This window comes from Kocuria sp. LHG3120, from assembly GCF_049897445.1.
GTDB classification, from domain to species: domain Bacteria; phylum Actinomycetota; class Actinomycetes; order Actinomycetales; family Micrococcaceae; genus Kocuria; species Kocuria rosea.
Genome location: NZ_JAFCWG010000002.1, coordinates 454,274 through 505,094, shown reverse-complemented (window position 1 = coordinate 505,094; position 50,821 = coordinate 454,274). Strand labels below are relative to the sequence as shown.

48 protein-coding genes (1 of these 48 only partly in view) are annotated in these 50,821 nt (G+C 72.8%); 26 read left to right on the top strand and 22 right to left on the bottom strand.

Annotated elements, in window-relative coordinates; genetic code table 11:
- Positions 1–124: 124 nt before the first annotated feature.
- Both ACP7CD_RS06315 and ACP7CD_RS06310 read right to left on the bottom strand, forming a co-directional pair.
- Positions 125–1,156, bottom strand: coding sequence for a transketolase family protein (locus ACP7CD_RS06315; protein ID WP_017832225.1), 1,032 nt, complete (start codon positions 1,154–1,156; stop codon positions 125–127).
- On the bottom strand, positions 1,153–2,016 hold the full coding sequence (locus ACP7CD_RS06310) for a transketolase (RefSeq protein ID WP_017832226.1): 864 nt from the start codon (positions 2,014–2,016) through the stop codon (positions 1,153–1,155). Before ACP7CD_RS06310 ends, ACP7CD_RS06315 begins: the two co-directional genes overlap by 4 nt.
- Before the next feature lie 386 nt (positions 2,017–2,402).
- Here ACP7CD_RS06310 and ACP7CD_RS06305 point away from each other — a divergent pair, with 386 nt between their 5' ends.
- The 3 genes from ACP7CD_RS06305 (at position 2,403) to ACP7CD_RS06295 (ending at position 6,285) form a co-directional block, all read left to right on the top strand.
- Entirely contained in the window at positions 2,403–3,062 is a 660-nt protein-coding gene (locus tag ACP7CD_RS06305; RefSeq protein ID WP_017832227.1) for a GntR family transcriptional regulator, read from the top strand.
- 884 nt (positions 3,063–3,946) lie between these two features.
- A complete protein-coding gene (locus ACP7CD_RS06300; RefSeq protein WP_017832228.1) occupies positions 3,947–5,374 on the top strand; it encodes a GntP family permease in 1,428 nt (475 codons plus the stop codon).
- Positions 5,375–5,409: 35 nt separating this feature from the next.
- Positions 5,410–6,285, top strand: coding sequence for an NAD(P)-dependent oxidoreductase (locus tag ACP7CD_RS06295; protein WP_017832229.1), 876 nt, complete (start codon positions 5,410–5,412; stop codon positions 6,283–6,285).
- Positions 6,286–6,441: 156 nt separating this feature from the next.
- Here the strand turns inward: ACP7CD_RS06295 and ACP7CD_RS06290 are convergent, their stop codons facing one another.
- Positions 6,442–7,605, bottom strand: coding sequence for an MFS transporter (locus ACP7CD_RS06290; protein ID WP_017832231.1), 1,164 nt, complete (start codon positions 7,603–7,605; stop codon positions 6,442–6,444).
- Positions 7,606–7,875: 270 nt separating this feature from the next.
- Between ACP7CD_RS06290 and ACP7CD_RS06285 the strand changes: the two genes are divergently transcribed.
- The 3 genes from ACP7CD_RS06285 to ACP7CD_RS06275 all read left to right on the top strand — a co-directional run bounded on the left by ACP7CD_RS06285 (position 7,876) and on the right by ACP7CD_RS06275 (position 9,770).
- Complete coding sequence (locus ACP7CD_RS06285) at positions 7,876–8,424, top strand: B3/B4 domain-containing protein (protein ID WP_426119464.1); 549 nt, start codon at positions 7,876–7,878, stop codon at positions 8,422–8,424.
- A 71-nt stretch (positions 8,425–8,495) separates the two neighbouring features.
- On the top strand, positions 8,496–9,395 hold the full coding sequence (locus tag ACP7CD_RS06280; protein WP_017832233.1) for a dihydrodipicolinate synthase family protein: 900 nt from the start codon (positions 8,496–8,498) through the stop codon (positions 9,393–9,395).
- A 69-nt stretch (positions 9,396–9,464) separates the two neighbouring features.
- Complete coding sequence (locus ACP7CD_RS06275) at positions 9,465–9,770, top strand: hypothetical protein (RefSeq protein ID WP_017832234.1); 306 nt, start codon at positions 9,465–9,467, stop codon at positions 9,768–9,770.
- Positions 9,771–9,890: 120 nt separating this feature from the next.
- Here the strand turns inward: ACP7CD_RS06275 and ACP7CD_RS06270 are convergent, their stop codons facing one another.
- Together ACP7CD_RS06270 and ACP7CD_RS06265 are read right to left on the bottom strand one after the other, a co-directional pair.
- A complete protein-coding gene (locus ACP7CD_RS06270; protein WP_035928611.1) occupies positions 9,891–10,250 on the bottom strand; it encodes a PadR family transcriptional regulator in 360 nt (119 codons plus the stop codon).
- Positions 10,247–11,248, bottom strand: coding sequence for a hypothetical protein (locus ACP7CD_RS06265; RefSeq protein ID WP_426119461.1), 1,002 nt, complete (start codon positions 11,246–11,248; stop codon positions 10,247–10,249). Before ACP7CD_RS06265 ends, ACP7CD_RS06270 begins: the two co-directional genes overlap by 4 nt.
- Positions 11,249–11,608: 360 nt before the next feature.
- On the opposite strand from ACP7CD_RS06265, the gene ACP7CD_RS06260 reads away from it, so the two are divergent.
- Positions 11,609–11,890 carry a hypothetical protein gene (locus tag ACP7CD_RS06260; RefSeq protein WP_035928606.1) on the top strand — a complete coding sequence of 94 codons (282 nt, stop codon included), beginning with the start codon at positions 11,609–11,611 and terminating at the stop codon, positions 11,888–11,890.
- Positions 11,891–12,025: 135 nt separating this feature from the next.
- Entirely contained in the window at positions 12,026–12,463 is a 438-nt protein-coding gene (locus ACP7CD_RS06255; RefSeq protein WP_035928799.1) for a VOC family protein, read from the top strand.
- Positions 12,464–12,585: 122 nt separating this feature from the next.
- On the opposite strand, the gene ACP7CD_RS06250 is transcribed toward ACP7CD_RS06255, so the two are convergent.
- A complete protein-coding gene (locus tag ACP7CD_RS06250) occupies positions 12,586–15,114 on the bottom strand; it encodes a PEP/pyruvate-binding domain-containing protein (protein WP_426119459.1) in 2,529 nt (842 codons plus the stop codon).
- 238 nt (positions 15,115–15,352) lie between these two features.
- The gene (locus ACP7CD_RS06245; protein WP_251355862.1) at positions 15,353–16,045 is read right to left on the bottom strand and encodes a LysE family translocator; all 693 of its coding nucleotides are present in this window, start codon (positions 16,043–16,045) and stop codon (positions 15,353–15,355) included.
- Positions 16,046–16,156: 111 nt separating this feature from the next.
- Here ACP7CD_RS06245 and ACP7CD_RS06240 point away from each other — a divergent pair, with 111 nt between their 5' ends.
- On the top strand, positions 16,157–17,077 hold the full coding sequence (locus ACP7CD_RS06240) for a LysR family transcriptional regulator (protein ID WP_426119456.1): 921 nt from the start codon (positions 16,157–16,159) through the stop codon (positions 17,075–17,077).
- A 74-nt stretch (positions 17,078–17,151) separates the two neighbouring features.
- On the opposite strand, the gene ACP7CD_RS06235 is transcribed toward ACP7CD_RS06240, so the two are convergent.
- The 5 genes from ACP7CD_RS06235 to ACP7CD_RS06215 all read right to left on the bottom strand — a co-directional run bounded on the left by ACP7CD_RS06235 (position 17,152) and on the right by ACP7CD_RS06215 (position 20,206).
- Complete coding sequence (locus tag ACP7CD_RS06235; RefSeq protein ID WP_031282371.1) at positions 17,152–17,538, bottom strand: MmcQ/YjbR family DNA-binding protein; 387 nt, start codon at positions 17,536–17,538, stop codon at positions 17,152–17,154.
- 7 nt (positions 17,539–17,545) lie between these two features.
- Positions 17,546–18,121 (bottom strand): dihydrofolate reductase family protein, encoded by a 576-nt coding sequence (locus ACP7CD_RS06230; protein ID WP_035928595.1) that lies wholly within the window; start codon positions 18,119–18,121, stop codon positions 17,546–17,548.
- Positions 18,122–18,203: 82 nt separating this feature from the next.
- Positions 18,204–18,533 carry a hypothetical protein gene (locus tag ACP7CD_RS06225; protein ID WP_109222674.1) on the bottom strand — a complete coding sequence of 110 codons (330 nt, stop codon included), beginning with the start codon at positions 18,531–18,533 and terminating at the stop codon, positions 18,204–18,206.
- Positions 18,534–18,827: 294 nt separating this feature from the next.
- The gene (locus tag ACP7CD_RS06220) at positions 18,828–19,319 is read right to left on the bottom strand and encodes a beta-class carbonic anhydrase (RefSeq protein WP_426119454.1); all 492 of its coding nucleotides are present in this window, start codon (positions 19,317–19,319) and stop codon (positions 18,828–18,830) included.
- A 209-nt stretch (positions 19,320–19,528) separates the two neighbouring features.
- A complete protein-coding gene (locus ACP7CD_RS06215; RefSeq protein WP_426119452.1) occupies positions 19,529–20,206 on the bottom strand; it encodes a hypothetical protein in 678 nt (225 codons plus the stop codon).
- Between the two features lie 258 nt (positions 20,207–20,464).
- On the opposite strand from ACP7CD_RS06215, the gene ACP7CD_RS06210 reads away from it, so the two are divergent.
- The 4 genes from ACP7CD_RS06210 to ACP7CD_RS06195 all read left to right on the top strand — a co-directional run bounded on the left by ACP7CD_RS06210 (position 20,465) and on the right by ACP7CD_RS06195 (position 25,528).
- A complete protein-coding gene (locus tag ACP7CD_RS06210; RefSeq protein ID WP_426119450.1) occupies positions 20,465–21,160 on the top strand; it encodes a FadR/GntR family transcriptional regulator in 696 nt (231 codons plus the stop codon).
- Positions 21,161–21,345: 185 nt separating this feature from the next.
- The gene (locus tag ACP7CD_RS06205; RefSeq protein WP_426119448.1) at positions 21,346–22,344 is read left to right on the top strand and encodes an asparaginase; all 999 of its coding nucleotides are present in this window, start codon (positions 21,346–21,348) and stop codon (positions 22,342–22,344) included.
- A 205-nt stretch (positions 22,345–22,549) separates the two neighbouring features.
- Positions 22,550–23,953, top strand: coding sequence for an aspartate ammonia-lyase (locus ACP7CD_RS06200; RefSeq protein ID WP_095650936.1), 1,404 nt, complete (start codon positions 22,550–22,552; stop codon positions 23,951–23,953).
- A gap of 42 nt (positions 23,954–23,995) precedes the next feature.
- Complete coding sequence (locus ACP7CD_RS06195; protein WP_426119446.1) at positions 23,996–25,528, top strand: amino acid permease; 1,533 nt, start codon at positions 23,996–23,998, stop codon at positions 25,526–25,528.
- A 37-nt stretch (positions 25,529–25,565) separates the two neighbouring features.
- Here ACP7CD_RS06195 and ACP7CD_RS06190 read toward each other — a convergent pair whose 3' ends face one another.
- Positions 25,566–26,063 carry a hypothetical protein gene (locus ACP7CD_RS06190; protein WP_426119444.1) on the bottom strand — a complete coding sequence of 166 codons (498 nt, stop codon included), beginning with the start codon at positions 26,061–26,063 and terminating at the stop codon, positions 25,566–25,568.
- A gap of 307 nt (positions 26,064–26,370) precedes the next feature.
- Entirely contained in the window at positions 26,371–26,763 is a 393-nt protein-coding gene (locus ACP7CD_RS06185; RefSeq protein WP_426119442.1) for a VOC family protein, read from the bottom strand.
- A gap of 36 nt (positions 26,764–26,799) precedes the next feature.
- Here ACP7CD_RS06185 and ACP7CD_RS06180 point away from each other — a divergent pair, with 36 nt between their 5' ends.
- Positions 26,800–27,594 (top strand): hypothetical protein, encoded by a 795-nt coding sequence (locus ACP7CD_RS06180; RefSeq protein WP_426119440.1) that lies wholly within the window; start codon positions 26,800–26,802, stop codon positions 27,592–27,594.
- 76 nt (positions 27,595–27,670) lie between these two features.
- Here the strand turns inward: ACP7CD_RS06180 and ACP7CD_RS06175 are convergent, their stop codons facing one another.
- The gene (locus ACP7CD_RS06175; protein WP_426119438.1) at positions 27,671–27,973 is read right to left on the bottom strand and encodes a hypothetical protein; all 303 of its coding nucleotides are present in this window, start codon (positions 27,971–27,973) and stop codon (positions 27,671–27,673) included.
- Between the two features lie 165 nt (positions 27,974–28,138).
- Here ACP7CD_RS06175 and ACP7CD_RS06170 point away from each other — a divergent pair, with 165 nt between their 5' ends.
- The 10 genes from ACP7CD_RS06170 to ACP7CD_RS06125 all read left to right on the top strand — a co-directional run bounded on the left by ACP7CD_RS06170 (position 28,139) and on the right by ACP7CD_RS06125 (position 39,612).
- The gene (locus ACP7CD_RS06170) at positions 28,139–29,446 is read left to right on the top strand and encodes a MurT ligase domain-containing protein (protein ID WP_426119436.1); all 1,308 of its coding nucleotides are present in this window, start codon (positions 28,139–28,141) and stop codon (positions 29,444–29,446) included.
- Between the two features lie 11 nt (positions 29,447–29,457).
- A complete protein-coding gene (locus ACP7CD_RS06165) occupies positions 29,458–30,180 on the top strand; it encodes a type 1 glutamine amidotransferase (RefSeq protein ID WP_336649448.1) in 723 nt (240 codons plus the stop codon).
- Positions 30,181–30,321: 141 nt separating this feature from the next.
- A complete protein-coding gene (locus tag ACP7CD_RS06160; protein WP_035928571.1) occupies positions 30,322–31,083 on the top strand; it encodes a YebC/PmpR family DNA-binding transcriptional regulator in 762 nt (253 codons plus the stop codon).
- A complete protein-coding gene (gene ruvC, locus ACP7CD_RS06155; protein WP_426119641.1) occupies positions 31,080–31,706 on the top strand; it encodes a crossover junction endodeoxyribonuclease RuvC in 627 nt (208 codons plus the stop codon). Before ACP7CD_RS06160 ends, ruvC begins: the two co-directional genes overlap by 4 nt.
- Positions 31,707–31,796: 90 nt before the next feature.
- Entirely contained in the window at positions 31,797–32,441 is a 645-nt protein-coding gene (ruvA, locus tag ACP7CD_RS06150) for a Holliday junction branch migration protein RuvA (protein WP_017832261.1), read from the top strand.
- Positions 32,442–32,467: 26 nt separating this feature from the next.
- Positions 32,468–33,565, top strand: a complete 1,098-nt coding sequence (gene ruvB, locus ACP7CD_RS06145) for a Holliday junction branch migration DNA helicase RuvB (protein WP_035928767.1) — start codon at positions 32,468–32,470, stop codon at positions 33,563–33,565.
- A gap of 106 nt (positions 33,566–33,671) precedes the next feature.
- Positions 33,672–34,124, top strand: a complete 453-nt coding sequence (yajC, locus tag ACP7CD_RS06140; protein WP_095650942.1) for a preprotein translocase subunit YajC — start codon at positions 33,672–33,674, stop codon at positions 34,122–34,124.
- A gap of 90 nt (positions 34,125–34,214) precedes the next feature.
- Positions 34,215–36,056, top strand: a complete 1,842-nt coding sequence (secD, locus tag ACP7CD_RS06135; protein WP_290467928.1) for a protein translocase subunit SecD — start codon at positions 34,215–34,217, stop codon at positions 36,054–36,056.
- Complete coding sequence (secF, locus tag ACP7CD_RS06130; RefSeq protein ID WP_426119432.1) at positions 36,056–37,075, top strand: protein translocase subunit SecF; 1,020 nt, start codon at positions 36,056–36,058, stop codon at positions 37,073–37,075. The genes secD and secF overlap by 1 nt, the downstream gene beginning before the upstream one ends.
- A gap of 212 nt (positions 37,076–37,287) precedes the next feature.
- Complete coding sequence (locus tag ACP7CD_RS06125; RefSeq protein WP_052133046.1) at positions 37,288–39,612, top strand: RelA/SpoT family protein; 2,325 nt, start codon at positions 37,288–37,290, stop codon at positions 39,610–39,612.
- Positions 39,613–39,630: 18 nt separating this feature from the next.
- Here ACP7CD_RS06125 and ACP7CD_RS06120 read toward each other — a convergent pair whose 3' ends face one another.
- The gene (locus ACP7CD_RS06120; protein ID WP_095650945.1) at positions 39,631–40,227 is read right to left on the bottom strand and encodes a type IV toxin-antitoxin system AbiEi family antitoxin; all 597 of its coding nucleotides are present in this window, start codon (positions 40,225–40,227) and stop codon (positions 39,631–39,633) included.
- A gap of 91 nt (positions 40,228–40,318) precedes the next feature.
- Positions 40,319–41,746, bottom strand: coding sequence for a DUF349 domain-containing protein (locus ACP7CD_RS06115; protein WP_017832268.1), 1,428 nt, complete (start codon positions 41,744–41,746; stop codon positions 40,319–40,321).
- A 377-nt stretch (positions 41,747–42,123) separates the two neighbouring features.
- Here ACP7CD_RS06115 and hisS point away from each other — a divergent pair, with 377 nt between their 5' ends.
- Positions 42,124–43,482, top strand: coding sequence for a histidine--tRNA ligase (gene hisS / locus ACP7CD_RS06110; protein WP_109269142.1), 1,359 nt, complete (start codon positions 42,124–42,126; stop codon positions 43,480–43,482).
- 15 nt (positions 43,483–43,497) lie between these two features.
- On the opposite strand, the gene ACP7CD_RS06105 is transcribed toward hisS, so the two are convergent.
- Entirely contained in the window at positions 43,498–44,796 is a 1,299-nt protein-coding gene (locus tag ACP7CD_RS06105) for an APC family permease (protein ID WP_426119429.1), read from the bottom strand.
- A 144-nt stretch (positions 44,797–44,940) separates the two neighbouring features.
- Between ACP7CD_RS06105 and aspS the strand changes: the two genes are divergently transcribed.
- The gene (gene aspS / locus ACP7CD_RS06100) at positions 44,941–46,743 is read left to right on the top strand and encodes an aspartate--tRNA ligase (protein ID WP_426119427.1); all 1,803 of its coding nucleotides are present in this window, start codon (positions 44,941–44,943) and stop codon (positions 46,741–46,743) included.
- A gap of 80 nt (positions 46,744–46,823) precedes the next feature.
- Here the strand turns inward: aspS and ACP7CD_RS06095 are convergent, their stop codons facing one another.
- The 4 genes from ACP7CD_RS06095 to ACP7CD_RS06080 form a co-directional block, all read right to left on the bottom strand.
- The gene (locus tag ACP7CD_RS06095) at positions 46,824–48,125 is read right to left on the bottom strand and encodes a winged helix-turn-helix domain-containing protein (protein WP_426119425.1); all 1,302 of its coding nucleotides are present in this window, start codon (positions 48,123–48,125) and stop codon (positions 46,824–46,826) included.
- Positions 48,126–48,206: 81 nt separating this feature from the next.
- Complete coding sequence (locus tag ACP7CD_RS06090; RefSeq protein WP_426119423.1) at positions 48,207–49,499, bottom strand: amino acid permease; 1,293 nt, start codon at positions 49,497–49,499, stop codon at positions 48,207–48,209.
- On the bottom strand, positions 49,496–50,734 hold the full coding sequence (locus tag ACP7CD_RS06085; protein ID WP_426119421.1) for a glutathionylspermidine synthase family protein: 1,239 nt from the start codon (positions 50,732–50,734) through the stop codon (positions 49,496–49,498). The genes ACP7CD_RS06090 and ACP7CD_RS06085 overlap by 4 nt, the downstream gene beginning before the upstream one ends.
- Positions 50,734–50,821, bottom strand: partial view of a hypothetical protein gene (locus ACP7CD_RS06080; RefSeq protein WP_126346302.1) — the final stretch only. Its footprint extends 341 nt past the window's final position; only the last 88 of its 429 coding nucleotides appear in the window; its start codon lies off the right edge, out of view; it ends in the stop codon at positions 50,734–50,736. Before ACP7CD_RS06080 ends, ACP7CD_RS06085 begins: the two co-directional genes overlap by 1 nt.

Here is a 50,821-nt window from a genome sequence, read left to right as displayed (position 1 = left end):
CGGGTGCGGCGGGGCCGCGTGTGGGGCCCACATAGGGTGGCCGGGCACCCGACCGGGGGGGGGGCCGACGGTCCCGGTCCCCCGCCCGCCCCCCACCGCTGTGCCGTGCTGCTCGGTGCCGTGCTCAGTCCACGCGTTCCGTGTGCCGCGGGTGGAGCAGCGTCCTGACCTTCTCGGCGATCTTGGTCGTGGAGACCCCGTAGCGGTCGTTGAGGGTGGGCAGGGCGCCGGCGTCGAGGAACTCGTCGGGCAGCCCGATGGGGGTGATCTGCCGCAGGACGCCGTCGCGGACGGCGGTGTGGGCGACCGCGTCGAAGAGGCCTCCGATGACGGTGTGGTTCTCGCAGGTGAGCACCAGCCGGTCCTTGGCGAGCTCGGCCAGGATGGTGGCCTCGTCGAGGGGCTTGAGGGTGGGCACGTGCAGCACGGCGACGTCCACCTTGTCGGCCTCCAGGGCCTTGGCGGCTTCCAGGGCGCGTTCGGTCATCAGGCCGGTGGAGATCAGCAGGACCTCGGCCCCGTCGCGGATCAGCTTGGCCTTGCCGAGCTCGAAGGTGTAGTCGTACTCGTCGAGCACCCGCGGGACCTTCCCGCGCAGGATCCGCATGTAGGTGGGTCCGTCGTGGGCGGCCAGCTGGGCGACGGCCTGCTCGATGTCCACCGCATCGCAGGGGTCCACGATCGTGAGGTTGGGCATTCCCCGCAGGATCGCCACGTCCTCGGTGGCCTGGTGGGAGGGCCCGTAGCCGGTGGTGAGCCCGGGCAGGGCGCAGACCATGTTCACGTTGAGGTTCGCCTCGGCGATGTCCAGGCACAGGAAGTCGTAGGCCCGGCGCGTCGCGAACACGGAGTAGGTGGAGGCGAAGGGCACGAAGCCCTCCATGGCCAGCCCGGCGGCGGCCCCGAGCAGGGCCTGCTCGGCCATGCCGACCTGGTAGAACCGGTCGGGCATCGCGTCGCGCAGGATGTGCAGGTCGGTGTACTTGGCCAGATCGGCCGACAGGCCCACGACCCGGTCGTCGCGTTCGGCGAGCTCCACCAGGGCGTGGCCCAGGGGAGCGGCGGTGGTCCGCTGCCCTTCCCGGGCCAGGGAGGCGCTCATCGCGTCCGAGGTCAGCCGCTTCTTCTGGGTGGCGGTGTTCGGGGTGGTGTTCATGCCTGGGACGACTCCTTCAGTCGGTCGTGGGCCTTCTGCCACTCGTCGGCGGCGACGGTCATGAAGTGCAGCTTCTCGCGGTTCTCCAGGAAGTCCACGCCCTTGCCGAGCTTGGTGTTGGCGATCAGGCACCGCGGCTGGTTCGCCTCGATGGTCCGCAGTTCTTCCAGGGCGGTCAGGACGGCGGCGACGTCGTTGCCGTCGACCCGGCGGGTGATCCAGCCGAAGGCCTCGAACTTGCCCTCGATCGGCTCCATGCCGAGCATGTCCTGGCTCTTGCCGTCGGCCTGCTGGTCGTTGAAGTCCACGATCGCGATCAGGTTGTCGAGCTCGTGGTGGGCGGCCACGGCGGCGGCCTCCCAGGTGGAGCCCTCGTTGAGCTCTCCGTCGGAGAGGATGTTGTAGACGAACGCCGGGTTGTTCTTGCGCTTGAGCCCCAGGGCCACGCCGTTGGCGACCACCAGGCCGTGGCCCAGGGACCCCCCGGAGATCTCCACCCCCGGCGTGTAGGACGCCATCGCCGACATCGGCAGCCGGGAGTCGTCGGTCGCGTAGGTCTCCAGCTCCTCCAGCGGCAGGAACTTCGCCTCGGCCAGGGCGGCGTACAGGGCGATGGCGTAGTGGCCGATCGAGAGCAGGCACCGGTCCCGGCCCTCCCACTCCGGGTCCTCCGGGCGCAGGTTCAGCTGGTCGGCGTAGAGCACCGCCAGGACGTCGGCGATGTCCAGGGCCTGGCCGATGTAGCCCTGCCCCTGCACCTCGCCCTGGATCAGTGCGTTGGTCCGGATGCGGAAGGCCGCCTCCTTGATCCGGGTCAGACGCTCGGGCTCGACCGGAGCGATATCAGTCGTTGGCTGCATGGGTTTCCCCTCATGTGGTGGTGGTCGGATCAGCCGGTCGCGCGATACGGCGTCCTGGTGGCCGCGGAACTGGTGCCTGTCGACACGGTCTGTGGTTGGCATCACAGTACGCCGTTCAACTGTTAACAGTCAACAGAAAAGATGACATCTTGATCCTCCCGGAGAAGTGCCGCCCCCGCACATCCGGCCCGGTCAACGGTTAACCGGGCCCGTATGATCGAGGGGTGAGTCGCAGTCACTGTGCGGCGGTACGTTCATGGCACTGATGTCGTCAGCGGAGCCGACCGGGCCGACACTTCCGGGGTTCCGTTCAACGCGCGGCAGGAGGCGGCGGTGCCCCCGCCGCGTCCGACCAGTCCACCTCCAGCTTCCGAAGGATGACCACGATGACCTCTCAGACAGCGGCCCTGGCCGGACTGGCCAAGGTGAACCTGCGCCAGCAGGCTCTGACGGCGCTGCGTCGGGCCATCACCACCGGCGAGCTGCCCCCGGGCACCCACCTGGTGGAGACGGAGCTGTCCGAGCAGCTGCAGATCAGCCGGGGCACCCTGCGTGAGGCCATGCGCCAGCTCCAGCAGGAGGGGCTGATCGCCGCCGGAGCCCGTGGCCGGCTGTCCGTGCGCAGTCTGGATGCCAAGGAGATCGTCGACATCTTCGCCGTCCGGGCGGCCCTCGAGTCCCTGGCCGTGCGCACGCTCAGCCGAGCGGAGCATCGCGATGCGGCCGTGGCCACACTGCGTGACGCGGTGCGGGCCATGGATGAAGCCGTCGGCCACACGTTGGAGGAGCGGATCGAGGCGGACCTGAACTTCCACCGAACGCTGTGCCGCCTCACGGACAACGCCATGCTCCTGCACTCGTGGCAGGCCCTGGAGGGGTCGATCCGGATGTCGTTCATGTGGGCCGGCATGGACCGGGCCGTGGGCAACATGCGCGTGGACCGGCACACCGCCATCGTCGATGTCATCGCGGCCGGGGACGCCCCGGCAGCCGCCGACTACATGCTCTCCCACATGGACGAAGCCGCGGCCAACCTCGTCTCCTGAGCACCGGCTGTCGAGGTGCCGCCTCCGGCCGATCGCCTCGGACTCGCAGGCCCGGGCACTGCGATGCCCAGCCGGGGGCCGACGGCCCGGAACCGGATGACGTCTCGCCGAAACTGAGCTGACCGGTCGACGCGAGCCCCTCTGTCCACGGGGGCGGTCGGACGAGCCCGGACGGATCCGCACCAGCACCCCGCGAACTGCGCCATGTCATCCCCCCGCGCGGCATATTGCGGGCCGGAGACATCGCACGGCTCCGTATGCCGTCCGCAACTCGCCCGGCTGTCAGCCCTTCTGACCCAGGGAGCTGGTGCTCCAGCCCGTCGTGGACCCTGACGGTGGGCCTGCCAGACCCATCGGCCGACTTCGGCCTGTCCGCCCTGTCCAGCGGGCCACGGCTGTGCTGCCGGTCTTCGCCCGGTTGCGGCTCTGGCTGCGGCTCCCGCCTGCGCCGGGGAACCGATGGGCTTCTTGGGCGGCATCATGCGGAGGTTTGCCGGAGGGGCCGCCCCCCGCAACCGGAGAAGCCCGTCACCAGGGCTGGATGGACCTATCCCATCTCGTCGATCAATCATTGCGTCTCGTGTGTGCTCTGTGCCACACTTCCAGCAACAGCAGTTGACTGTTAACAGTCAACTGAAGTCGTGGTCAGTGGTGAGCCGGCCGAGGACAGACATGCATCCGCCCGAGCCCGTGCCGGGAACCGCCGCTCTCGGGTGGTAGGACCGGTCGGGTCAGGCGGTGGTGTTTCGGTGCAGTGAAGCCCGATCACCGGTCGCTGCGGCATGCCACGGCCCTGCTCGCCTCCGTCATGCGGAGCACCGCCCGTGTGACCCGACCACCATCCGCTTGCCGGTCCGTCCGGCGTCATCCACAGAGGAGCAGACATGGACACGCTCGTCCTGGTCCATCTCGCCATCTCGGTCATCGGCATCGTCCTGATGATCGTCTGGGCGAAGATCAACCCCGTCGTCGCACTCGTCGTCGGCGCACTGTACCTGGGCGTCGCCGCCGGGCTCGGCTTCACCGAATCAGTGGCCGCCGTCAATGCCGGCTTCGGGGCGCTGATGGCCGAAGTGGGCCTGATCATCGGCTTCGGCGTCATGATCGGCACCACGCTGACGGCCACCGGCACGATGCAGCGTGTCGTCGACGGGCTGCTGAAACTCGTCGGGCCCAAGCGGTCGCCCTACGTCCTGGGACTGACCTCGGGCATCATCTTCCCGTCGATCTACTTCGACGTCGCCCTGGTCATCCTCGCCCCGATCGCCGGTGCCATCGCCAAGCGCACCGGCAAGAGCATCGCCACCCTGGCCGGTTCACTGGCCATCGGCCTCGAGGTCGGGCTGCTCATCGTGGTCCCGGGTGTGGCGGCGATCGCCGTCGCCGGACCACTCGGCGTGGAGATCGGCACCATGCTGATCTGGGGCATCCCCCTGGGCATCTTCTTCATCATCTCCAGCATCTTCGTGCACGACCTGATGATGCGGAAGATCTTCGACCCCGCCACGGACCAGGACCACAGCTTCGACGACTCCATCTTCGGCGAGTCGATCGAGGAGGAACGCGCCCGCCTCGAGACCCAGCGCGAGACGGGCCCCACCACCGTGGGCACCACCGAGGTCGCCGGCACCTCGGCGGGCACCCTGACCGTGACCGCCCCGACCCGGCAGATGCCACTGGTCGTCGCCATGCTCCCCGTGATCGTGCCGATCCTGCTCATCATCCTGGACACCGTCACCGGACTCATCGGCCAGGAAGTCCCCGTCCTCGGCTTCCTCGGCAGCCCCGTCGTCGCCCTGCTCATCGGCCTGCTCATCGGCATCGTCCTGGCGGTCCCCGCCGTGACCCGCGACGGCATCGACGACCTGCTCACGCGGGGCGCTCAGACCTCCGGCTCGATCCTCCTGTTCACCGGCGTGGCCGGGTCCCTGGGCCAGGTGATCACCGAGGTCGGCATCGGCGACATGATGGCCGCCCTTTTCCAGGCCAATGCCGCGATCCCGGTGCTGCTCACCTGGACCGTGGCCGCCGTCCTGCGCATCGCCCAGGGATCGGCCTCGGTGGCCGCGATCACCGCGGCGACCCTGCTCGCCCCGATCATGGGCTCCATCGAGGCCGCGCCGATCCTGATCCTGCTGGCCGCCGGCACCGGCGCCGCGTTCGGCGCCCACGTCACGGACAACACCTTCTGGATCTTCAAGCAGATGCTCGGGTTCACCACCAAGGGCACGTTCAAGATCTACACGCTCGCCCAGTCCACCTTCGCCGTGATCGGCTTGGGCGTGTGCCTGCTGCTCGACCTGTTCATCTGAGTATGCCCTGCCCGTCACGCCCTCAGGAGGCTCCCATGTCACCCGCTCCACCGCCCCGGATCACCTTCATCGGAATCGGAGCCATCGGCCTGCCCATGGCCGAGCAGCTCCTCGGCGCCGGATTCGACGTCACCGGTGTCGACCCGTTCGCCGAGCAGCGGGCGAAGGCCACCGCACGGGGCCTGCGCGCCGAGGAGACCCCGGAATCCGCGGTCGCGGCCGACGTCGTCGTGTGCATGGTGGCCACACCGGAGCAGCTGCGGGCGGCCACCCTGGGCGAGGCAGGGGTGCTCCGGCAGATGCCGGCCGGCAGCGTCCTGGTGGTGATGAGCACCGTCGGCCCCCGTGCGGTGCGTGAGGTGGCCGCCGCGGCCCCACCTGCGGTGAGCGTGCTCGACGTGCCCGTCACCGGCGGGGTCGCCCGGGCGATCACCGGTCAGCTCAGCCTGTTCGCCGCCGGCGACCCCGCCGCGATCGACGACGTGCGGCCGGTCCTCGACGCACTGGGGGCGATCATCGACTGCGGCACGGAGATCGGCCAGGGCCAGGCCTACAAGGCGGTCAACCAGCTGCTGTGCTCGGTGCACATCGTGGCCGCCGCCGAGGCACTCGCCCTCGCGGAGGAGCTCGGACTGGACCCGGAGAGGGTGCTGCCCGCCGTCGCCGGCGGTGCCGGGGGGTCCTGGATGCTCTCCGACCGCGGCCCGCGCATGCTGCAGGGCCTGGACGCCGAGGTGACGAGCACCATCGGCATCTTCGTGAAGGACTCGACCCTGGTGAAGGACATCGCCGACGAGATCGGCTTCGACGCCCCGATGATCAGCGCCGCCCAGGCGAGATACCAGGCCGCCAAGGACGCCGGCTGGGACCGGAAGGACGACTCCCAAGTCATCCAGACCTACCGGCGGTGATCCGCCCGCCCACCCCACCACGTCCAGACGAGCACCATGGGTCGGCGCCCCGGACACGAGGCGGCGAGAGAGATCGCCGCGTGGCCTGCGGCCCGGTCGGCGGCGGACCAACGTTGCAGTAGGGGTTCCTCGTCCGCGCCAGCAGTGTCTGCGGCATCAATTCACCTGCGGCCCGGCGGTGCGACGCCGCAGCGCGAGCGGCAGAGTCAGCAGTGAGATCGCACCCGTGATCAACAACGCGGTGCTGAACGAGGTCCCTGCGGCGATCATGCCCACCAGGACCGACCCGAGACCGGTCCCGATGTCGAAGCCGATGTTCCACACCGCACTGGCCGTACCGTAGTGCGGCCGGCTGACGGCGTGGAAGGTCACGACCAGGGTGAGGTTCTGCAGGCCGCCGTAGCTGATGCCCACCATCGCTGCTCCGATCATCAACATCGGGGCCTCGGTGGCCCGGGGATCGCGGACCGCCCAGGCGATGGTCATCATGCCGGCCGTGGTCAGCAGCACAAGCGGCGCGATGAACCGGCGTGGGCCGTACCTGTCGGACAGTGCGCCGATCCGCCAACGAGTGAGTGCGGCGGCGAGGTTCATCAGCAGCAGCGCCAGGGCGGTCAGCGCGGCACTGCTGCTCATCTGGGCCATGAAGGTGATCAGCGCGCCGCCGGCCAGGGTGACGCCGGTCAGCAGCGCCATCGGAGGGAGGAGGCGCAGGTAGGGCGCCCGCTCATCCTCCTCGTCCCCCTCCGGGACGCCGTCCAGCATCCGGGCCAGACCGATCGCGGGCACGACGGCGACAACGGGCAGGGCTGCCAGGGTGAACACGACCCAGAATCCGAGCTGTTCGGCGATCCAGGGTCCCGCCGACAGGAACAGGATCTGCGGTCCCGCGATCGCCAGGCCGTAGGCACCGATCGCCTTCCCGCGACGCTGTGGCTCCACCAGCTCGGCCACCAGTGCACTGCCGGTCACGGTCAGTACGCCGAATCCGAGCCCGCGCACCGCGGAGAGCACCAGGGTCGGCCCCAGGGCGTCACTGACGCCGTGGGCCAGGGCGGGCAGTCCCAGCAGGAGCATGCCCGCCACAAGGACCGGCGCCCAGCCGAAGCGGCGCAGGGCCCTGGGGACGAACAGCTGGGTGAGTACGGTGAAGAGCATGAGCACGCCGTTGACCAGCCCCGCGCCGGCGGTGTCAGCGCCGCCGTGCACCGCCCACAGTGGCGCGACGGCCAGCAGCGCGGCATATCCCGAGAAGCCCAGGGCGGTCATCGTCAGCATCAGCGGCATCCCCGGCGCCCGCCAGACCGAGTTGTTCACCATCGATCGTGGCCCGTGACGACGGCCCCGTCATCGTGGCGCGCCTCAGCGGGGGCTGTGCGGCGTAGCGGCCCTACGGGTGACTGCTGGTCGCGGACAATGATGATCGACATGATGACGCCAGCCTATGTCCGGCATCCTTCGATCCCTCGACCTGGGGGATCGCGACAGGGCCGGTCGCCAGCACGGGCGCCGGGCCCCAGCGATGCGGCCGGTGAGGCGCTGCTCCAGGAAGCCGAGGCCGCCACCGCCCGTGCCCTGGCCGACCGGCCGGTGGACCAGCTTCCGCACGTGGCCGCGTGGCGGGAGGCCTACCGGGCGTTCGGGGCGAAACCGCAGCGCACGCGCAACAGCCTGGAGGCCCTGACGCGCCGAGCGGCCTCCGGGCTGCCGCGGGTGAACCGGCTGACCGATCTCTACAACGCGGTCTCGGTCCTGCACCAGATCCCACTCGGCGGGGAGGACCTGGCCGGCTACCACGGAGCGCCGCGACTGGTACGCGCCACCGGCCAAGAGCCCTTCGACACGGTGGCCGGCGGTGAACCGGTGATCGAGCACCCCGAACCCGGCGAGCTGGTGTGGTGCGACCAGTCCGGGGTGACCTGCCGCCGCTGGAACTGGCGCCAGGGCCGGCGCACCGCACTGACAGCGGAGACCACCACGGCCCTGTTCATCCTCGACGCGCTGGCGCCCATGACGGACGAGGCCCTGCACGCCGCCGAGGACCTCGCCACCCGCCTGGCCGATCTCGGCCCCGACGTGCGGAGCGCCCGCCGCCTGTTCACTGCCGGCGACCAGCACACCCCAGGGGACCCGTCATGACCCTTCGTCGCCCTTCCCCCACGGCGGTGCCGCCGCGATCCACCATCCGTTCCACCGAAGGAGACAGCACCATGTTCACCGGTTTGAGCGCCTTCCCCCTCACCCCCCTGGCCGACGATGCGGTGGACGAGTCCGCTTACGTGGGCCTGATCCGACGGCTGGCGGCGGCGCAGGTGGACTCCATCACCGCCCTGGGCTCCACCGGCTCCTACGCCTACCTCAGCACCGAGGAACGACGCCGTGTCGCCCACCTGGCCGTCGAGCACGCCGGGGACGTCCCGGTGTTCGTCGGCATCGGTGCCCTGCGCACCTCCCACGTCCTCACCCACCTCGAGCACGCCCAGCAGGCCGGAGCCGCCGCGGTGCTGCTGGCTCCGATGAGCTATCAGCCGCTGACCGACGACGACGTGGTCGGGCTCTTCGACACCGTCACCGCGCACTCCTCGGTGCCGGTGATCGTCTACGACAACCCGGGCACCACCCACGTCACCTTCACCACCGAGCTCTACGGCCGCATCGGGCAGCTGCCCGGTATCGCCTCCCTCAAGATCCCCGGCGTGCCCGCCGACCCCCAGCAGGCCCGGGCGCGGGTGCGCGAGATCCGCGCGGTGCTCCCGGCCCACGTGAGCATCGGCATCTCCGGGGACGCCACGGCCGCCGCCGGACTGACCGCCGGCTGCGACGCCTGGTACTCGGTCCTCGCCGGCACCCTGCCGGCCCCGGCCCTGCGCATCGCCCGGGCCGCCCTGGACGGACGGGCCGAGGAGGCCGCGGCAGCCTCCGACCGGCTGGCACCGCTGTGGGAGCTGTTCGCCGAGTTCGGGAGCCTGCGGGTCGTGGCCGCGTGCGCCGAGCAGCTGGGCCTGGCTCCCAGGGCCTGTCTTCCGCTGCCCCTGCAGGGCCTCGACGAGGGGCAGCGCGATCGGGTGGCCCGGGTGGTCGGCGACCTCGGACTCGACCATCACCGCTGACATCAGGAGCTCCGCAGGGCGGATCGCCGGGGCGCAGCACTGGCGCGACATGTCTTCGCCGCGACCCCGGTGCGCAGCACCGACGGGGGAGCGGCGGACGCCATCGTGCTCGTGGCCCGGGGCGGCGGACTGTCCGGATGGGTGGCGGGACTGTGGGCCTCGGTCACCGCTTCCCACCTGCTCGGACCGTTCATCGCCCGGCGCCTGGACACCGCCCGCGACGGGCGCAAGGTCCTCGCCATCCCGGCCCGGACACTGCGCCTGGTCCTCAGGTGCGGCCCGCTGCGCGGGGCGGCGGACCGCCTCAGGAGCGCCCTCGCCGTCCTCGCTGCCGCCGCCGTTGCCAGCATCGTCGATCGATCCCGCCCGATCTGAATCAGGCCACAGCTCAGGCCGTCCCCTCCGATTCACCTGTGGCCCGCTACCGGTCACTGCCCACGAGAACGACGTCACCGTTGAGGTTTCGTTCCGGTATGGGCCCAGGCGTTGGCGTGGCTATGTCTTGGCCGGGGGTGCTTGATCGGCAGTAGCGGCTGGGTCGGGGCGGCCGAGGGTTTCGACCGCGGTCATGAAGGCCTCCCACTGGTCGTTCAGTTCGTGGAGCTGTTCGAGTCCTGCGGTGGTCAGTGCGTAGACCTTCCGCGCGGGGCCCGGTCCGCTCTGCTCCCACCGTGCGGTGATCGCACCATCGTCTTCGAGCCGTCCGAGGGCGGGATAGAGCTGAGCTCCCTTGATGGGTTGAAGTCCTGCCGAGACGAGCGCCTGGGAGATCCCGTACCCGTGCCGCGGTGCCACCGCGAGCACACGGAGGAGGAGCATCGGCAGGGATGCGCGCTGCCACGCGGGGAGGGTCATTGCCTCGCCCTCCAGGGTCGGTCGCCCCAAGCGGTGCCCAGCACCACGGCCGCGGACAGCACGAACGCCAGCGCGACCGGGATCGTCAGCGCCCCCCAGCTGTGGGCGGTGACGATGAGGGCGGCGATGACCAGGGGTGTGAGCGTGCCGGCGAGTGTGAGGACCCACCAGCGCCGTGTCCGAGCGATCCGATGGGTCGCGGCCAGATCGCGCGCCAGCACCAGCGGGTGCCCGAACTCGGCGTAGGCCGAGGTGCCGGACAGCTCCAGGGCCTGCTCGATCTCGGTGACGTGGTCCCGAACGGATCTGGAGGGCACCAGGCGGGTGCGCAGCCCGCTGGTGAAGCGACGCAGCCACTGCTCGTCGTTCCATTCCTGGCGAAGCACCTGTTGCGGCATCCGCTGGGAGACCGCCAGCAGGACCACCCCGGGGGTGAGCATCGCCGAAGCCAGCAGTACCACGGGGACATCGCGTGCCGCGTAGTGCCCGGATCCCAGGTTTGCCGCGAAGGCGATTCCCGCGACGACGACCGCGCCGAGGACGACAGAGACGCTGATCGTCACCCCCGCTCGGCCGGCAACGAATAGAGCTCGAAGCACCACCCACCCGAGGAAGGCCAGGAGCACACTGGCGGCGACGAGCACATGGGTGATGTCGACGTCGATGGACCACCCGTGGCGCAGGACCTTGAGCAGCGCCGCGACAGCGCTGATGCCCGTCAGCCTGCCGCCGATCTCCTGCAGTACCGGCCGCAGCCCTGCGCCGAGGGAAGTTCGTACCTCTTCCTCGACTGTCGCAAGTTCAGCGGCATCTTCCGTGGCCAGTGCCGTGGGATCACCGAAGAGCTCGGCAGCAGAGACCTGGGCCACCCGGACCGCGTCGAGCAGCTCGTGCTCACGTTCCTGGAGCGAGGACTCCGGGACGTGCTTGCCCGTCATCACCGTTCGGTAGCGCGAAGCCCATCCCCGGTCCTGCGCCGACCACTGATCCGCATCCATGCTGGCCACCTTGTATCTAGGTCAAAAACGTATCTACATACAAGCACGAGGCGGCGGTGTTGGCAACGTCCTGCCGGTCGGGTGTGGCGGATGGGTCTGTGGCAGGGCGTGCGCCCGATCTCCACCGACTCCCAGTTCCGCAGCGCCCTACAGTTGATCTAGAGGCGGGGAGCCGGCCACCCAGGTCGCCCGCCATCTGGACATCTCTGGAGCGGCCTTGTACCCCCGGATACTGGGATCGGCCATCTGGATGCCGCTGCGGACGCACGGCACTCCTGCGGGACCATGCCGTCCTGAGGGCCACGCACCGATTCCATCGAATACTCCACCCTCGGTGGAGCAGAGGAGGGACAACTCTTGGTGAAGGCTCCGGTTCGCGAGAAGCGGAAGCGCATCCTGGCGACGATCGCCTGGGCGTCTTTCCCGGTCTCCACCGCGCTGACGCTGATGCTCCTCGATTGGCAGGGCACGGGAGTGGCCAAGCCGCTGTGGACGTTCGCGCTGCCCCCGGTCAGTGGACTGGTGGGTGGCATTGCCGGATTCCGCGCGCAGAAGGAGATTCTGGGGGCTGTGGCTGTCGCCTTCGGTCTGCTCTGCGTTCCGGTGGCGATCTTCGTCGTCGGACTGGTCTACGGGCCCTGACCATGAGCACGATGGCGATCCGCAGCTCGGGTTCCCGACGGGTGCTGCACGGCAGTCGCCGTTGAGGGTCCGTCCTTCGGAACATGAAGACGCGTCGGCAGGACCGGATTGCCGCGGCTCGGTACGATGCACCACATGTCCATCAAGTTCGAGAACGTCGGTATCGCCGTCCGTGACCTCGACGCGGCGATCGCCTTCTTCACCGACCTCGGACTGACCGTCCTGGGCCGGGACACGGTCAGCGGGGAGTGGGCGGACACCGCCGTCGGCCTCGACGGCAACCACGTCAACATCGCCATGCTCCAGACCCCGGACGGCAACGGTCGCCTCGAGCTCTTCGAGTACATCCACCCGGAGGCGATCGAGACACAGCCCACCCGGCCTCACGAGATCGGCATGCACCGCGTCGCCTTTTCCGTCGACGACATCGACGACGCCCTCGAGATCGCCGCGAGGCACGGCTGTCACCCGCTGCGCGGGGTAGGGACCTACGGGGACGCCTACAAGCTCGCCTATGTCCGCGGCCCCAGCGGCATCATCGTGATGCTCGCCGAAGAACTGCACAGCCGCTGACGACGGGTCAATCCGGACGTTGCCAGGGGTTCTCGGCCTGCTGCTCCCAGCCGGCCTCCTCGAGGGTGCCGATCGAGGGGTCCTCGATGCCGGGCACCTGCGCGAACCGTCCTGACATGCGCCTATTCTCCGGGTGCGGCCGGGCCCGGTCGCCCGGCCCGGTGTGCTCGAGCGTCCGGGTCGTCCGGTCGCTGCGCACCGCCGGCCGTGCCGTGCATCCGGATCAGACCCGTGGCGCCGTCGATGGTGACCACCTGGCCCTCGGTCAGCAGGGTGGTGGCGTCGGGCACGCAGATGACGGCCGGGATGCCGTACTCGCGGGCCACGGTCGGGCCGTGGGCGATCGTGGAGCCGGTCTCCGTGATGAGTCCGCCGAGGGTCAGGAACAGCGGGGTCCAGCCCGGGTCCGTGGTCGGGGCGACGAGGATGTCACCGGGCTGCAGCCTCGCCTCCGACGGGTGGTGGACGATCCGCACCGGCCCGGTCACGATCCCGGTGGCCGCCGGCTGGCCGACCAGCACGTCCGGCCCGTGCTCGGGCGCGGTGGCGTCGGGCAGGGCCTGGGGGTTCGTGCCGTCGGACAGCAGCAGGCCGGGGACCTGCCGCCGTCGGGCCTCGCGGTGGTGCTCCCTGCGCCGACCGGTCACCACCGCGCGCAGGTCCGCGCCGTGCGAGGCGTCGAGGGCCTCGTCCAGGGTCAGGAACATGATGTCCTCCGGCTGCTCCAGCAGGCCGCGCCCGGTGAGCTCGGCCCCCGCGGCGAGCAGCTGCCGGCGCACCTCGGCCAGCGGGGTCAGCCAGAGGAACTTCGGCAGCTCGCGCAGGCCGGCCAGCTCCCGGCTGCGGCGCAGCATGGACCCGGCAAGGCGGGCCCGCAGCGGCCGGGTGCGCCTGGCGCGTGCGACGAGGTCAGCCAGGGCGGCCTCGGCCTCGACGGCGGCGCGGGCGAACCGGGCCGGCGGGGCCTGGTCCGGGTCGGTCACCTGCAGGTACCCGGCCAGGGCGGCGAACACGGGAGTGGGGTCGTCGGCCCACCGGGGGGAGCCGACGTCGATCTCGGCGCTGCCGCGGATCCCGTACTCCGCCAGGAAGGCCGACAGGCCGAACTCGGGCAGCTCGCCGCGCGAGAAGCGCGCGGCGAGCTCGTCCGGGGCAGCGCCGACCAGCAGATCGCGGTGCGGGCGGGCGGCCTCGGCCACGGACCAGAGCTTCAGGTCCATCTGGGTGGTGACGTTGTGGGGCATCCCGCGCAGGGTCGCGTTCAGCTCGCCGGGCTGCAGGATGCCGTCCAGCAGCCAGCCGGCCACCCCCTGGGCGATGAGCGCCGCCCACAGGGGCGGCAGGGAGCGCATCATCGGTCCGGTCATCGTCGCGTCCTGCAGCCCGGCGGCGGAACGGACCCTTTCCGCCGTGTCCGCCGGTTCGGTCCGGGGCTGCCGGCGGACCTGTTCGAGTTCGTGGAACGCGCGCTCGCGGGCGGCGGCGGGCCGGGCCAGGGCCCGCAGCGCGCCGAGCAGCGAGGCGGGGACGGTGGCCAGGAGCAGCCGCGCGGTCGCACCGGCGGAGAACACGCGCTGACCGGGACGGGGCGCGTAGCGGGGGTCGTCCAGGACGCGCCGCACGCCCCGCGCCACGGCCGGACCGTAGACCTGCACCATCTCGGGGACGCGGGAGTGCAGGCGCGGGCTGCGGACGAGGCCGGTGAGGTCCATGAACAGCCGGCCGCCGATCTCGACGAGGAACGGATCCACCACGGCGTCGTCGACGCCGATGATCTGCAGCCAGCGGCGGGTCGTCTCCCGCAGCACGGACACGCCCATGGGGGTGACCGGGCGCCGCAGGCCCTGCATGTGGCCGACCTCCATGTAGACCCGTGGGTCGCCCTGCACCGGGTCGGTCCCGGCCGGGAGCGGGAAGAGCGTGGTGATGGGCCGGGACTGCAGCAGCCAGAGCGTGCCCTCGGCGTCGTAGGCGAACTCGATGTCCTGCGGGCTGCCGAGGGCGCGCTGCACCCGCTGCCCGGTCGCCTGGAGCTCGCGGAGCTGGTCGGGGGAGAGGCAGCCGTGCTCCTGTGTCCCGGGGAGCGGACCCTGGCCGGGCAGGACGTAGTGGTCGGTGTCCATGGTGCCGTCCACGACTCCGGTGCCCAGCCCCGGGACCGCGTCGATGACGGTCTCCGTGCGGGTGCCGGTCAGCGGGTTGGCCGTGAACATCACCCCGGCGGCCGCCGGGGTGATCATGCGCTGCACGACGACGGCCATCGCGAGGTCGCCGGTCTCCAGCCCCTGACCGGCCCGGTAGGCGACGGCGCGCTCGCTGTGCACGGAGTCCCAGCACTGCCGGACGGCCTCGAGCAGTGCGTCCCCGCCCTCGACGTCGAGGACGGTGTCCTGCTGGCCCGCGAAGCTTGCGTCCGGCAGGTCCTCGGCCGTGGCGCTGGAGCGGACGGCGACGGGACCACCGCCGAGGTGCTCGTAGGCCGTCAGCACCGCCCGCTCGGGGACGGCGCCCGAGCGGTAGGCCTCGGTGGTCAGGCAGAACCCGTCCGGCACGCGCTCGCCGGCGGACAGGAGGGCTCCGAGACCGACGGCCTTGCCCCCGACGAGCGCGGTGGTCGCCGAGGTGATGTGGGCCAGGTCGATCACGTCCATGGGATGCCTCTCTGGTGCCCCGGGGCCGGCGGGAGGTGCGCAACGGGCAGCGCCATGGGGCGTCCGGTGGCCCGTTCACAGCCGATGATCCGGCCCGCCGATCGGCGGGTCAACCTCCCCGTGCCGTGAGGCACTGGCGTGACGGCGCGGCGGTGCCGGTGGTCGACACGGACCGGTTCCCCCGGCGTGGCCGGTCCGTCCGCGGGGGTCGTTCCGGTCGGCCGCGCGGGGAGCCCGCTCAGATCCAGGAGACGAGCACGGGGACGGTGGTCGTCAGCCCCAGCGCCACGAAGACCGCCCCGGAGGTGAGCTCGATCCTGCGGGCCACGGTGGGACGGTTGAGCCAGGTGCCGGCGGTGTGGGCGGCCAGGGCCACGAGGAGCAGGTAGACCCCGATGGTGGCCGCCACCGTCCCGCCCATCACCACCACGACGAACAGCGCCCCGGCCCCGGGCGGGGTGAACTGGGGCAGCAGGGCCAGGAAGAACAGCCCGGTCTTCGGGTTGGTGAGGCAGCACACCAGCCCTGCGGCGAAGGCCGATCGCGCCCTCGGCCCGGAGGGCTCCCGGCGGTCCGGGGCGGCGGTGACGGTCGACCCCGCGGTCAGTGCCACGCCGACGGTCATCGGCACGGCGGTGGCCGGGGCGGGAGCGTTGGCGGTGATCGCCCGATAGCCCAGGTAGAACAGGTAGGCGCCCCCGAGGATCCGCAGAGCCTGGAAGGCGGCCGGGGAGCTGTCCAGGAAGGCGGCCACGCCCACCGCGACCAGCCCCGCCCAGACGAATACCCCCACCGCGGACCCGGCGGCGGCCAGCATCCCGGCCCGGCGCTGCCGCAGGGCGCAGCCCAGGGTCAGGACGGTGTCGGGTCCCGGGGTGAGGGCCAGGACCACGGCCACGCCCAGCAGGGCCAGATAGCTCGAGGTGTCCACGGCAGCTCCTTGTCGATCAGTACTCGGTGACTTCTACCGTGCCACCGCGTCACCCTTCAGCACTAGCAATGATTTCCGTGGCATTGGCAGGTGAAAGCGTACGATCGGGGCATGCTCGACCCGCACCGGCTCACCATCCTGCGCGCGGTCATCGCCGCCGGCTCGATCCACGCCGCCGCCCGGAACCTCCACCTGGCCCCGGCCACCGTCAGCCAGCACCTCCGCGCCCTGGCCCGTCAGACCGGGCTGGTGCTGTTCGAGAAGAGCGGCCGGGGCATCGAGGCCACCCCGGCCGCCCGGCACCTGTGCGAGGCCAGCGCGGAGACCCTCAGCAGCCTGGAACGCCTCGAGCGCACCGTGGAGGATCTGCGGCAGGGCCGGGCCGAGCAGATCGCCGTCGCCTGCTTCGCGTCCCTGGCCCAGGCCTGGATGCCCGGGGTGGTGGTCGCCCTGCGTGCCCGGTCCCCGGACGTGGTGGTGGAGATCAGCATCAACGAGCTGCACTCCACCGGAGGCCGCCGGGCCCCCGACGTCGACGTGCGCAACGAGTCCCTCCACGGGCCCCTCGTCCACCTGGAGGGATACCAGCGCCATGCCCTGCACGAGGAGGACTTCTGCGTGGTGCTGCCGGTCGGCCACCCGCTGGCCGCACGCCCCGCGGTGACGATGGCCCAGCTGCGCGACGAGCCCTGGATCGACCACGACATCCACGACGGCCCCACCGGGCGCATCATCACCCGCGCCTGTCACGCCGCCGGCTACACCCCGCACTACGTCGCCCGTCTCGACGACCACCATGCGGCCACCAGCCTCGCCGCGGCCGGGCTGGGCATCACGGTGCTGCCCCGGATCGCGCTCGCCGGGCTGCCGGCGGCTCTCACCTCGAGGCCGCTGGTCGACCCGGCCGTGCACCGGCGCATCGTCGCCCACACCCGCAGCCACCCCACCCGGGCGCGGCTGATCCACACGGCCCTGACGGCGCTGCGCGAAGCCGCTCGACGGAGCCGCCCGGCACCACCGGACGAGCACTGACTCCGCGACCGCTCGGACGGACCCCGTGCTCGCATCGCGCCCCCGACGCCGGACGCGGACGGCAGGACGCCCGCTCAGGGCTGTGCTCCGGTGCGCGTGTGGCGCAGCACCGGGCGCTTGGCCCGGGGGAGTCCTTCGACGACGAGCTCGTAGGCGTTCAGCACCAGCTCCTCGACGAGGTCCGGGGTGATCCCCGGGCCGGCGGCGAGGGAGATCCAGTGCTGCTTGTTCATGTGGTAGCCGGGGGTGATCGTGGGGAACTCCTGGCGCAGCGCCATCGCGTGCGGGGGCTCGCACTTGAGCGTCACGATCGGCTTCCCGGGTGCTTCCGTGGTCATCAGGAAGATCTTGCCCACGACCTTGAACACCTCGTGGTCCGGGCCGAAGGGGCAGGTGTGCGTCACGGCCGGCAGTCCGGCGGCCGCCTCCATGGCGATCTGCTGAAGTCTCGTCCCGTCCACGCCGCTGCTATCCGCGGGACCGGGGGTGGCGGACCTCGTAGCCGACCTGGACCATGCCGTTGTCGAAGCGGCGCTCCCGGAGGAGGCGCAGCTCCAGGGACAGCCCGTCGGGGAAGACCGGGGTGCCGCCGCCCACCGCGACCGGGCACAGCAGGAGCTCGACCACGTCGACCAGCCCCAGCCGCAGGGCGCTGCCGGCCAGGGTCGGGCCCTCGATCGTGAGGTCGCCGGACGCCTCGGACCTCGCGCGCTCGAGAGCCGCGGCGGTGAACTCCCGCTCGAGCCGGGTGCGCTCGGTCCAGGTCCGGCCGAGGGAGGAGGAGAAGACGATCTTCTCGGCGCGCTTCCAGGTCTCCGCGAAGCGCGCCGACTCCGGGGACCACGTCGCCGCGGACGGGTCGGTCTCCCAGACGGCCATGGTCTCGTACATGCGCCGCCCGTAGAGATAGGTGCTGACCGGTGCCAGGTCCGTGGTCAGGGCGGCGACGACGGCCTCGTCGGGCACGGCCCAGGAGAAGCTGCCCTGCTCGTCCGAGTTGTAGCCGTCCAGCGAGGAGGCGACGGAGTAGATCACTTTCCCCATGCCCCCACTCAACCCGCCGGAGCTGCCCGGGCACAAGAGGGGCAGCGGATCCGAGGTCCGTCGTGCGTCCAGCGGCGGGTCGTCAGCCGTGCCCGTCCCGGTCCTCGCCGCGGCGGGACGCCTCCGCCCGCGCGGCAGCACGCACGTGCGGGTCGGCGGCGTTGTCGGCCGCGTGGCGACGGTCGGCGGCGCTCAGGTGGTCGCTGCCGAGCGCGGCAGCCGCCACGTCGACGTCGCTGTGGTGCAGGGTGATGTCGAGCAGCTCCGCCGTGTCCGTCAGCTCCTCGACGCCGTCGGCGGTCCAGGCCTGGACCCGGCGTCGGTGGTCGGCCTCCTTCTGCGCCAGCTGCCGCATCAGCTCACCCGTGTTGATGACAGAGGTGATGGGCTGGGAGTCGTCGTGCTTCGTCACCGTGTCCTCCTGGGGGTCCGTCCGTGGTCGTTCCATTCATAGCCCACGACGCCGTCCCCTGTGGGGAACCGGCCGTCCCCGGAGGCGGAAAGCAGCCCCGCGGGCCCGGGTCCGCCGCGTCGCGGAGCTCTGGGCTGCGGCTTCTGCGAGATCAGCCGCTCCCGCGTGTCGCGCCCTGGCCCGGCGATCTCCCGCCGCCGCGTCACGGTCGCCCACTGATCGCCGGACCCCGAACAGGGTCCCTCCGCCCGCTCCGGGTGGCGGGGCCCTCGGGGTGGGAGGACGGTGCAGGAGTCAGCGGACTTCGCGGAGGGAGCCGTCGGTGACGTCGTAGACGAAGCCCCGCACGCTGTCCCGGTGCGGGACGAAGGGGTTCTCGGTGATCCGCGCCATGGACCGGCGGACGTCGTCGTCGGGATCGGTGAAGGACTCCGGTGACCACGGCGGGCGCATCCCGGTGTCGGCCTCGATCTGTGCCGTGAAGGCGTCGTCGGTGAAGGTGAGCATGCCGCAGTCGGTGTGGTGGATGAGGATGATCTCCCGGGTGCCCAGCAGTCGCTGGCTGATGACCAGGGACCGGATCTCGTCGTCGGTGATCACCCCGCCCGCGTTGCGGATGACGTGGGCGTCGCCCTCGCTCAGCCCCAGCAGTCCGTAGGGGTTGAGCCGGGCGTCCATGCAGGCCACCACGGCCACCGGCAGGGCCGGGGGCATGGGCAGATCGCCCTTGGTGAAGGCGGCGGCGTAGGCCTCGGCGTGGTCCAGGAGGTCGTCGGTGGCGCTCATGGCGGGTCCTTTCCTCGACGGGTGCGGCGGACCGCGTCCCGGGGGCCGGCTTCGGTCCCCGGTGTCCCCGGGCGCTGCGGTCCGACCCGTCCGGAGCCGCCCGGTCCGCTCCTCACCCTAGGACCGGGCGTCGCCCGTGCACACCCCTCCCGTGGTCATCGTTCGCGACGCGGAGGCCGGTTCCGGGGCCCGGCGCTGCGACCGGCTCCTCACTCCGGACCGCCCCGCAGCACGTCCACGTGCACGTGGTCGAGGTGGCGCAGGATCTCGTTGCCGGGCTCGGGCGCGTCGTAGTCCCGCCACCGCCCCCGCGAGCTGTGCGCGCTCCAGAAGCGGTCGTCGAAGATGACGTACTGGACGTCCAGGTCCTCGGCGTGCGCGACCAGCCAGTGGGCCAGCAGCCACCCCTCGCGCCGGTTCTCCTCGGTCACGGGGCGGAAGAAGACGTCGACGGCGCGGCCGTCGTAGTGCGTCGACTCCTCGCCGTGCCCCTGGCCGACGCCGCCGGGGGCGAACCCGCCCAGACTCTGCTCTCCGAACACCTCGGTCATCGCTGCGCGCACCCGCTCGGCGCGCGGGGTCAGGCCGGTTGCGGTCAGCTGCTGCTGCGGCAGGTCGTCGGCCGCTGAGCCCCGGCAGCTCAGGCTCGCGCCGGCGTCCTCGGGTGGTCCGTCGGCCAGGCGCCGCAGCACCGCCGGGTCGAGGCCGGAGGTGTCCGGGGCCTCCACCCCGCGGGCGGCGAGCGCCACCGCGGTCGTGGCCCGCTTTGCCTCCTCGCGGTCGAGCCCGACCGCTCCGTCCGCGGTCTCGACGACGCACTCGGCGCCCCAGGTCAGCCCGCCGTCTCCGGTGCGCAGGCCGCTGACCAGGCCGGGTCTGAGGAGCACCAGTGCTCCCGCCAGCATCCCGAGCACGAGAAGCAGTGCGAGGAGCGAGCGCAGGGGGCGGCTCCGGTCCCGGTCCCGGTGCGCGGTGCCGGCGGTTCTGGTGGTTCTGGCGGCGATGATGCACCTGCTTCCGCTCGGGGTGTGGGGATGCCGGCTCCAGCACAGCAGGCGGACCTGGCGAGAACCTGCACGAGACGTGCAGGAAACCGGCTCGTGGCCCCTTGACAGCCCGGTGTGATCCGTATCATGCTGGACCACATGAACCTGTCAGACAGCCGGACAGTCGGACAGCCGGTGGAGCGCTTCAGTGCGGCGGAGGCCGTCTTCAAGGACCTGCTCGCGCAGATCCGGGAGGGGCGCCTCGCCGTGGGGGAGAAGCTGCCCTCGGAGGCTGCGCTGGCCCAGGGGTACGGCGTGAGCCGGTCCGTGATCCGCGAGGCGCTGCGCTCCTGCGCGGCGCTGGGTCTGACCGTCAGCCGCACCGGCAAGGGGACGTTCGTCGTCTCCCAGCGGGTGGCCGAGGACCTGGCCCTGGGCGCGTACTCGGCCCGGGACCTGCACGAGGCCCGGCCGCACATCGAGGTCCCCGCGGCCGGTCTCGCCGCGCGCCGCCGCACCGAGGAGGACGTGCGCTTCCTGCAGGACGTCGTGGCGGCGATGGCGGCCGAGGACGACCCCCAGGCCTGGGTCGAGCTGGACACCAGCTTCCACGCCGCCGTCGCCCGGATCAGCCACAACCGGGTGTTCGAGAAGGTCATCGCCGACATCCGCGAGGCGCTCTTCCACCAGTCCGAGACCCTCAACGTGGTCGCGGCCCGCCAGAAGCGCTCGGACGAGGAGCACCTGCGCATCTTCCACGCGATCCGCGACGGCTCGGCCGACGAGGCGGAAGCCGCCATGCAGGACCACCTCGCGGCCGTGCGCGGCGCCCTCGGCGCCATCACCGGCGAGTAGCCCGCCGGCCGCGTCCCGGCCACTGTTCCGGCCTCCCGGCCTCCGCTCGAGCAGGCGCGGTCCTCGCCCTGCTCGTCCGTCGTCCTGCCCTCGACCCTGCCCTCCGTTCCGCGCGGGGCGCCCTCCGGCGCCTCCCTCCGGCGCGCGCCCCCGCTCGCACCGATCACCTCCAGCAAGGACCCAGCATGACCACCGCAGCCCTCGAGGCACCTCTGTCCACCGCCCGCCCGCAGCACGTGCCCGTCGCCGAACAGGTCCGCGACGGCGTTGTCGAGAGCGTCCACCACGGCTCGCTCGTGGCCACGGACGCCGCCGGGCGGATCCTGCTCGAGGCCGGAGACCCCCTGGCCCTCTTCTACCCCCGCTCCTCCCTCAAGCCGCTGCAGGCGGTGGCCATGCTCCGCGCCGGCCTCGAGCTGCCCGGGCCCCTGCTGGCCCTGGCCGCGGCCAGCCACTCCGGGGCGCCCCGGCACCGGGACGGCGCGCGCCGCATCCTCGCCGGCCACGGCGCGGACGAGACCCCCCTGGAGAACGTGCCCGACCTGCCGTACGGACCCGCCGAACGGGCCGCCGCCCTGCGCGCCGGCGAAGGGCCCACCCGCCTGGCCCAGAACTGCTCCGGCAAGCACGCCGCCATGGTCGCCACCTGCCGGGTCAACGGCTGGCCCGTGGCCGGCTACACCGGCCCCGGCCACCCGCTGCAGCTGCTGATCGCCCAGGTCGTGGCGGAGCTGACCGGCGAACCGCTGGGGCCCGGCAGCACCGACGGCTGCGGCACACCCCTGCACGCCGTCACCCTCCGGGGCATGGCCACCGCCTTCGCCCGGCTGGCCTCCGCCGCCCCGGGCACGCCCGAGGCCTGGGTCGCTTCCGCCATGACCGGGCACCCCGAGCAGGTGGCCGGCGAGGGCCGTGACGTCACGGAGCTCATGCGCAGGGTCCCCGGTCTGCTGGCCAAGGACGGCTTCGAGGGCCTTCAGCTCGTGGGCCTGCCGGACGGGCGCGGTCTGGCCGTGAAGATCGCCGACGGCGCCGACCGCGCCCGGATGCCGGTGACCGTGCAGGCCCTGCAGCGGCTCGGGGTGGACCCCGCAGCGCTCGCCGGCCTGGGCCGGGTCCCTGTGCTCGGCGGGGGCCGCACCGTGGGGTCGCTGCACGCCGTCGCCCTCGCCGCCGCCCCCTGAGCCACTGCTCGCTGTCCCTCCCGCTCCATGAGAGACCGCCCTCGTCCCGCTGACCCACCGTCCCGCTGACCCACCGTCCCGCTGACCCACCGTCCCGCTGACCCACCGTCCCGCTGACCCACCGTCCCGCTGACCCACCGTCCCGCTGACCCACCGTCCCGCTGCCGTCCACCACCTCGTGATACCCGAGAGAACCGAGAGAACCATGACCGCTCCCGCCTTCCGCACCGAGCACGACCTGCTCGGCGACCGCCAGGTCCCCGCCGACGCCTACTGGGGCGTGCAGACCCTGCGCGCCGTGGAGAACTTCCCCATCACCGGCCTGCCCCTGGGCGGCCACGCCCACCTGGTGCGGGGACTGGCGGCCGTCAAGCTCGCCGCCGCCCGCGCCAACCACGAGCTCGGGCTGCTCGACACCGCCCGGGCCGACGCCGTCGTGGGGGCCTGCCAGGAGATCCTGGACGGGCGCCTCCACGAGCAGTTCCGCGTGGACGTGATCCAGGGCGGCGCCGGCACCTCCTCCAACATGAACGCCAACGAGGTGATCGCCAACCGGGCCCTGGAGCTGCTGGGCGCCGGGAAGGGGGAGTACACCCGGCTGCACCCCAACGACCACGTCAACCTGTCGCAGTCCACCAACGACGCCTACCCCACGGCCGTGAAGATCGCCACGATCACCGGCGTGCAGGAGCTGCTGGCGGCCCTGGAGGTGCTGGAGGACGCCTTCGCGGCGAAGTCCCGCGAGTTCCGCACCGTCGTGAAGATGGGCCGCACCCAGCTGCAGGACGCCGTGCCCATGACCCTGGGCCAGGAGTTCGGCACCTACGCCGTGATGATCCGGGAGGACCGCCAGCGCCTCGCCGAGGCGAGCCTGCTGGTCCACGAGATCAACCTCGGGGCGACGGCGATCGGCACCGGGCTCAACGCCCCGGACGGCTACGCCGCCGCGGCCTGCCGCCACCTGGCCGCCGTGACCGGCCTGCCGCTGGTCACCGCCGTCGACCTCGTGGAGGCCACCCAGGACGTCGGGTCCTTCGTGCACCTGTCCGGGGTGCTCAAGCGGGTGGCCGTGAAGCTGTCCAAGATCTGCAACGACCTGCGGCTGCTCTCCTCCGGGCCCCGGGCGGGGCTGGGCGAGATCACCCTGCCCGCCGTGCAGTCCGGCTCCTCGATCATGCCGGGCAAGATCAACCCGGTGATCCCCGAGGTCGTCAGCCAGGTCGCCTACGAGGTCATCGGCAACGACGTCACGATCACCATGGCCGCCGAGAGCGGACAGCTGCAGCTCAACGCCTTCGAGCCGATCATCGTCCACAGCCTGCACAAGAGCGTCGCCCACCTCCGGGCGGCCTGCACCACGCTCACGGAGCGCTGCGTGCGCGGCATCACCGCCAACGAGGAGCACCTGCGCGCGTCGGTGGAGCACTCCATCGGCCTGGTGACCGCGCTGAACCCTCACCTGGGCTATGCCACGGCCACCGCGATCGCCCAGGAGGCCCTGGTCACGGGCGCCGGCGTCGCGGAGCTGGTGCGCGAGCGCGGTCTGCTGACCGCCGAGGAGCTGGGCCGCATCCTGCGCCCGGAGCGCCTCGCCAACCTCACCGTCTGACCCGTCCACGAGCTCTTCCGCCACCACCCAGGAGACCGAGCCATGCCCCCTGTGTCCGTCCACCACCCGGACCGGCGCCACGCCACCCCGGCCCAGCCACCGACCGCCGCCCTCGACGTGCTCCACGCGGAGGACGAGGGCTACCACAAGGGGCTCAAGCCCCGGCAGATCCAGATGATCGCGATCGGCGGCGCCATCGGCACCGGCCTGTTCATGGGCGCCGGCGGGCGGCTGGCCAGCGCCGGGCCCGCCCTTGTGCTCGTCTACGCGGCCTGCGGCTTCTTCGCGTTCCTCATCCTGCGGGCCCTGGGCGAGCTCGTCGTTCGCCGCCCGTCCTCGGGCTCCTTCGTCTCCTACGCCCGGGAGTTCTACGGCGAGAAGGCGGCGTTCTTCACCGGCTGGCTGTACTGGCTCAACTGGGCCATGACCGCGATCGTGGACATCACCGCCGTGGCGCTGTACATGAAGTTCTTCGCCCGGTACTGGGCTCCCATCGGGGACGTCCCCCAGTGGCAGTACGCCCTGGCCGCCCTGCTGCTCGTCCTTGGGCTGAACCTCGTCTCGGTCAAGGTCTTCGGCGAGCTCGAGTTCTGGTTCGCCCTCATCAAGGTGGCCGCGCTCTCCGCCTTCCTGGTGGTCGGGATCTGGCTGGTGCTCTTCGGCACCCCGGCCGACGGCCAGGAGGTGGGCCTGTCCCTCATCGGCCAGAACGGCGGGCTCCTGCCCAACGGTCTGCTGCCGGCGGTCGTCGTGATCCAGGGCGTGGTCTTCGCCTACGCGTCCATCGAGCTGATCGGCACCGCGGCCGGTGAGACGGAGCACCCCGAGAAGGTCATGCCGCGCGCCGTGAACACGGTGATCGTGCGCATCGCGGTCCTCTACGTCGGGTCGCTGACCCTGCTGTCCCTGCTCCTGCCCTACACCGCCTACAAGGCGGGGGAGAGCCCGTTCGTGACGTTCTTCGGCTCCATCGGCGTGGCCGGCATGGACACCGTGATGAACCTCGTGGTGCTCACCGCGGCCCTGTCCTCGCTCAACGCCGGGCTCTACTCCACGGGCCGGATCCTGCGCTCGATGTCCCTGGCCGGATCGGCCCCCCGCTTCGCGGGCCGGATGAACCGGGCCGGCGTCCCGTACGGCGGCATCGTGCTGACGGCGGCGGTGGCCGTGCTGGGCGTGGTGCTCAACGCCCTGGTGCCGGCCCAGGCCTTCGAGATCGTGCTGAACCTCGCCTCGGTCGGCATCATCAGCGCCTGGGCGATGATCATGCTCTGCCACCTCCGGCTCGTCTCCTGGTCCCGGCAGGGCAGGGCGGAGCGCCCCGGCTTCCGGCTCCCCGGCGCGCCCTTCACCGGCTGGCTGACCCTGGCGTTCCTCGTGAGCGTCGTCGTGCTGATGGCCTTCGACTCCCCGATCGGGACCTGGACCGTCGCCTCCCTGCTGCTGCTCGTGCCGCTGCTGGTCCTCGGCTGGTACCGGTGCCGGGACCGGGTGCACGCGATCGCCGCGGCCCACGCCGCCGTCGCCCGGACCGCCCCGGCGGCCTCCGAGGAGACGGGGCCGCCCGTCCGGTAGGGCCCCGCCCCGGGGGCGCGGCATCCGCGCACCCGGCTCACGGACGTCCGGACCCCCGGCTCACCTCCGCCCGGCCGGCGGCGATCTGGGCGGCCCAGCGCACCCGGAAGGGCCGCCGATCCGGGTCCGTCGTCCGCGGCGGCTCGACGGCCGGCTCCGCGGCCCCGGTGTCCGTCCCGGCGGTCTGCTGCCGGGGCCGAGGGGAGGCGTGGCGTCGGGCGGCCGCCACCGCCTCTGCCCGGCGCTGCTCGGCCTCCGCCGCGGCGCGCTGGTCCGGCGAGCGCATCGGGGTGCCGTCCTGGTGGGTCCAGGTGCGCAGGCGGGCGGCGAACCAGGCCCCGGGGTTCTCGATCCCGGTGACCGAGTCGTGGGTGTAGCGCACGCTCTGCGGGGTCCAGTCCAGGGCGTGCAGGACGTCTGCGACGGTCCACCCGGCCTCGAAGTGCGGCCCGGCCACGGCCACGACGTAGGCGGTGGTGATCCGGCGCAGCACCAGCGTGTGGTGCTGGAGCTCCAGTCCGGCCCGACGGAGCACCTGTTGCCGGTCCCGCCGGGTCGGCGCCGTCGTCGTCGGCCGCACTGCCGCGTGGGCCGGCCACAGCGGAGCTGTCCGCCGGCCCAGGGCGGCCTTGACCTCCCGCCGCTGCGCGTCGGCTCCGGCAGCGGGCGGGGGTGCCGCGGGAGCCCTCGAGGCAGGCGCCGCGCGCGCGTGCGGGGGAGGGCCCGACCTTTCCGTGGGAACCGGGTCGACGTTGCGATCCACTGGCGTTGCCTCCTCTGCCGGCTCGTCGGTGGTGTTCTCCGGACCCGGGGCCGGCCCGTGGGCAGGAGCCCGGGGTCCCTCAGCCCGCACCGGACTGGACGACCAGCAGCATCGTGCCCTCGGGATCACGGACGTAGGCGACGGTCTCGCCCCACGGCATGGCCTCCGCATCGACAGGCACGGCCGCACCGGCCCGGCGGGCGGCGTCGAGGACGGCCGGAAGGTCCTCGACGTAGACGCACAGGTCCACCGCGTGGCCGGTCGCGGGCAGCGGGGTGTCGCCGTACAGCGCCGCCGTGGTGCCGACGCCCAGGCCCAGCTGACCGTCTCCCACGCGCAGGACGAGGAAGGCCGGCTCTCCCGTTCCGGGGAACCGGTACGTCTGTTCGGCGTGGAACACCTCTTCGTAGAAGGCCCCGGTGCCGACTAGATCCGCACAGTTGACGATGGGGAACAGCTCCTGCCCGGTCATGGTCCGACAGTACCGGGATGTGCTCTACTCGGTCGCATGAGCGGTGACTCCCTGCCCGAGGTCCCCACGGCCGACGACTTCCGCGCACTGGCGCGCAGCTCGCCGTGGCGGTTCACCACCGTGCACTTCACCCACCGGCGGCAGCGGGACGCCGGGAGCACTCCGGACGGCGAACCGGTCGAGGCCTGGCTCGACCGGCGGCTCGGCCGTGTGGTCGTCCGCTCCTCCGGGGGCGTCGAGGTCGCCGAAGGGCCTCCCTACGGTGCGGCGGTGAGTCTGGTGACCTGCGACGACGACGCGGAGGGCGCCGTTCCGTCACCGCCGCCGCCGGAGCCGGAGGTGGTGCTGCGCCCGGACGGTCTGGTCGCCCGGCGCCCGGAGGACTGGCACTTCGACCACGGTGATCCGATGTGGCAGGACTACCGGTGGACGGCCATGCTCGACCCGGCCGAGCTGAGCCGGGGAGTGGACGTCAGCGAGGTCGTCGCCACGACACTGCGGGGCCGCCTCACCTGGTCGGCCGCCTGCCGGCCGCTGCTCGGTGCCGGCGAGGACAGGGAGAACGGCTACACCCCGCGGTGCGGGTGCTGCCCTCTGCTGGACGGTGCCGCCAGCCGGATCCACGAGTACGGCCGTGAGGACCCGACCCTCACCAGCGGCGACCTCGCCACGGTCTACCGCGTGCACCTCGACGTGCAGACGGGCATCGTCGTGGACATCACCCCGCTGGACGGCCTCGACGGCACCGGCCTCAGCAACGAGCTCCACGCCGTCGACGCACCGCTGGACCCTCCGCCGCAGGGACCGGAGCAGCCGGGCCGCCCTGCTTGAGGCGGCCGCCGTCGAGGACCTCGTGGACCGGGCCTGACCTGAGGGCACGGCGCGGCCGAGGGCCTCGACCCTCCGGTCACCGCCGCGAGGCGCGCCGGCCCAGGAGCCAGCCGGCGCAGAAGGCCCACAGGACGAGCCCGGCCACCACACCGGCCCACCCCGCCGTGGCCTCCGGGGTCACCAGGGTCATGGCCGGGAACGCCGCGTCGCCCGGCGGGGCTTCCGCGAACCACCCGAACGACGCCTCCGCCGGGTGGAGCAGCACCAGCAGCGCCCCGCCGAGCACCAGGAGACCGCCGAGACACGCCAGGACCACCCACCAGGGCGGCATCCGGCGAGGCGGGACGGACGGAGGGACGGCGGGGCCGGCGGCGTTCATGGTCCGACCCTACGGGCGGATCCCCGCACCTCGCGCAGCACGCGGCGGCGGCACCGCGTCCGCCGTCGTCGTCACCCGTCCCCCTGCGGCCTGGAGGGACGCGCGGACCGCCCGCCCCCGGGGCACCCGGGTGCCCGCCGCCGCCGCCGGGGCGAAGACCATAGGATGGAACGCATGTCCAGACCCCACGTGCGCCTGCTCGGCCAAGGCATCCGGTACCTGACCACCCTGCGCGGCGGAGGCTCCGCCTTCCCCGGCCTCGTCATGGAGCGGCTGCACCCCGGGTTCGTCGCCGAGGAGCTGGCCAAGCTGCCGCACGGCGTGGTGCTCATCAGCGGCACCAACGGCAAGACGACCACCACCAAGATGGCCGTCCAGCTGCTGCGCTCGCAGGGCTACAAGGTCTTCACCAACCGCACCGGCTCCAACTTCGTGCGCGGCGTGGCCGCCGCCCTGCTCGGGGAGATGAGCCTCACGGGCCGCCTCGACGCGGACGTCGCCGTGCTCGAGCTCGACGAGGCGCACGCCGTGCACTTCGTCAAGCAGGTCAAGCCCCGCCACGCGCTGCTGCTCAACGTCATGCGCGACCAGCTCGACCGCTTCGGCGAGATCGACACCACCCGGCGGATGCTCGTCCAGATCGCCGCGGCCACCACGGGCACCGTGGTCCTCAACCGGGAGGACCCCCGGATCGTGTCCCTCGCCGAGCACGTCCCCGAGGGCACGCAGACCCGCTGGTTCGGGCTGTCCGCCCCGCTGCGGCCCATGTTCCCCTCCGACGACGACATGCGTTCGGCCGGCGGACCCGACGCCGAGGCCGACCACGAGGCGGAGCTGGCGCCCCGGCCGGCCGCCGACGTGGAGCTGACGTCCTTCGAGGCGAACCGGGTCCGGCTCACGGTGGGCGGGGAGGCCGTCGAGACCACCGTGGAGCTCTACGGCGTCTACAACATGTACAACGCGGCGGCCGCGCTCGCGCTGGCGCTCGCCGTGGCCGGTCCCGACGCGGACCGCGCCGCGCTGGTGGACGAGCTCTCCCGCGTCACCCCCGCCTTCGGCCGCGGGGAGACCATCACCGTGGACGGCCGGCCGCTGCAGCTGCTGCTCGTGAAGAACCCCGCCGGGTTCCGCCTCTCGCTGGCCTCGGCGCGGCCGGGCGACTACGCCACGATGATCGCCATCAACGACGAGTACGCCGACGGCCGCGACGTCTCCTGGCTGTGGGACGTGGACCTCCACTCCCTGCGCTCCGGCGGCGTGGACACGGTGTCCGGCACCCGGGCGTGGGACATGGCCCTGCGCCTGGACTACGACGAGGTCGCGGTGCGCGAGGTGGTCCCGGGCCTCGGCGACGCCCTGCGGCGCTTCGTCGCCGGGGCCGGGGACCGGCCGATGCGCGTCTTCTGCACCTACACGTCCATGCTCGAGCTGCGCCGGGAGCTGTCCCGCGTGGCCGAGGTCGCCGAGATCTGAGCGGAGCCCCCGTGACCGACCGCACCGTCCACCTCGTCCAGCTCTACCCCCGGGACATGAACATCTACGGGGACTGGGGCAACACCCTCACCCTCAAGCGCCGGCTGGAGAAGTACGGCTACGCCGTGCGGCTGAGCGACCACAACCCCGGGGACCCGTTCCCGCCCGACGCCGACCTGCTGGTGGGCGGCGGCGGCCAGGACTCGGGGCAGTTCCGGGTCCAGGAGGACCTGCAACGGATCGCCCCCGAGCTGCGGGCCATGGCCGCCGACGGCGTGCCCATGCTCGCGATCTGCGGCCTCTACCAGCTCTTCGGCCACGAGTTCCGCACCGGCGCCGGCGAGACCCTGCCCGGCATCGGCATCCTCGACCTGACCACGGTGGGCGGGCCCACCCGCCTGATCGGCAACATCGTGCTGGAGTCCCCGGAGTTCGGGACCGTCGTCGGCTACGAGAACCACTCCGGGGTCACCCGGCTCGGCCCGGACCAGACGCCGCTGGGACGGGTGCTCAAGGGCGCGGGCAACAACGGCGAGGACGGCACCGAGGGCGCCCGCGTGCACCACGTGGTGGGCTCCTACCTGCACGGGTCGATGCTGCCCAAGAACCCCGCCGTGGCCGACCACCTCATCCGCGCCGCCGTGGAGCGCCGGCTCGGCGTCTTCGACGCCGCACCGCTGGACGACACCCTGGCCGAGCGGGCCCGGGAGGTCGCGCAGGCCCGGCCCCGCTAGGGCCCCGGCCGGGGCGGCGCGCACCCGGTAGAATGGACCGGGACTTCTCCGGCCCGTCCCGGCCACCGCCGGGGCGGGCCGTGCCGGGACGACGCACGACGCGTCCCGGCCGACCGCGAACGACTTCCCGAGGAGGGACGCATGTCAGGACACTCCAAGTGGGCCACGACCAAGCACAAGAAGGCCGCGATCGACGCCAAGCGGGCGAAGGCCTTCGCCAAGTACATCAAGGGCATCGAGGTGGCCGCGCGCATGGGCGGGCCCGACACCGCGGGCAACCCGGCGCTGGACCTCGCCGTGTCCAAGGCCAAGAAGAACTCGGTGCCGGTCGCGAACATCGACCGCGCCGTCAAGCGCGGCGCCGGCCTGACCGGTGAGGTCGTCGACTACACCGAGATCCTCTACGAGGCCCGCGGCCCGCAGGGCACGGCGCTGTACATCGAGTGCCTCACCGACAACAAGAACCGCGCCGCCTCCGAGGTGCGCGTGGCCGTGACCCGCAACGGCGGCACCATGGCCGACTCCGGCTCCGTGGCGTTCCTCTTCGAGCGCAAGGGCGTCGTGGAGGTCACCCGCACCGACGGGCTGACCGAGGACGACGTCCTCATGGCCGTCCTGGACGCCGGCGCCGACGAGGTCGTGGAGCAGGAGGACGTCTTCGAGGTCGTCTCCGAGGCCACCGACCTGCCCGCGATCCGCGCGGCCCTCGACGAGGCCGGGCTCGAGTACAACAACGACGACCCGCAGTTCCGCCCGAGCATGCTCGTGGAGCTCGACGCCGAGGGCGCCCGGAAGTTCCTGCGCCTCGTCGACGCCGTCGAGGAGCTCGACGACGTGCAGAACGTCTACGCCAACGCGGACATCCCCGCCGAGGTCCTGGCCCAGCTCGACTCCGAGGACTGACCACGGCCACGCAGCGGATCCTCGGGGTCGACCCGGGACTGACGCGGTGCGGGTTCGGCCTGATCGACATGGCCGGCAACCGCACCGCGTCCTTCGTGGACGTCGGGGTGGCCGGCACGGACGCCGCCGACCCGCTCGACGTGCGCGTGCTGCGGATCTGGGAGGCCACCGAGCGGTGGATCGAGCACTACCGTCCCGACGCCCTCGCCCTCGAGCGGGTGTTCGCCCAGACCAACGTGAACACCGTCATCGGCACGGCCCACGCCTCCGGCGCCGTGATCGCCTCGGCCGCCCGCCACGGCGTTCCGGTGGCCTGGCACACCCCGTCCGAGGTCAAGGCCGCGGTGACGGGGGAGGGACGGGCCGACAAGGCATCCGTGGCCCGCATGGTGATGCGCATCCTCCGGCTCGACGAGGCGCCCCGGCCCGCCGACGCGGCCGACGCCCTGGCCATCGCCATCTGCCACGGCTGGCGCGGCGGCGGCACGGGCGTGGACGCCACCGCCCGGACCGAGACGCACCAGGGCGCCCGCCCCCTGGCCGCCGCCCGCTCCGGCATGACCCCCGCCCAGCGGGCCTGGGCCGAGGCGGAGCACCGCGCCAAGCGGGGCGGGCGCCGCTGAGCCGGCGCCCACTGCTAGAGTGGTCGTCATTCGTAGATCTGTTCGATCGACCGTGCACGGCCCCCGCCGGGCACGGGAAGGAGTTGCGCGGTGATCGCGTCCATCACGGGACAGGTCGAGCACGTCGGCCTCACCACCGCCGTCGTGGCGGTAGGCGGGTTCGGCGTCCAGGTCCAGGCGACGCCGGAGACCCTGTCCGGCCTGCGGATCGGCGGGGAGGTCCGGCTCGACACGGCGTACGTGGCCCGCAAGGACGAGTCCCCGCTGCTCTTCGGCTTCCGCAGCCCCGCCGAGCGCGAGGTCTTCGAGATCATGCTCGGCGTGAGCGGCGTGGGCCCCCGCACGGCGCTGGCGGTGCTCTCCGTGCTCGGCCCGGACGCCGTCCACCGCGCCATCGCGCAGGGGGACGCCAAGGCGTTCACCACCGTCCCCGGCATCGGCCCCAAGGGCGCCCGCCGGATCGTGCTGGAGCTGGCCGACAAGCTCATCGTCCCGGACCGTCCCGCCCAGCCGGCCGCCGCCGCCCCGATGGAGCCGTGGCGGGAGCAGGTGCTCGAGGCCCTCGTGGGCCTGGGCTGGAACGAGAAGGACGCCGCCCGGGGCATCGCCGACGCCCTCTCCGGCCGGGAGGAGCTCGCCGCCTCCGGTGACGTGCCCGCGATCCTGCGCACCGTGCTCGGGTGGCTCGGCGCGGCCAAGGCCGGGCCCCGGGTCCCGGCGGAGCGAGGAGCCTGAGCGTGGCCCGCGACGACGGCGCCGCCGTGAACTCCCGGGACCGGCTGGTCTCGGGGGAGGACGAGCCCGACGAGAAGCAGCTCGAGTCGGCGCTGCGGCCCGCGAACCTCGACGAGTTCGTGGGGCAGAAGCGGGTGCGCCAGCAGCTGTCCCTGGTGCTCGAGGCCTCGCGGCTGCGGGGCCGCTCCGCCGACCACGTCCTGCTCTCCGGTCCGCCCGGTCTGGGCAAGACGACCCTGGCCATGATCATCGCCGAGGAGATGGGCGCGCCCCTGCGGATCTCCTCCGGCCCGGCCATCCAGCACGCCGGCGACCTCGCCGCGATCCTGTCCTCCCTGACCGAGGGGGAGGTGCTGTTCCTCGACGAGATCCACCGCATGTCCCGGCCCGCCGAGGAGATGCTCTACATGGCCATGGAGGACTTCCGGGTGGACATCGTGGTGGGCAAGGGCGCCGGCGCCACCTCCATCCCGCTGGACCTGCCGCCGTTCACCCTGGTCGGCGCCACCACGCGGGCCGGTCTGCTGCCCGGCCCGCTGCGCGACCGCTTCGGCTTCACCGGCCACCTCGAGTTCTACTCCGTGGAGGAGCTCGAGCTCGTGCTGCGCCGCTCCGCCGGTCTCATGGACCTCGCGATGACCGCGGAGGGCTTCGCCGAGGTCGCCTCCCGCTCCCGGGGCACCCCGCGCATCGCCAACCGGCTGCTGCGCCGGGTGCGGGACTGGGCGCTGGTGCACGGCATCCAGCGGATCGACGCCCGCACCTCCTCCGCGGCCCTCGACATGTACGAGGTGGACACCCGCGGCCTCGACCGGCTGGACCGCTCGGTGCTCGAGGCGCTCGTGACGAAGTTCGGCGGCGGGCCGGTGGGCCTGTCCACCCTGGCGATCGCCGTGGGGGAGGAGACGGAGACGGTCGAGACCGTGGCCGAGCCCTACCTGGTCCGCGAAGGCCTGCTCGGCCGGACCCCCCGGGGCCGGATCGCGATGGCCGCCGCCTGGGACCACCTGGGCCTGCGCCCGCCCGAGCACGCGGCGTTCAAGGACCCCGGGCTGCGGGCCGCCTTCGGCGGCACGGCCGCGGCCCCGGCCGCCGAGGACGTCCCGCCGCTGTTCGAGGACTGAGCGCGGCCGCAGACCCGGGGGCTGCCTCCCGGGTGCCGTCCAGGACGCTGACGGGCCGGATCACCTACCATGGTGAGGACACCCACCACCGATCGAACGGAAGTCCGTGAGCCCGCTCCTCCTCGTCCAGTCCCTCCCCGCCCAGGCCGCCCAGCCCACGGGAGGCAGCACCGCCTGGCTGCTGCCCCTGATGCTCGTGGCCATGGTGCTCCTGCTCTGGCTGCCCATGCGCCGACAGAAGAAGGCCGTGGCCCAGGTCAAGGAGAAGCAGGCGGCCATGGGTCCCGGCACCGAGGTCATGACGAACTACGGCCTCTACGGCACCGTGCGCTCGATCGACCGGGACACCAACAAGGTGGTCCTCGAGATCGCCCCGGGCACCGCCGTGACCGTGCACCTGCAGACCGTCACCACGGTCGTCGAGGACGAGGCGGCCCCCGCCGCCGAGACCGAGGCGGCGCCGTCGGTGGTCGAGCCCGACGCCCCCGGCGCGGGATCGACCCCGGTCGAACCCCTCGACGACGACGCCCGGCGCGAGCCCGGGCAGCGCAACGACTGACCCCCCACGCGGGACGACGGGCCGACCACTGGTCGGCCCGTTCCCATGCACAGGCCCGGCCCCACCGGGCCGTCGTTCGTAAGGAAGACCATGGCACTGACCACACGCAAGACCCCCGGTGACCCGGGGCCCGCCGCCCCGGACGGCCCGTCCGGGCGGGGCGGCTCGACCGCGCCGGCGCGCTCGGGGGTGCGGGCCGCCCTCTCGACCGCCCGGCGGTCCCTCATCGGGCTGGCCGTGCTGCTCGCCCTGCTGGCCGGGCTCCTGGCCTGGGGCGCGGGCACCGACCGCACCGGCTGGGGCCCCAAGCTCGCCCTGGACCTGGAGGGCGGGACGCAGATGATCCTCTCCCCCTCCCTGCAGGGGGAGGACGCCGGCCAGGAGATCACCGCCGAGCAGCTGGACCAGGCCGTCGAGATCATCCGCCAGCGCGTCGACGGCTCGGGCGTGGCGGAGGCGGAGATCGCCACCCAGTCCGGCAACAACATCGTGGTCTCCATGCCCGGCGTGCCCTCCGCCCAGACCCGCGAGCTCATCCAGACCTCGGCGCAGATGAACTTCCGCCCCGTGCTCACCACCGCCGCGGCGGAGCCGGTGCCTGAGGACCAGCGCGTCGCCGACGACGAGGTGCCCGAGCCCACGGCCGAGCCCACCGACGCCTCCGACCCGAACTGGATCACCCCGGACCTGTTCCGGGAGTTCGAGGAGGCCGACTGCACCGTGCCGCAGTCCCCCGAGGAGCGGGAGGCCCAGGACGCCGACGCCCCGACCATCGCCTGCGAGCCCGAGACCGGCACCAAGTACCTCCTGGGCCCGGTCGAGATCCAGGGCACCGGGATCGAGGACGCGTCCTACGGGACGGCGCAGAACTCCACCGGGGTCTCCCTGAACCAGTTCGCCGTGAACCTGCAGTTCGGCCCCGAGGCCACGGACACCTTCCGGGAGCTCTCCGAGCGGCTCTACGGCATCGGCAGCGCCACGCCCGGCGACCCCCGCAGCCAGTTCGCGATCCTGCTCGACGGCCAGGTGGTCTCCGCCCCGTCGATGAACGCCGTGATCTCCGACGGCCAGGCCCAGATCACGGGTCAGTTCACGGAGGAGCAGGCGCAGTTCCTGGCCGAGCAGCTCAAGTACGGCGCGCTGCCCATGAGCTTCGACATCCAGTCCGAGCAGCAGATCTCCGCGACCCTGGGCGCCGACCAGCTGCGGATGGGCATCATCGCCGGGATCATCGGCCTGGTGCTCGTGTGCGTGTACTCGCTCTTCCAGTACCGGCTGCTGGGACTGGTGACCATCAGCTCGCTCGTGGTCGCGGGCGTGCTCACCTGGCTGGCGATCACGCTGCTGGGCTGGTCCGCGAACTACCGGCTGTCCCTGGCCGGCGTGGCGGGCCTGATCGTGGCGATCGGCCAGACCGCCGACTCGTTCATCGTCTACTTCGAGCGCATCCGCGACGAGATCCGCAGCGGCCGCTCCATCCCCGCGGCGGTCGACCACGGCTGGCAGCGCGCCCGCCAGACCGTGCTCGCGTCCAAGGCCGTGAACCTGCTGGCCGCGGCGGTGCTGTACTTCGTGGCCGTGGGCAACGTGCGCGGCTTCGCCTTCACCCTCGGGCTGACCGCGATCGCCGACCTCCTCGTCGTCTTCCTGTTCACGCACCCGGTGATGGTCATGCTCGCCCGCACCCGCTACTTCGGCGGCGGCGGGAAGCACTCGGGGCTCAGCCCCGAGGCCCTCGACGCGGTGCCCCTGTACCGGGGCGCCGGACGGCTGCGCGAGCCCTCGGCGGAGCACGACGGGCTGACCATCGCCGAGCGGCGCCGGCGCGCGGGACGGACCGCGCCGCAGGACCCCCCGTCCGCGGTAGCACCGGACGGCGCGCCGGTCGGCGCGCCGTCGTCCGCCGCCCGCACCCCCGAGGAGAACGCCTGATGTCCCGGTTCGCAGATTTCGGCAACGCCCTGCACAGCGGGCGCACCTCCTACCCCTTCGTGGGCCGGGCCGAGCGGTGGCTCGCGATCGTGGGCGTCCTCGTGCTGCTCTCCCTGCTCGTGCCCGTCGCCAAGGGTGGCTTCAACCTCGGCATCGACTTCACCGGCGGGTCCGAGTTCACCGTGTCCGCCGTGGCCGACCCGGACATCGAGACCGGCCAGCAGGCCGTCGCCGATTCCTCGGACGCCGCGGAGGTCGAGGTCACCAACATCGCCCCGGAGACCGTCCGGGTGCGCACCGAGCAGCTCGACGACGACCAGACGCTCGCCGTCAAGGACGCCCTGGTCGAGGCCTACGGCGTGAGCGAGCAGGAGGTCACCTCCAACTTCGTGGGGCCCACCTGGGGCGCCGGCGTCACCAGCCAGGCACTGCAGGGCCTGGTGGTCTTCGTGGTCCTGGCCACCGCCCTGATGGCCCTGTACTTCCGTACCTGGAAGATGTCCGTCTCGGCGATCGCCGGCATGCTCGCCTCGGTCGCGATCACCGCCGGGATCTACTCGCTCGTGGGCTTCGAGGTCACCCCCTCGGCGGTGATCGGCTTCCTCACGGTGCTCAGCTACTCGCTCTACGACTCCGTGGTGGTCTTCGACAAGGTCCGGGAGAACACCGAGGGCCTGCTCGACGGCACGGCCCCGCCGGAGCGTGCCGGACGGAAGTACTCCGACCAGGTGAACCTCGCCGTCAACCAGACGCTCGTGCGCTCGATCAACACCTCCGTGGTCGGCATCCTGCCGGTGGGCTCGATCCTGTTCATCGGCTGGCTCGTCCTGGGCGCGGGCACCCTCAAGGACCTGTCCCTGTCCCTGTTCGTCGGGATCATCGTGGGCACCGCCGCCACCCTGTTCGTGGCCGCGCCCCTGTACGCGCTGCTGCGCCGCGGGGAGCCCGCCATCCAGGAGCAGGAGGCCCGTGCGGGGGCGTCCGCCGAGCGTGCCGCCGAGGAGACGCTCGCGCACTAGACTGTAGCCACCGTAGGGCGGGCCGTGCAGGAGCGGACCGCCACAGCAGCACACGTCGGACCCGGACCGGGGACGAGGACAGGGGCGGCGGCCGCACGGCCGCCGCCCCGCGTGCATCGATTGGGAAGGAAGTCCCGGCCATGAGCTCGTCCGACGACGGGGCCGTCCCCACGGGCCAGAGCGCCGCACCGACCCCGCCGCGCCGCTCGGACATGGCCGGCACCCACTACGTGGTGCCCGCGTCCCGGCCGATGCTGGGGCGGGCCGTGTTCCCGGGCCGCAGCGACCGCACCCGGTCGAGCCTGTCCTACCTCTCCGGCCGGCCCATGGACCACTCGCCGATCCTGGAGCCGCTGCTGCACACCGTGCGCGCCACCCACCCCGAGGAGGACCTCGAGGTCCTCCAGCGCGCCTTCAAGGTCGCCGAGAAGTGCCACGAGGGCCAGAAGCGCAAGAGCGGCGACCCCTACATCACCCACCCCGTGGCCGTGACCACGATCCTCGCGGAGCTCGGCATGACGGGCGCCACCCTGGTGGCCGCCCTGCTCCACGACACGGTCGAGGACACGGACTACACCCTGGAGCAGCTGCGCGCCGAGTTCGGCGACGAGGTCGCCGCCCTCGTGGACGGCGTGACGAAGCTGGACAAGGTCCAGTACGGGGACGCCGCGCAGGCCGAGACCGTGCGCAAGATGATCGTGGCGATGGCCAAGGACATCCGCGTGCTCGTCATCAAGCTCGCCGACCGCCTGCACAACGCCCGCACCTGGCGCTTCGTCTCCCAGACCTCCTCCTCGAAGAAGGCGCGCGAGACCCTCGAGATCTTCGCCCCGCTGGCCCACCGGCTCGGGATGAACACCATCAAGTGGGAGCTCGAGGACCTCGCCTTCGCGGCGCTCTACCCCAAGGTCTACGAGGAGATCGTGCGGATGGTGGGGGAGCGCCAGCCCCAGCGCGAGCGGTCGCTGGCCAAGATCCGCGAGCGGATCGCCCTGGACCTCTCCGAGGCCGGCATCGAGGCGACCATCACCGGCCGCCCCAAGCACTACTACTCGATCTACCAGAAGATGATCGTGCGCGGGAAGGACTTCGACGAGATCCAGGACCTGCAGGCGGTCCGGGTCCTGGTGAGCACGGTGCGCGAGTGCTACGCGGCCCTGGGCGCCCTGCACGCGCGGTGGCGGCCGCTGCCGGGGCGGTTCAAGGACTACATCGCCATGCCGAAGTTCAACATGTACCAGTCACTGCACACCACGGTGATCGGCCCGGACGGGCGCCCCGTGGAGATCCAGATCCGCACCCACGAGATGCACCGCCGCGCCGAGTACGGCGTGGCCGCGCACTGGAAGTACAAGGACCAGGCCAACCAGGCGAACTCCGCGACCCCGAAGGCCATGGAGGGGGACCTCGCCTGGCTGAGCTCGCTCGTGTCCTGGCAGGAGGAGACCCAGGACTCCTCCGAGTTCCTGGACTCCCTGCGCTACCAGATCAACACGTCCGAGGTGTACGTCTTCACCCCCAAGGGCGAGGTCATGGCCCTGCCCGCCGGCTCCACGCCCGTGGACTTCGCCTACGCCGTGCACACCGAGGTGGGGCACAAGACCATCGGGGCCCGGGTCAACGGCAAGCTCGTGCCGCTGTCCTCGGAGCTCCAGCACGGGGACTGGGTGGAGGTGCTGACCTCCAAGTCCGAGCACGCCGGACCGTCCCAGGACTGGCTGAAGTTCGTGCAGTCCCCGCGGGCGCGCAACAAGATCCGCCAGTGGTTCTCCAAGGAGCGCCGCGAGGAGGCCATCGAGAAGGGCAAGGACGCCCTCACCCGCGCCCTGCGCAAGCACCACCTGCCCCTGCAGCGCACGCTCACCCAGGAGTCCCTGCTCGCGGTGGCGCAGGACTTCCACCGCACCGACATCAGCTCCCTCTACGAGGCGATCGGCTCCGACGTGGTCAGCGCCCAGGACGTGGTCGCGAAGATCGTGGGCGACCTCGGCGGGGCCGACGGCGCGGAGGAGGACTTCGCGGAGACCACCATCGCCACCCAGCCGGTGCGCCCGCGCGTGTCCGACTCGGGGGTGACGGTCCAGGGCGCCTCGGACGTCTACGTCAAGCTGGCCCGCTGCTGCACCCCGGTGCCGCCGGACGAGATCATGGGCTTCGTCACCCGCGGCGCCGGGATCTCCGTGCACCGCAAGGACTGCGCCAACATGCTCGCCCTCACCTCCACCGAGCGGGTGGTCGAGGTCGAGTGGGCGCCCACCCAGTCCAGCGTGTTCCTGGTCGAGATCCAGGTGGAGGCCCTGGATCGCAAGTCCCTGCTCTCGGACGTGACCCGGGTGCTCTCCGAGAACCACGTCAACATCCTCTCCGCGTCCGTGCACACCTCGAAGTCGCGGCTGGCGATCTCCCGCTTCGCCTTCGAGATGGGCGACCCCCGCTACCTGGACCACGTGCTCAACCAGGTCCGCCGGATCGACGGGGTCTACGACGTCTACCGCACCTCGGGCAACCGCCCCATCTCGGAGCCCTCCGGTCGGTGAGCCGCCCGGCCGCCCCCGTCAGCGCAGGGGGCGGCCGACGGCGCGGGCGGCGCGGCGGACCCGCAGCAGCGCCGCCTGCCGGCCGGGCATCCGCTCGAAGCTCTCGAGCGCGGCCTGCACCAGCGGGGGCGGGCAGTGCAGGTGCGGGGCGTGCATGAGCTTCTCCAGGGCCGCGGTCCCCTCTTTTCCCGGCACGTGCAGGGCCAGGTCCACCGCGGTGCGCAGCGGCGTGGTGACGTGCACCGGCCCGGCGTCGTGGACGTCGTAGCCGCCCAGCGTGACCTGGTGCAGCGCCAGGCCCTCCGGCACGGGGGACATCGTGGTGCGGCGCAGCTTGTCCAGCAGCACCGGCAGGATGCTGGGGCGCCCGGCGCAGTCGTAGAACCACGCGGCGGAGAGCCGCCCGAGCACCCCGCGCCGCAGCAGGTGCGGCGGCAGCTGCGCCTCGAGCGCCGCGACCTTCACCGCCCGGGTCACCGGGCGCCCGCGCAGCACGTGCGCCTCCAGCACCACGGGCACGAGCACTCCGTCCGTGACGAGGGCCGAGAGCTCGGCGCGCGAGAACGGCCGTGCGGGCAGGTACAGGGTGTCGGGGTGCCAGGGCGGGGCGTCCATGGGCCCACTCTCGTCCACGGCCGCGGCACGGGAAAGGCCCCGCGGCGCGCTGTGGACAGCGCGGCCGCGGGGCCTTCCGGGGCGTCCCCGGTCAGCGCAGGTCGGCCGCCGATCGGCGCAGCGTCTCGAGCCACTGGCGGCTGGTGGCGAGCTCGCCCTCCAGCTTGGCCGCGCGCTTGGTGTCCCCGGTGGCCTGCGCCCGGGCCAGCGCGTCCTCCTGGTCCTCGATCTTCGACTCGAGCTGGGTGAGCATCGAGTTGGACCGTGCCTTCGTCTCCGGGTTGGAGCGCTGCCACTTCTCGTCCTCGACCTGGCGCACGGCGTCCTCCACGGTGCGCAGCTCGGCCTCGACCCGGCGCATGTGGGCGCGCGGGACCTTCCCCGCCTGCTCCCACCGGTCCAGGATGTCGCCCAGGGCGCGCTTGGCGGCCTTGAGGTCCGTGACCGGCAGCAGCGCCTTCGCCTCGGCGAGCAGCTGCTCCTTCACGGCGAGGTTTCCCTCGAACTCCTCGTCGATCCGGTCGTTGTCGGCCTTGCGCGCCGCGAAGAAGGTGTCCTGGGCGGCGCGGAACCGCGCCCACAGGGCGTCGTCGTCCTTCTTGGAGGCACGCTTGGACTCCTTCCACCGGTCCATCAGACGGCGGTACTCCGCGGCCGTGGCGCCCCAGTCGGTGGAGCCGGACAGGGCCTCCGCCTCGGCGATGAGGGCCTCCTTGGCCTTCTTCGCCTCGGAGTTGTCGGCGTCCAGCTGCGAGAAGAACGCCCGGCGGTGCCGGTCGAACGTGGTGCGCGCCGTGCGGAACCGCTTCCACAGGGCGTCCTCCGCGGCCCGGCCCAGACGGATGCCGGACTTCTGGTGGGTCTTCCACTGGTCGAAGAGCTCCGCCATCCGGGCCGAGGACTGCTTCCACTGCGTGCGCTGCGGGTCCTGGGCGGCGATCTGCTCCGCCTCCGCCACGATCGCCTCCCGGGCCGCGACGTTCTGGGCGCGCTGCGCCTCGTGGGCGGCCCGCTCGGCGGCCTCGAGCTCCCGGATCGCCGGGCGCAGGGCCTCCAGCCGGGACTCGAGGGCCTTGACGTCCCCGAGCATCTTGCGCTGGCCGACCTGCTCGGCGAGGTGGTCCACGGTGCTCTGCATGTCGGCCGAGGGCGCGCCCGCGGCCACGCGCTGCTCGAGCAGCGCCACCTGCGCCTCGACGTCGTCGAACTTCCGGGCGAAGTAGCCCAGCGCCTCGTCCTCGGTCGCGTCCGGGAACTGGCCGCAGAGGACCTCCTCGCCGTCGACGACCACGTAGACGTGCCCGTCCTCCGTGACCCGCCCGAAGGCCCGGGCGCGGGCCACGGACTCCGGGGAGGCGAGGGCCGGCGCCGCCGCCGACGGGGCCGCGCTCGGGGCCACCGACGGGGTCGCCGCCGGGGTCGCGGACGGCGGGACCGCCGCGGGGGTGGGGGCCGGGCCGGGGGAGGCCTGCGCCGGCGCCGCGGGGGCGCCCGGCCGGGGGATCCCCGGCTTCGGCACGGGTCCCGGGGCGGGGACGGGGCGGGGCGTGGGCTGGTCGTCGGATTCGAGACGTTCTGTCACCGCTGGAACTCTTTCGCTCTCGCCGGGTGCCGACCCCGGGAGCGTGCCCCGCGTCGTCGCCCGGCTTCGGACAATCGTCCTGCCCATACTACCGAGGCCGCCTGCTCCGGCCGCCGGGCGCTCCCCGGTGCCCCTGCGCCGCGCCCGGCGGGGCTCCGGACGGGGGCAGGGCGCGGGGCCGGGTCCAGGGCCGGTCCGGGCGGGGCTTTGGGCCGGGCGCGCGGGGATCCCTAGGATGAGTGCGGAACCGTCGGGCCCGTCCGGGCCGGCCGTCCACCCGTCCCGCCGCCGATCCACCCGAGGAGCACGTCCCCATGGCCCGCAAGACCTCCCTGTCCGGTTTCCCCGAATGGCTTCCGGAGGAGCGTCTGGTCGAGCTGCACGTCCTCGACGTCCTGCGGGAGAGCTTCGAACTGCACGGCTTCTCCTCGATCGAGACCCGCGCCGTCGAGACGGTCGGCCAGCTGCTGCGCAAGGGCGAGATCGACAAGGAGGTCTACGTCGTCTCCCGGCTGCAGGAGGACGAGGACGCCGCCCCCGCCGAGCGCGGTGACGACCAGCTGGCGCTGCACTTCGACCTCACCGTTCCCTTCGCCCGGTACGTGGTGGAGAACGGCGGGCACCTCGCCTTCCCGTTCCGCCGCTACCAGATCCAGAAGGTGTGGCGCGGCGAGCGCCCCCAGGAGGGCCGGGCCCGCGAGTTCACCCAGGCGGACATCGACGTGGTGGGCGACGGCGCGCTGCCGTTCCGCTACGACGTGGAGCTCGCGCTCGTGATGATCGACGCCCTGTCCAAGCTTCCCATCCCGCCGTTCGTGCTACGGGTCAACAACCGCAAGCTCGCCGAGGGGTTCTACCAGGGCATCGGGCTGCAGGACACCGCCGGGGTGCTGCGCAACATCGACAAGCTCGAGAAGATCGGCCCCGAGCGGGTGGCCCAGGCCCTGTGCGACGAGGTCGGCGCCACCCCCGAGCAGGCGCAGGCCGCGCTGCAGCTGGCGGCGATCCGCACCGAGGACACGTCCTTCGTGGAGCAGGTCCGCGCGCTGGGGGTGAACACCCAGCTGCTCGAGGAGGGGCTGCGCGAGCTCGCCGAGGTCGTGGGGGAGGCCTCCCGGCGCGCCCCCGGCACGGTGGTCGCCGACCTCTCGATCGCCCGCGGCCTCGACTACTACACCGGCACCGTCTACGAGACCGTGCTGGTGGGACACGAGCAGCTCGGCTCCGTGTGCTCCGGCGGCCGCTACGAGTCCCTCGCGTCCACCGGCAAGAAGACCTACCCCGGCGTGGGCCTGTCCGTGGGCGTCACCCGGCTGGTCACCCGCATGCTGTCCCAGGGGATGGCCGCGCCCTCCCGCAAGGTCCCCACCGCGGTGCTGATCTCCCTGGTGGACGAGGAGTCCTGGTCCCCGGCCCAGGACGTGGCCCAGCAGTTGCGCGAGCGCGGCATCGCGTGCGAGGTCTCGGCGAGCGCGGCCAAGTTCGGCAAGCAGATCAAGTACGCCGAGCGCCGCGGCATCCCCTACGTGTGGTTCACGGTCCGCGGCGAGGACGGCTCGCTCGCCCACGAGGTCAAGGACATCCGCTCCGGCGAGCAGGTCTCCGCCGACCCGGCCTCCTGGTCCCCGCCGGCCGAGGACCTGCGCCCGGTCGTGCGCGCCGCGGGCTCCTGACCGGCGCGGGGGAGGTCAGGGCCGCCGGGACAGGGCCAGGGCGCGCCCGGCCAGGCCCACGGCGAAGACCCCGAGCATCGTGACCACGGACTGCCACGGCAGGGTGAACGCCAGCACCAGGCAGCCGGCCAGGCCGAGCGCGTTGACCGCCCGGGGCGCCCACCCCGGGCGCTGCCGGAGGGTGAGCGCGGAGAGGTTCGCCAGCGCGTAGTAGACGAGCACGCCGAAGCTCGAGAAGCCGATGACCGTGCGGACGTCGCCGACCAGCACGAGCACCACCACGAGGCCGGCCACGGCCAGCTCAGCCGCCCACGGCACCCGGTGCCGCTGCGACACCGCGCCCAGCGGCCCCGGGAGGTCCCGCTCGCGGGCCATGGCCAGGGCCGTGCGCGAGATCCCGGCGACCAGCGCCAGCAGCGCCCCCAGCGTGGCCAGGGCGGCGGCCGCGGTGACGACGACGGCGCCCGCGGTCGCCGGCCCGGCCGCCCAGCCGGCCTCGCGCACCACCGTCAGGAGCGGGGCGGCCGACGCCGCGAGCCGGTCGACGCCGAGGAAGCGCAGCAGCCCGAGGCCGAGCAGCCCGTAGAGGAGCAGCGTGAACGCCAGCGCCCCCAGGACGGCCCGGGGGATGGTGCGGGCCGGGTCCCGGACCTCCTCGCCCATGGTGGCGACCCGGGCGTAGCCGGCGAAGGCGAAGAACAGGGTGCCCGCCGCCGGCAGCACGCCCCAGCCGGTCCCGTCCCACCCGGGGCCGTCCCCCGCAGGGGCCCCGCCCGCAGTGGGGCCGGTGCCCGAGAACAGCAGCACGACCACGGCCAGCAGGACCACCAGCACCGGGGCGACCAGCAGCTTCGTCAGCCGGGCGGTGCGGGTGACCCCGCCCAGGTTCACCGCCGTGAGACCGAGGACGGCGGCCACGGCGAGCAGCCGCGCCCCGGCGTCGTCGGCCCCTGTGAGCTCCGCGGCGTAGAGGCCGAAGGTCAGCGCCATCGCCGCCGCGGACGCGGTCTTGCCGGTCACGAAGCCCCAGCCGGCCACGAAGCCCGGCCACGGGCCCAGCTGACGGTTCGCGTACACGTACGTGCCGCCGGAGGCGGGGTGGACGGCGGCCAGCTGGGCGGTGGAGGTCGCGTTGCACCAGGCGACCACCGCGGCCAGCAGCAGCGCCAGCGGCAGCCACGGGCCGGCGAACCCCGCGGCCGGGGCGAAGGCCACGAACACCCCGGCGCCGACCATCGAGCCCACCCCGATCACCGTCGCGTCGAGGGTGCCCAGGCGGCGGGCGAGGGCCGGGTGGCCGGGGGAGGTGCTCATGGTCGTCCTGTCGTCGTCCTGGCGGCGGAGGCCCGGGCTGTAAACTCGTGCACGGAACGAGAGTAGGGGCACCCGGTGAATCCCCGGGAAACGCGCGATGGGCGCGGCCCCGTCCGCACCTCCCGAACAACGAAGGGTTTTTCAGTGCTGCGCACCCACAACCTCGGCGCCCTGCGCGCCGAGCACATCGGAGAGACCGTCACGCTGGCCGGCTGGGTCGGCCGGCGCCGCGACCACGGAGGGGTGGCCTTCCTGGACCTGCGCGACGCCTCCGGGGTCGCCCAGATCGTGGTGCGCGACGAGGCGGACTTCCACCACCTGCGCAACGAGTTCGTCCTGCAGGTCACCGGCACCGTGGAGCGCCGCCCCGAGGGCAACGAGAACCCGGCGCTGTCCACCGGCGAGGTCGAGGTCATGGCCGAGACCGTGACCGTGCTCAACACCGCCGCCGCGCTGCCCTTCCAGATCGACGAGCACGTGGAGGTCGGCGAGGACGCCCGCCTGCGGCACCGCTACCTGGACCTGCGCCGCCCGGAGCCGGCCCGTATCATGCGCCTGCGCTCCGACGCCAACCGGGTGGCCCGCGAGATGCTGCACCAGGACGGGTTCACCGAGGTGGAGACGCCCACGCTGACCCGCTCCACCCCCGAGGGCGCCCGCGACTTCGTGGTCCCGGCCCGCCTGGCCCCGGGCTCCTGGTACGCCCTGCCGCAGTCCCCGCAGCTGTTCAAGCAGCTGCTGCAGGTCGGCGGGATCGAGAAGTACTACCAGATCGCACGCTGCTACCGGGACGAGGACTTCCGCGCCGACCGACAGCCCGAGTTCACCCAGCTCGACATCGAGGCCTCCTTCGTGGAGCAGGACGACGTCATCGCCCTCGGCGAGCGGATCGTGGCCGCGCTGTGGAAGCTCATCGACGTGGAGATCCCCACCCCCATCCGCCGGATGACCTACGCGGAGGCGATGGCGAAGTACGGCTCCGACAAGCCGGACCTGCGCTTCGGCCTCGAGCTCACCGAGCTGACCGAGTACTTCCAGGACACCACCTTCCGCGTGTTCAAGGCCCCCTACGTGGGCGCCGTGGTCATGCCCGGCGGGGCGTCCCAGCCGCGCCGCACCCTGGACGCCTGGCAGGAGTGGGCCAAGCAGCGCGGGGCCAAGGGCCTGGCCTACGTCCTCGTCGGCGAGGACGGCACCCTGACGGGGCCAGTGGCCAAGAACATCACCGAGGCCGAGCGCGAGGGCCTCGCCGCCGCGACCGGCGCGCAGCCCGGGGACTGCATCTTCTTCGCCGCCGGCGAGAAGAAGTCCTCCCGCGCGCTGCTCGGCGCGGCCCGCGTGGAGATCGGCCACCGCACCGGGCTGATCGACGAGGACGCCTGGGCGTTCGTGTGGATCGTGGACGCGCCCCTGTTCGAGTCCGCGGCCGAGGCCGTCGAGTCCGGCGACGTCGCCGTGGGCGCCGGCCAGTGGACCGCCGTGCACCACGCGTTCACCTCGCCAAAGCCCGAGTTCCTGGACACCTTCGACCAGGACCCCGAGCACGCCCTGGCCTACGCCTACGACATCGTGTGCAACGGCAACGAGATCGGCGGCGGCTCGATCCGCATCCACCAGCAGGACGTGCAGCGGCGGGTCTTTGAGGTCATGGGCATCGGCCGGGAGGAGGCCGACGAGAAGTTCGGGTTCCTGCTCGAGGGCTTCAAGTACGGCGCGCCCCCGCACGGCGGCATCGCCTTCGGCTGGGACCGCGTGGTCGCCCTGCTGGCCGGGACCGACTCCATCCGCGAGGTCATCGCGTTTCCGAAGACCGGCAACGGCTTCGACCCGCTGACCGCCGCCCCGGCGCCGATCACCCCGCAGCAGCGCAAGGAGGCCGGGGTGGACGCCAGGCCGGGGGCGAAGCAGGACGAGGACCTGAAGGCCGAGAAGGCGGCCGCGCACTAGGCCAGGCCCCCATCGGGCCGGGTCCGCCCGCTCCGGGCGGACCCGGTCCGATGTGCTCCCGGTGCGCCGGTGCTCGGGCCTCAGCGCGGACACGGACGGCGGAGCTCCCCCCGCAGCGGACCGGTCAGATCCCCTCTCGCGTCCTCGTCCACGGCGACGGTGTCCGCGCCCAGCCACGTCGCGGTCGTCGCCAGCTCGGCCGCCAGCTCCCCGACGACGACGGAGCGCGTCGGCCACCTCGTTGCCGCGGCGGCGTCGGGACCCGGCTCCTCGGCGAAGGCGGAGCGGACCAGGAGGACGCCGCGGTCCCGGTCGTACTTGAGGTCGACCCGGGCGACGAGGGACTCGCCGAGCAGGAACGGCAGCACGTAGTAGCCGTGGGTGCGCCGGGAGGCCGGGGTGTAGATCCCGATGCGGTAGTGCATCCCGAACAGCTCCAGGAGCCGACGACGCTCGAAGACGAGCGGGTCGAAGGGGGCCAGCAGGGCACGGGCGCCCGTGCGGCGCGGGACGCCGGCGTCGACGTGCAGCCACGCCGGGCGGTCCCAGCCGGCGACCGTGACGGGCAGCAGCTCACCGGCGGCGACGAGCTCGTCGACAGCGCGGCGGGTGACGCGCTGCCCGAGGCGGAAGTAGTCGGCGAAGCACCGGACGGTGCCGATGCCGTGGGCGCGGGCGGAGATGCGGACGAGCTCGCGGACGGCGTCGTCCGGGTCCGGCGGCGGCTGCCCACGGACGTGCGGGGGCAGGACGCGCTCGGCGAGGTCGTAGACCCGCTCGAACTGTGCGTTGCGGCGCGCGGCGCCGAGCTGCCCGGCGTCGAAGAGGATCTCCAGGGCTGTCCTGGCGGGACTCCACCGCCAGCCCCACCCTTCCTCGGCGCGCTGCGCGTGGTGGGCGTCGACGAACGCCTCGACCTCCCGGCCCGTGAGCGGGCCGCGCTCGGCGACGACGTCACGGACGAGCTCGAGCACGCCCGGGTGGCGGGCCTCCAGCGCGTCGGGGTCCATGCCGGCCCAGCGCCGGCGGGTCCAGGCGACGAGCGGGAAGGTGGCGACGGGCAGGTAGCAGGCCTCATGCGCCCAGGCCTCGACGAGGCGGCGCGGCGCCCGGCCCGCTGCCCGATCGAGCAGGGCGGTGTCGTACGGCCCGAGCCGGGCGAGCAGCGGCAGCAGGTGCGCCCGGGCGAGGACGTTGACCGAGTCGATCTGCAGCAGCCCGATGCGCTCCACGGTGCTCGTGACGTGCCGCATCGTCACCACCGGGGGCCGGGTGCGGTCCAGGCCCTGGGCGGCGATCGCGACGCGGCGCGCCTGGGCCGAGCTGATCGTGCGGGTCACCCGGACGACGATACCGAGACCGGCGTGCGGAGTCGACGGCATTCGCGGCCGCGCGCACGACTGCGGCCGGGGCATGGTGGTCCGGGCACCAGCGGTCCGGCAGGGCAGCAGCCGGCGAGGGGGTCAGTCGAGCAGGCTCTCCAGGTGCGGGGTGCGCTCGTGGGCGCCCGGCAGCGGCTCGCGGCCCCGGCCCAGGAGGAACCACAGCGGGACCACGAGCAGCGCGAGCACCAGGCCCACCCACACCCACGAGGCGGTCAGCGCGTACTCCGCGCCCGTCAGCACGAGGGCGACGGCCATGAGCGCGGCGCCCAGCACGCCGAGCGCCCGCGCCGCGGCGGTCCGCCCGAGCTTCGCCACCGCGGCGCAGGCCAGGCCGTAGTAGAGGGCCACGAGCACCGAGATGATGCCGATCGAGTCGTCGAAGAGCGGCCCGGAGAACGCCATCCAGGCGGCGGCGACGGCGGCGGTGGTCCAGGTGGCGAAGGACAGGGACCGGAAGCGGCGCGGCAGGTGCCCTCCGCGCGCCATGGACATCAGGCCGCGGGAGGTGGGGATCATCGTGGTGCCGATGGACGCCCCCGCCGAGACCGCCACGAGCGCGGCCAGCAGCGGAGAGGCCACCGAGGACCCCGGGGCGTAGGCCCAGCCGATGGCGGCGTAGGCGGCCGCCACCACGCCCAGCGCGACCCACGCCGAGACCCGCGGGGCCCGCTGCGTGGTGGACTCCTCGGTGAGCGAGAACGTGGAGTCCCACCCCCAGTACAGGAACAGGGCCAGCAGCACGGCGGCCGCCACGTCCCCGGCCGAGACCCCGGTGCCGACGGCGAGCTCCGCGGTGCCGTAGAAGCCGGTCCACTCCCCGTCCTCGCCCGTGCCGGGCGGCAGGGCCGGCGCGGTGCGCACCGCCCACACCAGCACGCCCACCCCGATCAGCTGCAGGACGGCCAGGACCCACTGCACGGCGGCCGAGACCCTGATCCCCGTGGCGGACACCGCCGCGAAGGCCGCCATGAGCAGGGCGGCCACGGCGGTGGTGGTCCAGGGCCCGGCGCCGATCCCGAGGGCGAACAGGGCGGAGTCGGCCGTGACCCAGGCGAGGGAGGCGAGCACGAGGGTCGCCGAGAGCCACAGCCCCCACCCGCCCAGGAACCCGGCGAATGCCCCGTAGGCCTCCCGGGCCCATCGGTAGACGGTGCCCTGGTCCTCGTAGAGGGCGTCCAGGCGGGCGAAGCAGACCGAGACGACCACCATGGGGAGCACGGCGCCGACCAGCACCACGGGCGTCCAGGCGCCGACCAGGGCGTGGATGAGGCCCACCGTGACCACGGCCGAGTACAGCGGGGCGATCGAGGTGGACCCGATGACCGCGGAGGTCGTGGTGGAGATCGACCGGGGGAGCAGGTGGGCGGTCACAGCAGACCCTTCTTGTCGATGACGTTGGGCACGAACCGGCAGTAGTAGTCGGTCAGCGGGCCGTCCGACTCGCGGATGCCGATGCCGGCCGCGCCCGCCTCGCCCACCACCCACGAGCCGATGACCGGGTGGTTGGGGGCGCCGTCGGAGCCCGGGAAGTTCCGGATGGGCGTGTAGGCCTGCCACACGTCCAGCGGGGAGGCGTGGGGATGCTCGGAACGGATCCGCACGTCGCGGGCGTGCATCTCGATGCCGTCCCCCTCGCGGCCGAACACGGGCTTGCGCACCCACTCCCGCAGCTCGCCGGGCCCGTCCGGGTGGGCGGCCAGCAGGTTCTCGTGCCCGGGGAAGCACCGCCACAGCGCCACGAGCAGGAGCTTGTTGGACTGGAACATCTTCCACGCCGGCTCGTACCAGTGGTGCATCCGGGTGGGGTCGTCGAGCACGAACGCGCCGGGGCCGTCGTCGACCATGTGCTCCCACGGGTGCAGGGCGAAGATCTCCTCGATCGGGCCGACCACCACGGGGTCGTCCACGTCCCCGGTCGCGTGCACCCAGCCGCCGGACCCGGTGTCGTAGCGGACGTCCTCGACGGGCAGCAGGACGGCCCGGTAGCCGGCCTCGACCGCGGTGTTCGCGATGACGGCGGCGTTGGCCGCGTCCTCCCCGGACTCCTCCTCCCGGGTGTAGGCCACGTGCAGGGTCTTCGTGGCCGAGTACGGCAGCCGCTGCCGCCACCGGTCCACGAGCATGGGCCACAGCCCGTTGAGCTGGTCGAACTCCGGGTGGTCCTCGCCCAGGCCCGGGAACAGCGCCTCCATGCGGCTCCACTGGCAGATCGCCCCCTCGACCAGCCCGGTGGGGGTGTCGCCGTTGAGCTCGAGCATCTTCGGCGGGCCGGCCCCGTCCCAGGCCAGGTCGAAGCGGCCGTAGACCGAGGGCTCCCGCAGCCGGAGGGAGTGCTGGGCCAGCTCGAAGGCCGCGTCCGAGAGCCCGAGGGTGCCCAGGGCGCCGGTGGCCAGGTACCGGGCGGCCTCGGCGCACATCCGGTGCAGCTCGTCGGTGACGGACTCCAGCTCGTCCGCCTCGTCGGGGGAGAAGACGTAGGCGGCCGTCTCGTTCCAGTACGAAAAGGACCGGCCGTCGGGCCGCTCGGTGCGGGCGTAGGTGAGCCCCTCGGCGCGGACGGTGCGCTCCCAGCCGGGGCGCGGCGCCAGGCCGTCGATGCGCCGCATCAGGAGCCCCAGCCGCTCTTCGACCCGCCGAAGCCGCGCGAGACGCCGCTCTTGCCCACGGCGGCCCCGTCGCGGGGCAGACCGCGG

What these genes read in the sequence shown, in the direction of transcription:
- ACP7CD_RS06310 (WP_017832226.1), bottom strand. Translation starts at nt 2,016, where the DNA reads ATGCAGCCAACGACTGATATCGCTCCGGTCGAGCCCGAGCGTCTGACC.
- secD (WP_290467928.1), top strand. Translation starts at nt 34,215, where the DNA reads ATGGCACTGACCACACGCAAGACCCCCGGTGACCCGGGGCCCGCCGCC.
- ACP7CD_RS06200 (WP_095650936.1), top strand. Translation starts at nt 22,550, where the DNA reads ATGACCGCTCCCGCCTTCCGCACCGAGCACGACCTGCTCGGCGACCGC.
- ACP7CD_RS06265 (WP_426119461.1), bottom strand. Translation starts at nt 11,248, where the DNA reads ATGGATGCGGATCAGTGGTCGGCGCAGGACCGGGGATGGGCTTCGCGC.
- ACP7CD_RS06240 (WP_426119456.1), top strand. Translation starts at nt 16,157, where the DNA reads ATGCTCGACCCGCACCGGCTCACCATCCTGCGCGCGGTCATCGCCGCC.
- ACP7CD_RS06170 (WP_426119436.1), top strand. Translation starts at nt 28,139, where the DNA reads ATGGAACGCATGTCCAGACCCCACGTGCGCCTGCTCGGCCAAGGCATC.
- ACP7CD_RS06210 (WP_426119450.1), top strand. Translation starts at nt 20,465, where the DNA reads ATGAACCTGTCAGACAGCCGGACAGTCGGACAGCCGGTGGAGCGCTTC.
- secF (WP_426119432.1), top strand. Translation starts at nt 36,056, where the DNA reads ATGTCCCGGTTCGCAGATTTCGGCAACGCCCTGCACAGCGGGCGCACC.
- ACP7CD_RS06295 (WP_017832229.1), top strand. Translation starts at nt 5,410, where the DNA reads ATGTCACCCGCTCCACCGCCCCGGATCACCTTCATCGGAATCGGAGCC.
- ACP7CD_RS06230 (WP_035928595.1), bottom strand. Translation starts at nt 18,121, where the DNA reads ATGGGGAAAGTGATCTACTCCGTCGCCTCCTCGCTGGACGGCTACAAC.
- ACP7CD_RS06315 (WP_017832225.1), bottom strand. Translation starts at nt 1,156, where the DNA reads ATGAACACCACCCCGAACACCGCCACCCAGAAGAAGCGGCTGACCTCG.
- ACP7CD_RS06300 (WP_017832228.1), top strand. Translation starts at nt 3,947, where the DNA reads ATGGACACGCTCGTCCTGGTCCATCTCGCCATCTCGGTCATCGGCATC.
- ACP7CD_RS06125 (WP_052133046.1), top strand. Translation starts at nt 37,288, where the DNA reads ATGGCCGGCACCCACTACGTGGTGCCCGCGTCCCGGCCGATGCTGGGG.
- ACP7CD_RS06220 (WP_426119454.1), bottom strand. Translation starts at nt 19,319, where the DNA reads ATGAGCGCCACCGACGACCTCCTGGACCACGCCGAGGCCTACGCCGCC.
- ACP7CD_RS06120 (WP_095650945.1), bottom strand. Translation starts at nt 40,227, where the DNA reads ATGGACGCCCCGCCCTGGCACCCCGACACCCTGTACCTGCCCGCACGG.
- ACP7CD_RS06085 (WP_426119421.1), bottom strand. Translation starts at nt 50,734, where the DNA reads ATGCGGCGCATCGACGGCCTGGCGCCGCGCCCCGGCTGGGAGCGCACC.
- ACP7CD_RS06280 (WP_017832233.1), top strand. Translation starts at nt 8,496, where the DNA reads ATGTTCACCGGTTTGAGCGCCTTCCCCCTCACCCCCCTGGCCGACGAT.
- ACP7CD_RS06290 (WP_017832231.1), bottom strand. Translation starts at nt 7,605, where the DNA reads ATGGTGAACAACTCGGTCTGGCGGGCGCCGGGGATGCCGCTGATGCTG.
- ACP7CD_RS06195 (WP_426119446.1), top strand. Translation starts at nt 23,996, where the DNA reads ATGCCCCCTGTGTCCGTCCACCACCCGGACCGGCGCCACGCCACCCCG.
- ACP7CD_RS06095 (WP_426119425.1), bottom strand. Translation starts at nt 48,125, where the DNA reads ATGCCGTCGACTCCGCACGCCGGTCTCGGTATCGTCGTCCGGGTGACC.
- ACP7CD_RS06255 (WP_035928799.1), top strand. Translation starts at nt 12,026, where the DNA reads ATGTCCATCAAGTTCGAGAACGTCGGTATCGCCGTCCGTGACCTCGAC.
- ACP7CD_RS06105 (WP_426119429.1), bottom strand. Translation starts at nt 44,796, where the DNA reads ATGAGCACCTCCCCCGGCCACCCGGCCCTCGCCCGCCGCCTGGGCACC.
- hisS (WP_109269142.1), top strand. Translation starts at nt 42,124, where the DNA reads ATGGCCCGCAAGACCTCCCTGTCCGGTTTCCCCGAATGGCTTCCGGAG.
- ACP7CD_RS06250 (WP_426119459.1), bottom strand. Translation starts at nt 15,114, where the DNA reads ATGGACGTGATCGACCTGGCCCACATCACCTCGGCGACCACCGCGCTC.
- ACP7CD_RS06205 (WP_426119448.1), top strand. Translation starts at nt 21,346, where the DNA reads ATGACCACCGCAGCCCTCGAGGCACCTCTGTCCACCGCCCGCCCGCAG.
- ACP7CD_RS06305 (WP_017832227.1), top strand. Translation starts at nt 2,403, where the DNA reads ATGACCTCTCAGACAGCGGCCCTGGCCGGACTGGCCAAGGTGAACCTG.
- ACP7CD_RS06270 (WP_035928611.1), bottom strand. Translation starts at nt 10,250, where the DNA reads ATGACCCTCCCCGCGTGGCAGCGCGCATCCCTGCCGATGCTCCTCCTC.
- ACP7CD_RS06180 (WP_426119440.1), top strand. Translation starts at nt 26,800, where the DNA reads ATGAGCGGTGACTCCCTGCCCGAGGTCCCCACGGCCGACGACTTCCGC.
- ACP7CD_RS06175 (WP_426119438.1), bottom strand. Translation starts at nt 27,973, where the DNA reads ATGAACGCCGCCGGCCCCGCCGTCCCTCCGTCCGTCCCGCCTCGCCGG.
- ACP7CD_RS06160 (WP_035928571.1), top strand. Translation starts at nt 30,322, where the DNA reads ATGTCAGGACACTCCAAGTGGGCCACGACCAAGCACAAGAAGGCCGCG.
- ACP7CD_RS06185 (WP_426119442.1), bottom strand. Translation starts at nt 26,763, where the DNA reads ATGACCGGGCAGGAGCTGTTCCCCATCGTCAACTGTGCGGATCTAGTC.